This is a genomic window from Caulobacter sp. FV2ye17ST, from assembly GCF_058680955.1.
In genome coordinates this window covers 1,785,259-1,840,812 of the sequence record NZ_CM178727.1, presented here as the reverse complement: position 1 = coordinate 1,840,812, position 55,554 = coordinate 1,785,259, and the positions used below count along the sequence as shown (strand labels likewise).

At 67.3% G+C, this 55,554-nt stretch carries 58 protein-coding genes and 1 tRNA gene (2 of these 59 cut by a window edge); 16 read left to right on the top strand and 43 right to left on the bottom strand.

Annotated features, from left to right (window positions below; translation table 11 throughout):
* The 5 genes in view from radA to ACW17V_RS08950 are tightly spaced (at most 9 nt apart) and all read left to right on the top strand, a layout consistent with a single transcriptional unit that may run on beyond the window.
* Positions 1-543 carry the 3' portion of a DNA repair protein RadA gene (gene radA / locus ACW17V_RS08970; RefSeq protein ID WP_492108480.1) on the top strand. 840 nt of this gene lie to the left of the window's left edge, so only the last 543 of its 1,383 coding nucleotides appear in the window; the start codon falls outside the window, past its left edge; it ends in the stop codon at positions 541-543.
* Positions 540-1,157, top strand: a complete 618-nt coding sequence (locus ACW17V_RS08965) for a CvpA family protein (protein WP_492108479.1) — start codon at positions 540-542, stop codon at positions 1,155-1,157. Before radA ends, ACW17V_RS08965 begins: the two co-directional genes overlap by 4 nt.
* Positions 1,154-2,653, top strand: coding sequence for an amidophosphoribosyltransferase (gene purF / locus ACW17V_RS08960; RefSeq protein ID WP_492108478.1), 1,500 nt, complete (start codon positions 1,154-1,156; stop codon positions 2,651-2,653). The genes ACW17V_RS08965 and purF overlap by 4 nt, the downstream gene beginning before the upstream one ends.
* A 9-nt stretch (positions 2,654-2,662) precedes the next feature.
* Complete coding sequence (locus tag ACW17V_RS08955; protein ID WP_492108477.1) at positions 2,663-3,676, top strand: bile acid:sodium symporter family protein; 1,014 nt, start codon at positions 2,663-2,665, stop codon at positions 3,674-3,676.
* A gap of 8 nt (positions 3,677-3,684) precedes the next feature.
* Positions 3,685-4,434: an SDR family NAD(P)-dependent oxidoreductase gene (locus ACW17V_RS08950; protein ID WP_492108476.1), complete on the top strand. Its 750-nt coding sequence runs from the start codon at positions 3,685-3,687 to the stop codon at positions 4,432-4,434.
* Between the two features lie 4 nt (positions 4,435-4,438).
* Here ACW17V_RS08950 and ACW17V_RS08945 read toward each other — a convergent pair whose 3' ends face one another.
* The 21 genes from ACW17V_RS08945 to ACW17V_RS08845 form a co-directional block, all read right to left on the bottom strand.
* Positions 4,439-5,137, bottom strand: a complete 699-nt coding sequence (locus ACW17V_RS08945) for a hypothetical protein (RefSeq protein WP_492108475.1) — start codon at positions 5,135-5,137, stop codon at positions 4,439-4,441.
* A 207-nt stretch (positions 5,138-5,344) separates the two neighbouring features.
* Entirely contained in the window at positions 5,345-7,117 is a 1,773-nt protein-coding gene (gene der, locus ACW17V_RS08940) for a ribosome biogenesis GTPase Der (RefSeq protein ID WP_492108474.1), read from the bottom strand.
* Positions 7,118-7,172: 55 nt separating this feature from the next.
* On the bottom strand, positions 7,173-7,538 hold the full coding sequence (locus tag ACW17V_RS08935; protein ID WP_492108473.1) for a hypothetical protein: 366 nt from the start codon (positions 7,536-7,538) through the stop codon (positions 7,173-7,175).
* 1 nt (position 7,539) lies between these two features.
* Positions 7,540-8,409, bottom strand: a complete 870-nt coding sequence (locus ACW17V_RS08930) for a class I SAM-dependent methyltransferase (protein ID WP_492108472.1) — start codon at positions 8,407-8,409, stop codon at positions 7,540-7,542.
* 99 nt (positions 8,410-8,508) lie between these two features.
* Positions 8,509-9,936 carry a PQQ-like beta-propeller repeat protein gene (locus ACW17V_RS08925; protein ID WP_492108471.1) on the bottom strand — a complete coding sequence of 476 codons (1,428 nt, stop codon included), beginning with the start codon at positions 9,934-9,936 and terminating at the stop codon, positions 8,509-8,511.
* A complete protein-coding gene (locus ACW17V_RS08920) occupies positions 9,933-10,679 on the bottom strand; it encodes a tetratricopeptide repeat protein (protein WP_492108470.1) in 747 nt (248 codons plus the stop codon). The genes ACW17V_RS08925 and ACW17V_RS08920 overlap by 4 nt, the downstream gene beginning before the upstream one ends.
* Positions 10,680-10,846: 167 nt before the next feature.
* Positions 10,847-11,674 (bottom strand): 3-methyl-2-oxobutanoate hydroxymethyltransferase, encoded by an 828-nt coding sequence (gene panB, locus ACW17V_RS08915; RefSeq protein WP_492108771.1) that lies wholly within the window; start codon positions 11,672-11,674, stop codon positions 10,847-10,849.
* Between the two features lie 99 nt (positions 11,675-11,773).
* The gene (locus ACW17V_RS08910) at positions 11,774-12,154 is read right to left on the bottom strand and encodes a hypothetical protein (protein WP_492108469.1); all 381 of its coding nucleotides are present in this window, start codon (positions 12,152-12,154) and stop codon (positions 11,774-11,776) included.
* On the bottom strand, positions 12,147-12,719 hold the full coding sequence (locus tag ACW17V_RS08905; protein ID WP_492108468.1) for an RNA polymerase sigma factor: 573 nt from the start codon (positions 12,717-12,719) through the stop codon (positions 12,147-12,149). Before ACW17V_RS08905 ends, ACW17V_RS08910 begins: the two co-directional genes overlap by 8 nt.
* Positions 12,720-12,748: 29 nt before the next feature.
* Positions 12,749-13,132, bottom strand: coding sequence for a DUF6249 domain-containing protein (locus ACW17V_RS08900; protein WP_492108467.1), 384 nt, complete (start codon positions 13,130-13,132; stop codon positions 12,749-12,751).
* Positions 13,133-13,238: 106 nt separating this feature from the next.
* Entirely contained in the window at positions 13,239-13,529 is a 291-nt protein-coding gene (locus ACW17V_RS08895) for a hypothetical protein (protein ID WP_492108466.1), read from the bottom strand.
* Positions 13,526-14,041, bottom strand: coding sequence for an RNA polymerase sigma factor (locus tag ACW17V_RS08890; protein WP_492108465.1), 516 nt, complete (start codon positions 14,039-14,041; stop codon positions 13,526-13,528). Before ACW17V_RS08890 ends, ACW17V_RS08895 begins: the two co-directional genes overlap by 4 nt.
* Complete coding sequence (locus ACW17V_RS08885) at positions 14,041-14,457, bottom strand: hypothetical protein (protein WP_492108464.1); 417 nt, start codon at positions 14,455-14,457, stop codon at positions 14,041-14,043. The genes ACW17V_RS08890 and ACW17V_RS08885 overlap by 1 nt, the downstream gene beginning before the upstream one ends.
* Positions 14,458-14,480: 23 nt before the next feature.
* Positions 14,481-14,663, bottom strand: a complete 183-nt coding sequence (locus tag ACW17V_RS08880; RefSeq protein WP_492108463.1) for a hypothetical protein — start codon at positions 14,661-14,663, stop codon at positions 14,481-14,483.
* A 47-nt stretch (positions 14,664-14,710) separates the two neighbouring features.
* Complete coding sequence (locus ACW17V_RS08875) at positions 14,711-15,376, bottom strand: HAD hydrolase-like protein (RefSeq protein ID WP_492108462.1); 666 nt, start codon at positions 15,374-15,376, stop codon at positions 14,711-14,713.
* 118 nt (positions 15,377-15,494) lie between these two features.
* Positions 15,495-15,851: an ArsC family reductase gene (locus ACW17V_RS08870; protein ID WP_492108461.1), complete on the bottom strand. Its 357-nt coding sequence runs from the start codon at positions 15,849-15,851 to the stop codon at positions 15,495-15,497.
* Between the two features lie 57 nt (positions 15,852-15,908).
* Complete coding sequence (locus tag ACW17V_RS08865) at positions 15,909-16,481, bottom strand: 2'-5' RNA ligase family protein (RefSeq protein WP_492108460.1); 573 nt, start codon at positions 16,479-16,481, stop codon at positions 15,909-15,911.
* Positions 16,482-16,484: 3 nt separating this feature from the next.
* Positions 16,485-16,829, bottom strand: a complete 345-nt coding sequence (locus ACW17V_RS08860; protein ID WP_492108459.1) for a DUF8776 family protein — start codon at positions 16,827-16,829, stop codon at positions 16,485-16,487.
* 148 nt (positions 16,830-16,977) lie between these two features.
* Entirely contained in the window at positions 16,978-18,135 is a 1,158-nt protein-coding gene (locus tag ACW17V_RS08855; RefSeq protein WP_492108458.1) for a glutathionylspermidine synthase family protein, read from the bottom strand.
* Positions 18,136-18,140: 5 nt separating this feature from the next.
* Entirely contained in the window at positions 18,141-18,866 is a 726-nt protein-coding gene (locus ACW17V_RS08850) for a PspA/IM30 family protein (protein ID WP_492108457.1), read from the bottom strand.
* 22 nt (positions 18,867-18,888) lie between these two features.
* A complete protein-coding gene (locus tag ACW17V_RS08845; protein WP_419255155.1) occupies positions 18,889-19,314 on the bottom strand; it encodes a YjfI family protein in 426 nt (141 codons plus the stop codon).
* A gap of 173 nt (positions 19,315-19,487) precedes the next feature.
* Between ACW17V_RS08845 and ACW17V_RS08840 the strand changes: the two genes are divergently transcribed.
* Genes ACW17V_RS08840 through kynU form a run of 4 tightly spaced genes read left to right on the top strand, consistent with a single transcriptional unit; the run spans position 19,488 to position 22,472 of the window.
* On the top strand, positions 19,488-20,129 hold the full coding sequence (locus ACW17V_RS08840) for a DUF2491 family protein (protein ID WP_492108456.1): 642 nt from the start codon (positions 19,488-19,490) through the stop codon (positions 20,127-20,129).
* 17 nt (positions 20,130-20,146) lie between these two features.
* Positions 20,147-20,560, top strand: coding sequence for a DUF350 domain-containing protein (locus tag ACW17V_RS08835; protein WP_492108455.1), 414 nt, complete (start codon positions 20,147-20,149; stop codon positions 20,558-20,560).
* A gap of 47 nt (positions 20,561-20,607) precedes the next feature.
* On the top strand, positions 20,608-21,210 hold the full coding sequence (locus tag ACW17V_RS08830; protein WP_492108454.1) for a DUF1190 domain-containing protein: 603 nt from the start codon (positions 20,608-20,610) through the stop codon (positions 21,208-21,210).
* Positions 21,211-21,227: 17 nt separating this feature from the next.
* On the top strand, positions 21,228-22,472 hold the full coding sequence (gene kynU, locus ACW17V_RS08825; protein WP_492108453.1) for a kynureninase: 1,245 nt from the start codon (positions 21,228-21,230) through the stop codon (positions 22,470-22,472).
* 54 nt (positions 22,473-22,526) lie between these two features.
* Here the strand turns inward: kynU and ACW17V_RS08820 are convergent, their stop codons facing one another.
* From ACW17V_RS08820 to ACW17V_RS08785, 8 genes are all read right to left on the bottom strand, one after another.
* Positions 22,527-23,087, bottom strand: a complete 561-nt coding sequence (locus ACW17V_RS08820) for a hypothetical protein (protein WP_492108452.1) — start codon at positions 23,085-23,087, stop codon at positions 22,527-22,529.
* 350 nt (positions 23,088-23,437) lie between these two features.
* Entirely contained in the window at positions 23,438-24,997 is a 1,560-nt protein-coding gene (gene guaA, locus ACW17V_RS08815) for a glutamine-hydrolyzing GMP synthase (RefSeq protein ID WP_492108451.1), read from the bottom strand.
* A gap of 55 nt (positions 24,998-25,052) precedes the next feature.
* Complete coding sequence (locus ACW17V_RS08810) at positions 25,053-26,327, bottom strand: RsmB/NOP family class I SAM-dependent RNA methyltransferase (protein ID WP_492108450.1); 1,275 nt, start codon at positions 26,325-26,327, stop codon at positions 25,053-25,055.
* 4 nt (positions 26,328-26,331) lie between these two features.
* Positions 26,332-26,727, bottom strand: coding sequence for an MAPEG family protein (locus ACW17V_RS08805; RefSeq protein WP_492108449.1), 396 nt, complete (start codon positions 26,725-26,727; stop codon positions 26,332-26,334).
* Positions 26,728-26,730: 3 nt separating this feature from the next.
* Positions 26,731-28,194 (bottom strand): IMP dehydrogenase, encoded by a 1,464-nt coding sequence (gene guaB / locus ACW17V_RS08800; protein ID WP_492108448.1) that lies wholly within the window; start codon positions 28,192-28,194, stop codon positions 26,731-26,733.
* Positions 28,195-28,274: 80 nt separating this feature from the next.
* The gene (locus tag ACW17V_RS08795) at positions 28,275-29,339 is read right to left on the bottom strand and encodes a potassium channel family protein (protein ID WP_492108447.1); all 1,065 of its coding nucleotides are present in this window, start codon (positions 29,337-29,339) and stop codon (positions 28,275-28,277) included.
* On the bottom strand, positions 29,336-30,046 hold the full coding sequence (locus tag ACW17V_RS08790; protein ID WP_492108446.1) for an RlmE family RNA methyltransferase: 711 nt from the start codon (positions 30,044-30,046) through the stop codon (positions 29,336-29,338). The genes ACW17V_RS08795 and ACW17V_RS08790 overlap by 4 nt, the downstream gene beginning before the upstream one ends.
* Positions 30,043-31,170, bottom strand: coding sequence for a Ppx/GppA phosphatase family protein (locus tag ACW17V_RS08785; protein ID WP_492108445.1), 1,128 nt, complete (start codon positions 31,168-31,170; stop codon positions 30,043-30,045). Before ACW17V_RS08785 ends, ACW17V_RS08790 begins: the two co-directional genes overlap by 4 nt.
* A gap of 154 nt (positions 31,171-31,324) precedes the next feature.
* On the opposite strand from ACW17V_RS08785, the gene hspQ reads away from it, so the two are divergent.
* Together hspQ and phhA are read left to right on the top strand one after the other, a co-directional pair.
* Complete coding sequence (hspQ, locus tag ACW17V_RS08780) at positions 31,325-31,654, top strand: heat shock protein HspQ (protein WP_062146137.1); 330 nt, start codon at positions 31,325-31,327, stop codon at positions 31,652-31,654.
* 81 nt (positions 31,655-31,735) lie between these two features.
* Positions 31,736-32,617, top strand: a complete 882-nt coding sequence (gene phhA, locus ACW17V_RS08775; RefSeq protein WP_492108444.1) for a phenylalanine 4-monooxygenase — start codon at positions 31,736-31,738, stop codon at positions 32,615-32,617.
* Here phhA and ACW17V_RS08770 read toward each other — a convergent pair.
* The gene (locus ACW17V_RS08770) at positions 32,575-33,798 is read right to left on the bottom strand and encodes an acyltransferase family protein (RefSeq protein ID WP_492108443.1); all 1,224 of its coding nucleotides are present in this window, start codon (positions 33,796-33,798) and stop codon (positions 32,575-32,577) included. The genes phhA and ACW17V_RS08770 overlap by 43 nt on opposite strands.
* A 123-nt stretch (positions 33,799-33,921) precedes the next feature.
* Between ACW17V_RS08770 and ACW17V_RS08765 the strand changes: the two genes are divergently transcribed.
* Complete coding sequence (locus ACW17V_RS08765) at positions 33,922-34,731, top strand: LytTR family DNA-binding domain-containing protein (protein ID WP_492108442.1); 810 nt, start codon at positions 33,922-33,924, stop codon at positions 34,729-34,731.
* Here the strand turns inward: ACW17V_RS08765 and ACW17V_RS08760 are convergent.
* From ACW17V_RS08760 to ACW17V_RS08730, 7 genes are all read right to left on the bottom strand, one after another.
* Positions 34,728-35,219 carry a GNAT family N-acetyltransferase gene (locus ACW17V_RS08760; RefSeq protein ID WP_492108441.1) on the bottom strand — a complete coding sequence of 164 codons (492 nt, stop codon included), beginning with the start codon at positions 35,217-35,219 and terminating at the stop codon, positions 34,728-34,730. The two genes, ACW17V_RS08765 and ACW17V_RS08760, sit on opposite strands and share 4 nt — an antisense overlap.
* Positions 35,216-36,556 carry an N-succinylarginine dihydrolase gene (gene astB, locus ACW17V_RS08755; protein WP_492108440.1) on the bottom strand — a complete coding sequence of 447 codons (1,341 nt, stop codon included), beginning with the start codon at positions 36,554-36,556 and terminating at the stop codon, positions 35,216-35,218. Before astB ends, ACW17V_RS08760 begins: the two co-directional genes overlap by 4 nt.
* The gene (astD, locus tag ACW17V_RS08750; protein WP_492108439.1) at positions 36,553-38,007 is read right to left on the bottom strand and encodes a succinylglutamate-semialdehyde dehydrogenase; all 1,455 of its coding nucleotides are present in this window, start codon (positions 38,005-38,007) and stop codon (positions 36,553-36,555) included. Before astD ends, astB begins: the two co-directional genes overlap by 4 nt.
* A complete protein-coding gene (locus tag ACW17V_RS08745) occupies positions 38,004-39,008 on the bottom strand; it encodes an arginine N-succinyltransferase (protein WP_492108438.1) in 1,005 nt (334 codons plus the stop codon). The genes astD and ACW17V_RS08745 overlap by 4 nt, the downstream gene beginning before the upstream one ends.
* Positions 39,009-40,253 (bottom strand): hydrolase, encoded by a 1,245-nt coding sequence (locus ACW17V_RS08740; RefSeq protein ID WP_492108770.1) that lies wholly within the window; start codon positions 40,251-40,253, stop codon positions 39,009-39,011.
* A gap of 101 nt (positions 40,254-40,354) precedes the next feature.
* Positions 40,355-44,533 (bottom strand): translocation/assembly module TamB domain-containing protein, encoded by a 4,179-nt coding sequence (locus ACW17V_RS08735; RefSeq protein WP_492108437.1) that lies wholly within the window; start codon positions 44,531-44,533, stop codon positions 40,355-40,357.
* Complete coding sequence (locus ACW17V_RS08730; protein ID WP_492108436.1) at positions 44,530-46,311, bottom strand: autotransporter assembly complex protein TamA; 1,782 nt, start codon at positions 46,309-46,311, stop codon at positions 44,530-44,532. Before ACW17V_RS08730 ends, ACW17V_RS08735 begins: the two co-directional genes overlap by 4 nt.
* A gap of 258 nt (positions 46,312-46,569) precedes the next feature.
* On the opposite strand from ACW17V_RS08730, the gene ACW17V_RS08725 reads away from it, so the two are divergent.
* Genes ACW17V_RS08725 through ACW17V_RS08715 form a run of 3 tightly spaced genes read left to right on the top strand, consistent with a single transcriptional unit; the run spans position 46,570 to position 50,028 of the window.
* Positions 46,570-48,093 (top strand): circularly permuted type 2 ATP-grasp protein, encoded by a 1,524-nt coding sequence (locus ACW17V_RS08725; protein WP_492108769.1) that lies wholly within the window; start codon positions 46,570-46,572, stop codon positions 48,091-48,093.
* Entirely contained in the window at positions 48,090-49,037 is a 948-nt protein-coding gene (locus tag ACW17V_RS08720) for an alpha-E domain-containing protein (protein ID WP_492108435.1), read from the top strand. The genes ACW17V_RS08725 and ACW17V_RS08720 overlap by 4 nt, the downstream gene beginning before the upstream one ends.
* A 10-nt stretch (positions 49,038-49,047) precedes the next feature.
* Entirely contained in the window at positions 49,048-50,028 is a 981-nt protein-coding gene (locus ACW17V_RS08715; protein WP_492108434.1) for a transglutaminase family protein, read from the top strand.
* A 2-nt stretch (positions 50,029-50,030) separates the two neighbouring features.
* Here the strand turns inward: ACW17V_RS08715 and ACW17V_RS08710 are convergent, their stop codons facing one another.
* From ACW17V_RS08710 to ACW17V_RS08695, 4 genes are all read right to left on the bottom strand, one after another.
* A complete protein-coding gene (locus tag ACW17V_RS08710; RefSeq protein ID WP_492108433.1) occupies positions 50,031-51,050 on the bottom strand; it encodes a sulfate/molybdate ABC transporter ATP-binding protein in 1,020 nt (339 codons plus the stop codon).
* A 17-nt stretch (positions 51,051-51,067) separates the two neighbouring features.
* Positions 51,068-51,913, bottom strand: coding sequence for a sulfate ABC transporter permease subunit CysW (cysW, locus tag ACW17V_RS08705; protein ID WP_492108432.1), 846 nt, complete (start codon positions 51,911-51,913; stop codon positions 51,068-51,070).
* Positions 51,913-52,800, bottom strand: coding sequence for a sulfate ABC transporter permease subunit CysT (gene cysT / locus ACW17V_RS08700; protein ID WP_492108431.1), 888 nt, complete (start codon positions 52,798-52,800; stop codon positions 51,913-51,915). Before cysT ends, cysW begins: the two co-directional genes overlap by 1 nt.
* Positions 52,801-53,179: 379 nt before the next feature.
* Positions 53,180-53,254: transfer RNA gene (locus tag ACW17V_RS08695), tRNA-Lys, on the bottom strand.
* A gap of 124 nt (positions 53,255-53,378) precedes the next feature.
* Between ACW17V_RS08695 and ACW17V_RS08690 the strand changes: the two genes are divergently transcribed.
* Positions 53,379-54,059, top strand: a complete 681-nt coding sequence (locus ACW17V_RS08690; protein ID WP_492108430.1) for a hypothetical protein — start codon at positions 53,379-53,381, stop codon at positions 54,057-54,059.
* A 16-nt stretch (positions 54,060-54,075) separates the two neighbouring features.
* Here ACW17V_RS08690 and tgt read toward each other — a convergent pair whose 3' ends face one another.
* The gene (gene tgt, locus ACW17V_RS08685) at positions 54,076-55,191 is read right to left on the bottom strand and encodes a tRNA guanosine(34) transglycosylase Tgt (protein ID WP_492108768.1); all 1,116 of its coding nucleotides are present in this window, start codon (positions 55,189-55,191) and stop codon (positions 54,076-54,078) included.
* Positions 55,188-55,554, bottom strand: partial view of a tRNA preQ1(34) S-adenosylmethionine ribosyltransferase-isomerase QueA gene (queA, locus tag ACW17V_RS08680; protein ID WP_492108429.1) — the final stretch only. The gene runs 725 nt beyond the window's last position; the window shows 367 of its 1,092 coding nt (coding positions 726-1,092); its start codon lies beyond the right edge, outside the window; the stop codon is at positions 55,188-55,190. Before queA ends, tgt begins: the two co-directional genes overlap by 4 nt.

The following is a 55,554-nucleotide window of genomic DNA, read 5'->3' as shown; positions in this document are numbered from 1 at the left end:
CTGTTCCTCAACGAGGGCGGTGAACGCGCGGCGGGCGCAGCGGTGTTCGCCGGCATCGAGGGCTCGCGGCCCGTCCTGGTGGAATTCCAGGCCCTGGTGTCGCCGTCAGCCTACGGAACGCCGCGGCGGGCCGTCGTGGGCTGGGACTCAGGGCGCCTCGCCATGGTGCTGGCCGTACTTGAATCACGCTGCGGCCTTGGTTTTGGCGACAAGGACGTCTATCTGAACGTCGCTGGCGGCCTGCGCATTACAGAGCCGGCGGCGGATCTCGCGGCGGCGGCGGCCCTGGCCTCTTCAGCCCTCGATATCGCCCTGCCCCAGGACTGCGTCGTGTTCGGCGAGGTCAGCCTGTCGGGCGAGGTGCGGCCGGTGAGCCGGATGGAGACACGTTTGAAGGAAGCCGCAAAACTGGGGTTTGGCCGGGCGCTGTCATCGCTTTCCGGCCTGCCTGAAGGCGGCGGCGCCTTGCCAGTGGCAGGGGTCGCGCGGCTTGCCGACGCGGTGCGCCGCATCGGCGACGAGATCTGGGGCCAGCTGACGTGACGCCTTTCGACATCATCGCCGGCCTGCTGCTGATCACCTCCAGTTCGATCGGCTTTGCGCGCGGCGCGTCGCGCGAGCTGACCTCGGCCCTGTCCTTCATCTTTGCCGCCGCCATCGCCCTCTTCGGCCTGCGCATCAGCGGTCCGATCTTTCGCGACCTTATGGACCCCGACTGGGCGGCGACGGCGTGCGCCCTGCTGGTGGTCTTCGCGGCGGCTTTCGTCGTGCTGCGCTTCATCGGCGGACGCATGACCGCCGGCCTGCATGAAAGCTCGCTGGGTCTGCTGGACCGCGTGGTCGGCGCCGGCTTTGGCCTGATGCGCGCCCTGGTGATCCTGGGCGTCTTCAACATGCTGTTCCACATGGCCACGCCGCCTGATCGCGTGCCGGCCTGGGTCCAGCGGTCGATCTTCTATCCCCTGTCCGCCGCCAGCGCCAAGGTGCTGAAAGTGTTCGCGCCCAAGGGCGGCGAACTGGCGGGAAAGCTTGCGCCAGCCATCGAAGGCGCGGTGCGCGGGACCAGCGACAATCCGTCGGACGGAAAATCCGGCGAAACAGACTATGATCAGAACCAGCGTCGTGACCTCGACGATCTGGTGGAGAAATCGCGATGAGCTTTATCGGCCAGTCGACCGATCGGTACTCCTCCGCCCCGTGGCGTGATCCCGAAGACGACACCCTGCGCCTGGAGTGCGGTGTGTTCGGGGTCTACGGCGTCCGCGACGCCGCCGCCATCACCGCCCTGGGCCTCCACGCCCTGCAGCATCGCGGCCAGGAGGCGTGCGGCATCGCCGCCTTCGACGGCCAGCGCTTCCATACCGAACGCCATATGGGCCATGTCGGCGACGCCTTTACCGGCAACGACCTGGTTCAGCGCCTGCCCGGCAATATGGCCATCGGCCACACCCGTTATTCCACGGCCGGCGGCAGCGGGATCCGCAACGTCCAGCCGATGTTCGCGGACCTGGAAACCGGCGGCGTCGCCATCGCCCACAACGGCAACCTGACCAACTTCCTGTCCTTGCGCGAACGTCTGGTCCAGGAAGGCGCGATCTTTCAGTCCACCAGCGACAGCGAGGTGATCCTTCACCTGATCGCCCGCTCGCGAAAGGCCCGCATCGTCGACCGCTTCATCGACGCCGTCGCGCAGATCGAGGGCGGCTACGCCCTGGTGGCCATCACCAACAAGAAGATGATCGGCGTCCGCGATCCGCTGGGCATCCGCCCGCTGGTGCTGGGCGATCTGGACGGCCAGCCGGTCCTGGCCTCCGAAACCTGCGCCCTCGACATGATCGGCGCCCGCTTCGTGCGTGACATCGAGCACGGCGAGATGGTGGTGATCTCCGAAACCGGCGTGAAGTCCCTCAAGCCCTTCAGCACCGTGGCCGCCCGGCCCTGCGTGTTCGAATATGTCTACTTCGCCCGTCCCGACAGCGTCGTGAACGGCCGCTCGGTCTATGACGTGCGCAAGCGCATGGGCCAGCGCCTGGCCATCGAAACCGGCGTCGAGGCCGATGTCGTGGTGCCCGTGCCCGACAGCGGCGTTCCGGCCGCCATCGGCTATGCGCAGGAAAGCGGCCTGCCCTTCGACCTGGGCATCATCCGCAACCACTATGTGGGCCGCACCTTTATCCAGCCGACCCAGGGCGTCCGCGAACTGGGCGTGCGCATGAAGCACAGCCCCAACCGCGCCGTGCTGGAAGGCAAGCGCGTCATCCTGATCGACGACTCGATCGTGCGTGGCACCACCTCGCTGAAGATCGTGCGCATGGTCCGCGAGGCCGGCGCCAAGGAGGTCCACCTCCGCTCGGCCAGCCCGCCGATCAAGTGGCCCGACTTCTACGGCATCGACATGCCGGAGCGCGAGCAACTGCTGGCGGCCAACAAGTCGCTGGAGGAAATGGCCCGGTTCCTGGAAGTCGACAGCCTGGGCTTCCTGTCGGTCGACGGCCTGTACCAGGCGCTGGAAGCCGGCCCGCGCGATCCGGTGACCCCGCAGTTCACCGACCACTATTTCACCGGCGACTATCCCACCCGCCTGACCGACCGCGAGATCGCCGAAGGCCGTAACGAGGCCAATGACAAGCAGCTGTCGCTGCTCAGCGCGTAACCCGGCCTGATGAACGGACTTTCCCGGCTGCTCTCCAGGCTGAAGATCGACGTCTACATCATCCTGCTGTTTGGCATGGTGGTGCTGGCCTCGGTGCTGCCGGTGCGCGGCGAGTTGGCCGCCGGGCTGGGTGTCGTGGTCAAGCTGGCCATCGCCCTGCTGTTTTTCCTGCACGGCGCCAAGCTGTCGCGCGAGGCCGTGGTCGCCGGGGTCACCCACTGGCGGCTACACCTGACCATACTGGCCTTCACCTACATCCTGTTCCCGATCCTGGGCCTTCTGGCCGCCAGGACCGGGATCCTGTCGCCCACCATGGCGGCGGGCATGGTGTTCCTGGCCTGTCTGCCGTCGACGGTTCAGTCGTCCATCGCCTTCACCTCGATCGCCCGAGGCAATGTCGCCGCCGCGGTCTGCGCGGCCTCTGCCTCCAACCTGCTGGGTATCTTCCTGACCCCCGTGCTGGTCAGCCTGCTGATGCACGCCGAGGCGGGCGCGGGCGGATGGAAGTCGATCCAGGACATCCTCATTCAACTGCTCCTGCCCTTCGTCGTCGGCCAGCTGGCCCGGCCGTGGGTGGGGCGCTGGATCGAGAAGCACAAGCAGCTGGTCGGCTATGTCGATCGCGGCTCGATCCTGCTGGTCGTCTATTCTGCCTTCAGCGCCGCCGTGGTCGGCGGTCTGTGGAAACGGGTCTCGCCGCTGGAGTTGGTGCTGCTGCTGGCCGTCTGCGGCGCCCTCCTGACCGTCGTCCTGCTGGCCACCACCTTCGGCGCGCGCGCCCTGGGTTTCTCCAAAGCCGACGAGATCGCCATTGTCTTCTGTGGCTCCAAGAAGAGCATGGCCACCGGCGTGCCCATGGCCGGTATCCTGTTTCCGGGCGCCACCGCCGGGGTTCTGGTGCTGCCCCTGATGACCTTCCACCAGATCCAGCTGATGGCCTGTTCGGTGATCGCCCAGCACTATGCCAAGCGTCCGGCCGATGACGTGACGGACGGGCTTCAAGAAGCCCCCGGCACCCGCTAAAAGCCCCCATGGATTCTTCAGCAAAACCGCTCGCGGGCCGTGTCGCCCTGGTCACCGGCGCGACGCGCGGCATCGGCGCGGCCATCGCCCTGGGCCTGGCGGAAGCCGGTGCGCACGTCGTGGCCCTCGGACGCACCCAGGGCGCGCTCGAAGCCCTGGACGACAGCATTTTCGCCGCGACGGGCGAGCACGCCACCCTCGTGCCGCTGGACCTGCGCGAGGCCGACGGTCTGGACCAGCTGGGCGCGGCCCTGCACCAGCGCTGGGGCAAGCTGGACATCGTGGTCGGCGCGGCCGGCGTGCTGGGCGCCCTCACCCCGGTGGGGCATCTGGACCCCAAGGGCTGGGACATGATCATGTCGACCAACCTGACGGCCAACTGGCGCCTGATCCGGGCCATGGATCCGCTGCTGCGCGCCTCCGACGCCGGCCGGGCCCTGTTCCTGACCAGCAGCGTCGCCAAGACCCACCGGGCGTTCTGGGGCGGCTACGCGGCCTCCAAGGCGGGCCTGGAAGCCATCGTCGACTGCTATGCCGACGAGATGGAGAACACGGCTGTCCGCGCCCTGTGCGTCGATCCCGGCGCCATGCGCACCAAGATGCGCTCGGGCGCGTTCCCGGGCGAGGATCCGATGACCGTTCCGGCCCCCGAGACGATCGTTCCCTACATCATCGACCTGGTGCGTCCCGACCGCGAACCGCCCAGGGGCGTGGCGCGGTTCAAGGAGCGCGGGCAGGAGTCGGCCAGCCTCGGCTAGATCATCACGGCGCCAGGTGCTGGATCCAAAGGGCGATGGACATCCACGTGTCGCTGCCGCCGATGGGGATCACCGACAGCTGCTGAGCCAGAACCAGAAGTCCGCCAAAGACATAGACAGGGTGCGGCCGCCCTCGGGTGCGCCAGTCATAGACCATGGCGGCGACAATCAGCAGATCGACCACCAGGCCTGGCGGGACCGACACAAAGATCGGCGGCGGCCCGGCCGGGCCAGACGGCGCCATCATCACGGCGAACGGCCGGGCCATCGCCGCCTGCATCGGCGGGATCATGGCCAGCAGCATCAGCCGCTTGTGCACCTCCGGCTTTCGCACATTGACGATCGCGGCAGTGAACAGCCCAGCAAACAGCAAAAGGGCGCTGAGCGAGACGATCGAGAATCGCCGCGCCGCGTCGCCGAACCCGACCGCATCGGCCACCTTCATCGAGTTGATCGCCGCCAGCACCACGGTGAAGGCCATGGCGGTCGCCAGCGACACCCCGGCAACGCCCCAGGCGCGGTGATCCATGGTCCGCCCGCTGGCGACCATCCAGGTCTGGGCCAGGAAGAACAGCGTCCAGGTGAAGAAGAAGAAACCGTGGAAATGCAGGACCGGCGCGCCGCCGAAGGTCCCGCTGGCGATCCTGGCCCAATAGGTCGGGATGAACCCGCCAAAGGCAATCAAGACAAAGACCAGAGCCATACCGACGTAGAAACGTCGCCCGCTAACGCGGGGTACGCTTGTAGATAACGAAACCATAGAGCCCCCCAAGGCGCTAAACTTGAGGGTTACCCATGGCACAAAAAGTCGCGACCGAACACTGGTTTCCCAATCGCCACGGTTGTCGTGCATGCCCGCGTCGGGGCACAGCAGCATGGCCGCTGACCCTGACGACGGCATGACCTGGCTTCAGCGGCCCTTGGGCTTGCCCGGTCCCTTGTTGCCGCGAACAATGCTGGAGCCAGCCACCGGGCGCTTGGGTCCCGAGGCCGCCTTGCCGCCGGCGGCCTTGAAGCCCACCTTGTAGCTGGGCGTGCTCGAGACCTTCTTCTGGGCGCGCGGTCCCTGCTTCTTGACCGACTTGACGGCGCCCTTACCGGGCTCGGCGGCAGGCGCAGCGACGGCAGAGCTGGTGGTCTTGGCCTCAGCCTTGACGAACTTCTTGGGGCCCCTGACCGGCGCCTTCTCCGGAGGTGGCAGGCCCGCTTCGGCAGCGGCAGCCGCCGCGGCCTCATCGGCGATGCGCTTGGACTTCTTGACCGTGTTACGCGAGGCGCGGATGCGCTCCTCCTCACGTTCGCGGCGCTCGAACTCGCGCTTGCCCCGGCCGCTGTGGCCCTTGGCCTCGCCATCGGCATAGGGGTTGGCGCCCGACTTGATGGTGATGCGCAGCGGCACCCCCGGCAGGTCGAAGCTCTCGCGCAGGGAGTTGATCAGATAGCGCCGATAGTGCTCGGGCATCTGGTCGGCGCGGGTCGAGAACAGCACGAAGGTCGGCGGACGCGCCTTGATCTGGGCCATGTACTTGGGCTTGACGCGCTTGCCACTGACGGCGGGCGGCGGGTGCCTCTGCATGGCCATCTGCAGCCAGTCGTTCAGGTCGCGGGTCTTGACCTTGGTCGACCAGTCCCTGTGGATCTTCATCACGGCCGGCATCAGCTTCTCGATGCCCTTGCCGGTCTCGCCCGACAGCGCCACCACGGGCGCGCCGCGCAGCTGGGGCAGCATGCGCTCGGCGTGTTCGCGGAAATCCTTCAGCTGGGCGACAGGGTCCTCGACCAGGTCCCACTTGGCCAGCACAAAGACCAGCGCCCGCCCTTCCCGCTCGGTCAGGTCGGCGATCTGCAGATCCTGAACCTCGAAGGGGTGGGTGGCGTCCATCACCAGCAGCACCACCTCGGCGAAGGTGACCGCGCGGATCGAGTCCTGGGTGGAGAGCTTTTCCAGCTTCTCCTGCACCTTGGCCTTCTTGCGCAGGCCGGCGGTGTCGACAAGACGGACCTTGCGGCCGTCCCACAGCCAGTCGACCGAGATCGAGTCGCGGGTAATGCCAGCCTCAGGGCCGGTCAGCAGACGCTGCTCGCCGATCAGGCGGTTGACCAGGGTCGACTTGCCGGCGTTAGGGCGACCGACGATGGCGATGCGGATCGGCTTGTCGTCGTCGTCCTCGTCCTCGGAATACTGGTCCTCGGGGAAGGCCGCCAGCATGGCCGCGTACAGCTCGGCCATGCCCTCGCCGTGTTCACCCGAGATCGGGATCGGCTCGCCGAGGCCCAGCTTGTAGGCCTCGCCGATGCCCGACTGACCGGCTTTGCCCTCGGCCTTGTTGGCGGCGATGATCACCGGCTTGCCGCGACGGCGCAGCAGGGTGGCGAACACCTCGTCCAGCGGCGTGACGCCTTCGCGGGCGTCATAGATGAACAGCGAGACGTCGGCTTCCTCGACGGCGATTTCGGTCTGGGCGCGCATGCGCGCTTCCAGGCTTTCGTCCGCGACATCCTCGAAACCGGCGGTGTCGATCAGTTCCAGATCAAGGTCGCCCAGGCGACCGGAGGCATAGCGGCGGTCACGGGTGACCCCGGGCTGGTCATCGACAATGGCCAGTTTCTTACCGGCGAGACGATTGAACAGCGTGGACTTGCCCACATTGGGGCGTCCGACAATTGCGAGTTTCAAAGGCATGGGCTTGCAGTAGTCGATTTTTGCCGTTCCCGCAAAGCAAGGCGGGTTTTGCGGCCTATCGCATGATCGGCGGCGCGACCACGAGGGTGAGGCCCAGCAGCATCAGGCCGAAACCGACGGCGAAATCTCGCGACAGTTTTTCCTTGAACACGACGCTGGAAACCAGCGGCACGCTGGCCGAACCAGCGATGGCGAAGGGATAGGCCGTAACCAGGGGGATCCTGGTCAGGATGAGAAACCAGAACAGGGCCGTCCCGCAATACCAGGCGCAGGCGATCACCAGATCATGATTGGTCAGCACCCGGATGGCCAGCGGTCCGGAGGTCTCGCCGTGTCTCAGGGCGGCGCGCTTGAAAAGCATCTGGCCGATCGGCAGGGTCAGACTGAAGGCGCAGCACAGGATGATGTCGATCAGCGCCATGTCAGGGCTTCCGGAAGAAACAGACCTGGGCGTCGCTGGGCATAAGACGCGCCAGCGGATAGGTCGCGACGGCGAACAGATAGGCCGCAACCGATAGCAGAAGCGGCTCTGACTTCACGCAGCGAATGCGGGCCCACAGCCCGTTCAGGCCGACCGTGTCGAGGCTCAGGCGCTCGATCTCGTCCAGCCCATGCCGTTTCAGCGCCTGGCTGAGATTATTGGCGGTGAAGTACCAGATATGCGGCGATGGAAGGCCGCGCTGCCAGAGGCGCGCCAGGGCTCCGCCCATGCCCAAGCCGTCGAGCACCGTCGCGGTGCGGAAATAGAAGCCGTCGCGGTCGGGACAGTTCAGACACAGCACGCCGCCCGGCGATAAGCGCTCGACACTGGCGGTCAGGGCCGCGCCCAAGTCTGGGATATGCTCGAGCACATCGTTGAAGACGATGACGTCGAAGGTCTCGCCGGCCTCCAGCACATCGGGGAAATAGCCATGGCGCACCGTGGCGCCGCCGGCCCGGGCAGCCTCGACGGTATTGGCGTCAGGCTCCACGCCCTCGGCCTGGAAGCCCACGTCCCTCGCCTGGGCCAGCAGAAAGCCCGGACCGCTGCCCACGTCGAGCAGACGGGCCGGCGGCGCCTTCAGGGCGGCGAGGCGCGCCAGCAGCCGGCCGTTATTTTCACGACGCAGCGTCTCGAGCCCCGCCTCGCGCATGGACTCGTCGACCAGCACCTGGCCGGCCGTCGCGGGGATGTTGATCTCGAAATTCGAGCGCAGGACGCCGCACGTCTCGCAGCGGCGAAGCCAGTCCCGACGATACGGACGAAGCCGCCCGCCGCAGACCGGGCAACTCTTCTCGGCGTCCGAATCCATGCTGTCCCCACGCTTCAACCCACACCCGCAGATTGTGGCACGTCAGCCCCGCGCGGAACAATGGCGGTACACCGCCTCGCCCCGCAGGGCGAGGCGATTTTAGCGGATCGCCACCACTTGGGCGTCGTCAGTCACCAGATAGACCATGTCACCGACCGCGATCGGAGCCAGAAGGACCGAGGCGCCAATCTTCAGGGTCTTTTCGGTCGCGCCGGTCTTGGGGTTCAGCGCCACGGCCTGGCCATCGCTGGACACGGTGATCAGGCGGCCTGAAGCCAGGATCGGCGTCGACCAAAGGCGCGGATGCTTGGCCAGCTTCTTCTTCTGGCGCTTGGTCTGGCCCAGGCCCTCATTGAGGTCGCGGATCCAGTAGACCGAGCCGCTCTCGCGGGCGACGCAGATGACCTGGCCGGACTTGTCGACGACAAAGACGACGTCGCCTGCGGCCCAGGGGCTGGTGATGCCGGTGATCGGCAGGCTCCAGCGCGCCTGACCGGTGCGCAGGTCGATGGCCGAGAACACGCCCGAATGGCTGACGGCGAAGACATCGCCCTTATAGATGACCGGACGGCCGGGAATGTCGCGGATTTCCGACAGCGCGTTGGTGCGGCTGGCGCGCGACAGGGCCTCGCTCCACAGATCGTTGCCGTTGGCTGCGCGCAGCGCGACCAGTTCGCCCGAGGCGAAGCCGGCGACGGCGGTGTCGCCGCTCACCGCAACGCTGGGCGCCGACAGGATTCGGGCCGGCTCGATCAGGGCCTGATAGGTCCAGCCGGGCGCGCCGGTGACGGCGTTGTAGGTCAGCAGTTCGTTGTCGGTCGACACCACGAACACGCGACCATCGACGACGGTCGGAGCAGCGTGGATCGGGGTCGAGGTAGGCTGCCGCCAAGCTTCAGCGCCGGTCGCGGCGTCGAGCTGGGCCACGAAACGGAAGCCTGACGAGACGATCAGCTTGTTGTCGGGGCTCAGGGCCAGACCGCCGCCAAAGCCCAGCCGGTCGTTCTTGACGCCGCCAAAGCCGAAGAAGCCGCCCTTGCCCGGACCGGCCGAGGGCCGCAGGTCCTTGCGCCAGTCCACCGAGCCGGTCTTGGTGTCGAGGGCCGAGACCGTGGATTCCCCGTCCATGACGAAGATCCGGTCCGCAGTCGCCACCGGCGGGGCCGTGATGTGGAACTTGCGGTTGCCCTTCTGGCCAAAGCCCTTGCGCCAGGCGATCTCGAACGCCTTGCCTGCGTCAACATGCTCAACCGACTGCTCGGCGCTGCCGCCCGGCAGGCGCCATTCGGTCTGGACGACCGGTTCGGGCAGGTAGAACTCGGTGCCCTTGAGCGCTTCGGCGGCCTCGACCTTCTGGTCAAAAGCGATGACCGAGATCCGCTGGCCCTGGGTGGCCTTGGCCTTGTCCTTTTCGGACTTGTCGAAGGGGTTGAGCTTGGAGACCGTCGAGCAGCCGCTCACCGTCACCGCCGCCGACATCAGCGCGATCAACGCCACAGAACGCTTGGAATTCATGGAGCGGCTCATTGGGCGCTATTCGGCGCGGGTTGCGGAGCGATGGGCATGGTCGCGGGCGGCGGCAGGGCGATCGAGGCCTTGACGACGGCGGCCAGATCCTTGGCCGAGCCGGAGTCGATCATCTGCATCGCCGCCTGGGAACGCTGGCGAACGCCTTCGGAATTGTTGTCGAGCAGGTTGGCGAGAATCGAGAAGTCCTCGCGGGCGCCCTTGAGGTCGCCGGCCTGAAGCTTGGCGAACGCCAGGGCTTCCTTGGCGTTCACGCGATATGGGCTCTTTTCCCCCGCCAACGGCGTCAACCTCGCTTCGATGTCCTTGAACGAGGCCGTATCCATGAGCGCCAAGGCGGATTTGAGGCGCGCCAGGTCGCCGATCACGGGATCGGAAGAAAGCTTGGCCGCTTCGTCGAAATAGCGCACGGCGTCGGCGGTCTTGCCTTCATCGAGGCGGATGCCGCCCATGTGCATCAGGGCCAGGGCGCGGTAGCCCGAAGCGCCGCCCTTGGACACCGCTTCCATGGCCGGGAAACCCTTGGCCGGTCCGTCGCGTCCCATGGTTTCGAGCGCGGCCTGATAGGTCTCGGACGCCTTGGCCGCTTCCTTGGTCTGATAAGCGGTCCAGCCCCAGTAGGCGCCCACGCCGATGACGACCGCCACCGTCGCGGCGCCGATCCACGGCAGCGCCTTCAGCGCGAGGGTCTTGTAACGGTCGGAGCGAAGCTGCTCTTCGACCTCGTCAAACACATCGACCACGAACGAGGCTCCGAAACGGACGCAAACAGCGCCCTGACACGTTGGCGCCGAACGGATCCGGCGGCGACGCATGGTTTACAACAGAATGCGGCCGGCGGAGGGCCGCCAGCGCAGGCGGCGAACCTATAGCGTGAACGGGCCAGCCGCAACGGGCGCTGGAGTGGTGGCTAGCCCTTCTTGGCATAGTAGGTCTCGGCCTCGCCCGGGAAGGTCCGCGCCTTGACGTCGTCGGCGTATTCCTGGGCGGCGCGTTCGATCTCGCCCTTCAGGTTGGCGTAGCGGCGCACGAACTTCGGCGTCCAGTCGAACAGGCCCAGCATGTCGTCGGTGACCAGGATCTGGCCGTCGCAGCCGGCCGAGGCGCCGATGCCGATCGTGGGCGGGGCGATGGCGGCGGTGATCTCGCGGGCCAGGCTCTCGGCCACGCCCTCGATGACCACGGCGAAGGCCCCGGCGTCGGCGGTGCGACGCGCCTCGTCGAGAATCAACGCGCGACCGGCCTCGTCCTTGCCCTTGGCCTTGAAACCTCCGTCAACCAGAACCGCCTGAGGCCGCAGCCCCACATGGCCCATGACCGGCACGCCGCGCTTGGTCAGATATTCGATGGTCGCCGGAACGGTGGGACCGCTCTCGACCTTCACGGCCTGGGCGCCCGTCTCCTTCATGATCCGCACGGCGTTGGCATAGGCGACCTCGGGCGAGGCCTCGTAGGAGCCGAAGGGCATGTCGACCACGACCATGGCCTTGCGAGAGCCCCGCATGACCGCCTGGCCGTGCAGGATCATCATCTCCATGGTCACGCCCACCGTATTGGGCAGGCCGTGCACCACCATGCCCAGCGAGTCGCCGACCAGCAGCAGGTCGCAGGCGTCGTCCAGGGCCGCCGCGACCGGCGCGGTGTAGGCGGTCAGGCAGACGATGGGCACGCCGCCCTTGCGGGCGGCGATGTCGGGGGCTGCGAGGCGGCGAACCGTCTCATCACGGTGCGAGGACAGAACCATGCTCCAGAACAGGCCCCGGGAGGGGCGAAGGCGCGCTGTTGTCGGTCAGATCGCCCCGCGCTGCAACATGAACAATGATCAGTCGATGCCGGGTCAGAACTCTTCCATCGCCCGCGTCACGGCGAAACCCAGGGCCAGAAGCGCCAGGCCCGCCGCCAGCCACAGCGCTTCCACGCTGGCGGGCGTCGCGACCATCTGGTTGAGCTTGTTCAGGGCCAGGTCGACATCGGCGTTCAGGTCCCGCGTTCCCTCGCGCGACAGGGTCTGCAATTCGGCCGAGAAGCGGGTAGCGACCAGTTGCACCGCCGCGATCACCCCCGCCGCGATGCCAGCCCCGCCGATCAGAACACGACGCAGCGCCCAGCCACGATCGAGATTGGCCGCGATCTGGGCGGCAAACAGCTCGGCGTCCGGAAAGGCCGGTGGCTCGTTGTAGAGCCGCGTCAGCTGCGCTTCGAAATCGGGTTCAGCCATGAGCTTCCCTCCTCGCGCTTTCACTAGGTGGGGCCAGTTTGGCCCTGAGTTTATCCAAACCACGTTTGACATGGGATTTCACCGTGCCGATCGGGATGTTCAAGGCCTCGGCGACCTCGGCGTGCGACCAGTCGCCGCCGTAGCAGAGCGAGACGCTGAGCCGCTCGCCTTTCGACAGGCTCTTGAGGGCCTCGTCCAGGTCGATGCGGTTGGCCGTACGAGGCTCGTTCAGCGCCGTCGGATCGTCGCCATCCTGGGCTTCGTCGGTGAAGATCATGCGGGCTTCACGCTTGACCTTGCGCAGATAGCACCGCGCCGCGATCCGCTTGATCCAGCCGCCGAAGGCGCCTTCGCCGCGATAGTCCGCCACCTGCTCGAAACCGGCCAGGAAGGCGTCCTGGGCCATGTCGTCGGCGGTCGCCGAGTCGGCTCCCATCCGGCGCAGCAGACCCCGAACCGCCGAACCGTGTCGCCGGACCAGCTCGCCATAGGCGCGCCGGTCGCCCGCCGCCGCGAAGGCGGCGAGCTCGACATCGTGGCCCGTTGGTGGGCGGTCCATGGACATGCTTTTCCCCTTCCCCAAGGCTTAAGCGATCAGACGCGCTTGAACTTGTTGGGATTGAAGAAGCTGAGAACGATGAAGGCCACGCCGATCACGACGGGAATGCAGGCAATGCCGATGCCCGGGAAGTCCATGTCATGATCGCCGAAGTCGGAGAAGTAGCTGAAAAGGCCAATGCCGACGCCGATGGCCAGCCAGATAACGCCCGCCCGGATGTCGCTGAGCGAGGTGGGAGCAACCTTCACATTACGCGTCAGGGCCTCGATGACTTCGGGCGGAACGGGTTGTCCCTTGTCGATCGCCGCGCGCAGCGTTGATTGCATCTCGAGACGTTCACGGCTCTTCAGCCAGACCGGCACGATCACGATGGCGCCGATGACGATGAACAGCACGATGGGGATCAGGATCTCATCCATGGCGAATTCCTCTTGGGGGGCGCGACATCCTTGTCGCCGCCTTCTGACTATAAGAGGCGCCGGGACAGGCGTTTGGAGGCGCCCGGCGAGATGAAACTTTCGTAAGCTACTTCTGCGCCAGCAACCGGTCGCCCAGCATGACTGCGGCGATGGCCAGGACCAGCATGCCCGCCACCGGAAGCAGGGTCGGCGCCAAGGCGTCGACCGCCATATTCAGGATCGGCGAACAGGCCCACAAGACCACGCTGGCAGCCAGGGCCGCCGCGCCGCCGACCATCAGACGGTCCAGAAACGCCCGGCGTTCGACAGCCTCCATGACCTCGGCCACCAACAGGTCGGAAGCGCGCGGCGCGGGCGCCTCGCTCAGGAAGGCGGCCAAACGATCATCAGGGGTCATGACGGATCTCCCAGTACAGCCAGCAGTCTCTCACGACCGCGGGTTACATGCGACTTAACAGTGCCCAGCGGCAGGCCCAGCGCCTCGGACGCTTCCGGATGCGACCAGCCCTGGCCAAGGCAAAGGGTGACGCAGGCGCGCTGATCTTCCGGCAGGGTGTCCAGCGCGGCCTGCAGTGCCATCCGATCCTCCCGAGCGACCTCCGAGGCGGCTTCCAGGGCTTCCTGGCCCCGCCAGTCCTCGTCGCGCCGGGCTGAACGGCTGGCGGCGCGACGGTTGCCCAGCGCCTTCCTCCAGGCGATTCCGTAGAGCCAGGCGCGAAAGCCATCGTCGGCGCGCAGCCGTCCCAAACTCGTCCAGGCCGCCACGAAAGCCTCCTGAGCGATGTCGTCGGCGTCGACCCAGCCGCTCTTCCGCAGAAATCCCCGCAGGGGCTTCTCGTGCATCGCGACCAGCCGGGCGAACGCCGCCTGGGATCCGGCCCGCGCCGCCCTGACGAGCGGCGCGTCCATCAGGCTTTCGGGCCTCGACCCGTCAGCACCGACACCAGAGACGCCAGGCTCAGCGCGCCCATGACGAAGGCGACGATCAGGAAGGCCGGGCCAGCCTCGTAGATGTCGGACGTGGCAGCGAAGGTGAAGCCCATGCACAGCACGCCAAACAGCACCACATGGTACCAGCCCCGCTCGCGGCGATAGCGATACCGCGGCCGCATGTCGTCGCGATCATCGTCGAGATCGTAGTTGCTGCGCGTGTTCAGGCGCGCCACCAGTTCCGGCGGCGGCTCGCGTCCGCTGGCCGCGTAGGCCTTCAGCAGGTCCAGCGTGTCGCGATTGGCGCGATAGGACAGCCAGCTCTGGAAGCCGCCATACACGAACCAGCTCAGCGGAAAGATCAGCCACCAATACGAACGAAACAGGTCTTCCATGGGTTTGCCCCTCCGATTGTCGCCTAGGCCTTGTTGAGCTTGGCCAGCAGTTCCGGCGGCGCGTCGCGCCCGCTGCGGACATAGGTCTGGATCAGATCCATGGCGTCGCGGCGCGCCTTTTCCGCCAGCCAGGCGTTCCAGCCCAAGATCGCGAACCAGCTCAGCGGAACCAGCAGCCACCAGAACGAATCGATCAGCCCCGACATTGTCATCCCTCCGATGGACGCGAGACGCTCGCGCCCGTTTCTGAAGGTTAGTCGCCGCCGACGCTCGCCCTGGATGCAACGAGATGCGAAATAAGTTCGGAGGGGGATTCAAAGACGATCGTGGGGCCGTGCTCGGCCAGGATGGCGCGCTTGGCCGCGCCCCAGGTCACCGCGCCGCTGGCCAGTCCCAGGGCATGGGCCGCCTCGATATCGCGGGTCTCGTCGCCGATGCAGATCACCCGGTCGCGCGAGGCCCCTGAGGTCACCTTGCGAAACTTGCGCGCCTTGCCGAAGAGCGAGGCGCCGCAGGAGAACTGGCTGATCAGGCCGGAAAGCTCGGGGCCCAGCACCGAGCGGATCGTGCGCTCGCTGTTGGAGCTGACCACGGCCAGCCGCAGCCCGGCATCGTGCAGCGCCTGGAGCATGCCTGCGGTCTCGGGAAACAGCGGAATGGAGTCGCACTCGGCCGCCATCAGCTTCTTGCCGTGCGAGGCGATCATCGGCAGCTTCCAAGGCGAAATGCCCAGATAGCGGATGACCTCGCGCGTGCCGCGGCCGCGCAGCATGTCGATCTCTTCGTCGGTGACCGTCTTGAAGCCAAAGCGCCGGGCCATCGGATTGACAGCCTTCATCATCCACGCCGCGCTGTCGGCCAGCGTGCCGTCGAAGTCAAAGATGACCATGTCGTACGACGGGACGGGATAGGCTCCCACGGAACGGTTCCTGCGCTTTTCTTTTTCAGACGGAGCGTCGATGGCCGAAATAGCCCCGCTTCGCCCCGGTTGTCGTCTTAAATTCCGCCGACTCGCGCTTTGCGCAAAGTCGAATGCCTCAACCGGCCTTTCCGAAGGCCCGCGCATAGACATCCGGCTTGAAGCCTGCGGTCAAGTTTCCGTCGATGTCGAGTATGGGTCGCTTGATCATCGAAGGCTGGGCCTGCATCAGATCGATCGCCCTGCCCGCGTCCAGATCCTGCTTGTCGGCGTCCGCCAGCTTGCGAAACGTCGTGCCGGCCCGGTTTAGCACCGTCTCCCAGCCCAGCGCGTCGACCCAGCGCTCCAGGCTGCCCCGGTCGATCCCGGCGACCTTGTAGTCGTGAAAGGCATGGGCGACGCCCTGCCCGTCCAGCCAGTCGCGGGCCTTCTTCATCGTGTCGCAGGCCTTGATGCCGTAGATCGTGACGCTCATGGCCCGGTCCTTTCCTGAAGGCGCCGACGGGTAGCCGCGCTGCCCTCCTGGCGCAAGTCAGCCGACGAGCCGATAGCGGGCCAGAACCTCATGCCGCCCCTTGCCGTGATGGCTGATCACGAGGGCGAACTCGCTCACGGTCCAGCTCACGGGCTCGATAGCGGCGATGACCGCGCCCGGCTGACCATAGACGACCGTCAGATGGGGCGTGAAGTTCATGTGGGAGCCGTCGAGCCTCTCCCAGGCCAGGGCATGGCGAAGGGCCGCCTGGAAGGCTTCCAGCGCCTTCAGCCCTTCACCGCCACGCAACACCACGTTCCCGGGGAAGCCGCCGATCTGGTCGAAGGACACCTGAAACGGCCCCATCGCCACTTTAGACGCCGCGCGCGTGATCCGCTCGATCAGGCTCGCCGGGACCTCATCCCAATAGTCGAAATGACCGAGGGTGACGTGCATCAGGTCCGGATTGAAGACCGCGCCGCCCAACCCGTTATCGAGCTGGTAGCGACGGCCGCACGCCTGGGCGGCCGTCTTGGCCTGCTGGTCCGGATAGACCATCAGGATCAGGTGCTTGTCGCGAGGCGCGGCCTCGAAGCCAAACAGCGAGGGCTGCTCGGAATCGCGCGCCATGGATCAGTCCGCCTTTGCGGCGGCCAGGTTGCCGCGCAGGCGTTGAGCAACCGCGCCCAGGGTGATGGCCGACAGCGCCTCTTCGACCTCCAGAGTGTCGTCCGTAGAGGCGATCAGCGCCAGCCGGTGGGTGAAGTCGGTCACCGCCGTGATGTGCTGGGCCAGCAGGTCGACCGTATGCAGTTCCTGCATCACCTGATTGCGGCTCTCTGGCGGGCTCACCGCCAGGATCTGCCCCAGCGCGTCGTCCAGCTTTCCGCAGGCCTCAGCGGCGATCGACATTTCCGCCGAAACGGCCGCCAGAATCGCGGCGATGCTCGAGCCCGCGCTGTCCTGTTCCGAAGTCATCATTCCCCCGACGTTCAGTCTCTGTGTGTTTCCGATCCGTGCGCGCATCGCGACGGCCGGCCAAAGGTCACGTTGGAGTGATCCCGGGTCTGACCGCAAGGGCGATTACGCCCATCAGGCGAATTGCCGCGCCCGATCCGGGGTTGCCTCAAGCCTCGATGATATGCGGAACAAAGCGCGCTAGGTTCTTGGTGACCACGCTGTCGTCCTCGCGGATGCCGATTCCGGCCGGCTCATTGCCCACCATCCAGGCCCCGACGACGGGGTGCTTGCCGGCGAAAACCGGCGGCGGGTGATAGGCCTGCAGGATCGCGCCTTCCTGGCCGTAGCCTTGGTCCAGCACGGGTTCTTCGCCGCCGATGATCTCGACATTGGCGCCTTCCCGCGAGAACAGCGGCTTGCGCACATGGCGCGGCCCAAGGGCCGAGGCGCGGGGATCGTCCTCGAAATAGGCTTCCAGCAAATTGGGGTGCCCGGGGTGGCGCTCCCACAGCAGGGGCAGGATGCCCTTGTTGGAGAGGATCGCCTTCCACGGCGGCTCCAGCCAGCGCACGCCTGCGGTCTTCAGGTGCGCGGCATAGGGCTCGCGCAGCATGAACTCCCACGGATAGAGCTTGAACGCCGCCTGGACGATGAAGCCCTCATGGTCGACGAACTGGCCCTCGCCGTTCACGCCAATGGCGTCGATGGCGACGAACTTGGGATCCAGTCCCGCCTGCAGGGCGAGATCTTCAAGGAAACGAACGGTCTGGCGATCCTCGATCGCCGAAGCATCGCTGGCGAAATGGACGAAGCCGCCGGTCGGAAACAGGGTCTTGAACCGGTCGCGCAAGGCCTCGAACAGGCTGTTGAACTGGTCAGTCCCCGCCGGCAGGGCGCCGGAGGCCAGCAGTTCCTCAAGCCATAGCCATTGGAAGGTGGCCGCCTCGAAGACGCTGGTCGGGGTGTCGGCGTTGTATTCGTAGAGCTTGGGCTTGGCAGCGCCGTCATAGCCGAAATCGAAACGGCCATAGAGCGAAGGCTCCTTGGCGCGCCACGAGGCGGCGATGAAGTCCTGGTGCGCGGCCGGGATCGCCAACCGCGTCATCAGGGCCTCGCTGCCGACCGCCTCGTCGACGAGGTCCAGGCAAAGCTCGTGCAGCTCGGCCGCCGCCGGCTCCAGATCGTCCTCGATCTGGGCCAGGGTGAAGGCATAGGCCGCCGACTCGTCCCAATAGGGCTGGCCGTCGGTGTGATGGTAGACGAAGCCGACGGCGTCGGCTTTCGCCTGCCAGTCGGCGCGCGGCGTCAGGTCAAGTCGGCGCATGCGCTCTAGGTTTCGCTCGACTTCTGCTCGATCTGCAGCGGGGCCGCGGCCGGGGGGGCCAGACGGGCCAGGATGTCGTCGGCCGAGGACTGACCCGGGCCGATGCCGGCCAGGCGCAGCTTTTCGTCCAGATCGGCGCCGGTGCGACGGTCTTCCAGTTCGCCAGCGGCCTTGATGCGCTCGCCGCGAATGGCCTGCTTTTCCTTGATCCGGGCCAGGCTGTCGGCGGCCGAGCCCAGCGACGAGCCGGCGCCCGCGCCGCGCGCGGCGACCGAGGCCTGGGCCTTCTGGACGGACTCGTTGACCTTCACGACCTCGACCTCGCGACGGAGGGTTTCGATGCGGCGGTCGGTGGCGGTGATGGCGGTGTGGAGCTGATCCTCGGCGGCGCGCATGCCCTCGATCTGGGGCTCCTTCAGGGCAATGTCCTGCTCGAGGTCGGCGATGCGCTGGGCCACCTGGCGAGCCAGGTCCATGTCGCCCTTGCCGACGGCGGCGCGGGCCGAGCCTTCGTACTTGGTCACCTGCTCGCGGAAGCTGGACACTTCCTTTTCCAGGATACGACGACGAGCGACCAGCGTGGCCATGTCGTCGCGGGCCTTGCCTTGGGCAGTGTCGGCGTCGCGGATTTCCTGATCCAGGATCCGGATGGCGTTGGCGTCGACGACGGCGGCCGAGGCTTCATGCGCGCCCGCGCGGCCCAGGGTGAACAGCTTGCGCCAGATGGACATCGGTGGGTCTCCGGGAACGATATTAGGCGGGGGTGAAGGACGAGCGCAGATCGGAAGCGGCCTCGATGGCGTTCTCGGCCAGGACGCGCAGCTCGATCAGGATATCGTCCAGCGACGAGGACGGCGCCAGTTCGCCGAACAGTTCGTAGTAGTCGCGGTCGCCGACCGTACCGATGCCGAAGTTCGACAGCGGCACCAGCTTCTGGGCCTTGAGCAGGAACTCGTTGAAGGCGTGGCGGTCTTCCTGTTCGTCGACCGGCCACAGCAGGACCGAGGCGGCGATCTGTTGGTCGCTGACGCTGACGAAGATTTCCAGGTCGCCCTGCTCGTGCATGGTGACCAGCAGGATGGGATCAGCGCCTTCGACGACGCGGGCCGTCATCGCGTCACTGAGGCCATCCGACAGGGCGGTCTGCAGCGAGCGAACAGTCCAGGCGGGGGTCGTCATGGGGCGTCATCCTCCAGAGGTCTTGGCGTTTCATACAAGATGGGAGGCCGAACGCCAGTCGTCGAGAGCATCGCCCTCGCGTTCGCCATGACAAGTTCGTAATGGCGCAGCCCCTGTTGCCCGGCCAGCGGGCGTCGTACACATAGAGGGAGTCGCCAACGGGTCCGCTTTTGATGTTCAGCAAGCTTTTCGGACGCAAGGATGCGGCGCTCGCCGCGCCGGCCCTGCCCGCCATCCGCAATGTCACGCTGGGTCGAACCGTCTGGCTGGACACCCTGGCCTGGCGACGGTTTGGCGGCGACACGCGATTCTCGCTGGATCGCGACACGCTGGAGATCACCGCCCAGGGTCTGGTCGATCTGAAGGACGGCGGGTTCGTCCATCGGTTCTATACTGACGACCACGTGATGTTTCAGGCGGTGTCCGACGATCGCGAGGGCCAGCGCCTGACCGATGTGACGGTCTTCATGCCCTGGGACAGCGCCTACCCCGGCGGCCGCGCCGATCGCGAGGCCTGGGCCGCGCGGCTGAAAGCCCGCACCTTCACCGCCAAGGGTTTGGCGGAGTATGCGCGGCTGTGGTTCGGCGACGAAGCCGAAAGCCAGGACCCCGTCACCTTCTGGGAAGACCTGCACGACGATCGGGATGGCATTCCGGATCGGCGCATCTTCCAGACCTGCATGCTGTTTGCCCGCGACCTGCCGGGCGACGGCCGCGAACTGCTGCTCGCCATCGAGCAGGAGAGCGAAGACCACGAGGTCTCGTTCGAGATCATGCTCGGCATCCCGCTGGAAGCCGGCGAATTCAAAGCCTGACCGGAAAGAGACAGACCATGTTCGATCTTCAGGGGTTCGCCACCAGCGCCCTCGCCTTCCTGGTGGCCTTTGTCGCCGCCGGCCTATTCACCGTGGCCTTCAAGGTCATCTATCAGTGGGTGACGCCCTATCATGAGGGCACGCTGATCCGCGAAGGCAACGTCGCCGCAGCGCTGGTCCTGGGGGGCGCCCTGGTCGGCTATGTGCTGCCGCTGGCCTCGGCGCTCAGCCACACCGTCTCGCTGGTCGAGTTCTGCGCCTGGGCCGCCCTGGCCGGCGTGATCCAGATCGCCGCCTTCACCCTGATCCGCATGGTGGTGATGAAGGACGTCGCCGCCCGCATCGAGCGCGGCGAACTGGCGGCCGGCGTCTATCTGGCCAGCATCTCCATCGCGGTGGGCCTGCTCAACGCCGCCTGCATGACCTCATGAGCCGCGCCATGACCGATCAAGCCCGACCCCGCCAAGCCAGGTCTCAAATGAAGCGCTCGCGCAGCCTGACCCTGACCACCCTGATGGCGGGCGCGGCTGTGTCGATCACCGCCTGCGACAACGCCCCGGCCGTCACCCAGTGGGGCGATCCGCCGGCGGCGCAGTCCGGCCGCGCGGTCGAGGCCCGCACCTTCACCAGCCTGGACGAGTGCAAGGCCTCGGGCGACTTCACCGCCCAGCAGTGCGAAACCACCCTGGCCCAGGCCCAGAAGGACAGCGCCGAGAACGCGCCCAAGTTCAACGACCAGCAGTCCTGCGAGGAACGCTACGGCGTCGACCAGTGCGTGCCGCGCTCCAGCCAGGGCGGCGGCAGCTTCTTCACGCCCCTGCTGACCGGCTTCATCATCGGCCAGGCGCTCAACAACATGGGCGGCGGCTATCGCGGCGCGCCGATGTATCGCGACCGCGACGGGACCTACTACGGCGGCAGCGGCTATCCGCTGTCGCGCGACTATGTCACCGGCCGCACGCGGGTGCGTTCGGAAAGCTTCGATGCGCCCTCGCGCGCCGAGGCCCCGAGCCGCGTCCAGAGCCGCAGCTCGGTGATCTCGCGCGGCGGCTTCGGCGGCGGACGCTCGTTCGGCGGGTGACGAAACCCTCTCCCGTCATGACCCCGCAGCTTTCCCGCGCCGCCGCCCAGGCGATGGACATCGCCGATCCGCTGGCCGCCTTCGTCGCCGAGTTCGCCCTGCCCGAAGGCGTCGTCTATCTGAACGGCAACTCGCTCGGTCCGGCGCCCAAGGCCGCCCTGGAGCGCGTGGCCCAGTCGGCGCGGGAGGAATGGGCCAACGGCCTGATCACCAGCTGGAATACGGCCGGATGGTTCGCCCTGCCCTACCGCCTTGGGGATCGCCTGGCGGGCCTGATCGGCGCGGCGCCTGGCGAGGTCGTTCTGACCGACGGCACCGGGATCAACCTCTTCCGTGTCGTCTCCGCCGCCCTGGCCCTGCGCCCGGAACGGCGCGTGGTCGTGATGGAAGGCAGCAACTTTCCGACCAACAACTACATCGTTCAGGGCCTGATCCAGTCGCTGGGCAAGGGTCACCAGATCCGCTTCGCCGAGAAGGACGCCCTCGACGCCGCCATCGACGACGATGTCGCCGCCGTCGTCCTGACCCAGGCCCACTACAAGACCGCCCACGTGCTCGACATGGCCGGCGTCACCGCCAGGGCGCACGCCCATGGCGCGCTGGCCATCTGGGACCTGTGCCACAGCGCCGGCGCCCTTCCCGTAGACCTCAACGGCTGCGAGGCCGACTTCGCGGTCGGCTGCACCTACAAGTATCTCAACGGCGGCCCGGGCAGCCCGGCCTTCCTGTTCGTCGCCAGCCGCCACCAGGGCGCGGCGGCGCAGCCCCTGACAGGCTGGTGGGGCCACGGCGCGCCGTTCGCCTTCGACCGCGACTATCGCCCCGCCGAGGGTATCGGCCGCATGCTGACGGGCACCCAGCCGATCCTCAGCATGGTCGCCACCGAGGCCGGGATCGACATGATCGAACGCGCCGGGACGGAGGCTATCCGCGCCAAGTCTCTGGCCCTCGGTACGCTGTTCCAGGACCTGATGGCGGCGCGCCTGCCGGACGCCGGCTTCGTGCTCGGCAGCCCCGCAAATCCCGCCGACCGGGGCGGCCATATCGCCTATGACCACCCCTCGGGCTATCCGATCATGAAGGCCCTGATCGCGCGCGGCGTGATCGGCGACTTTCGCGCCCCGGCCACCATGCGCTTCGGTTTCGCGCCTCTGCACCTGCGGTTCGTCGACGTGTGGGACGCCGTCGACCGCCTCGCCGAGATCATCGAAAACGACATCTGGCGCGAACCCGCCTATGCCGCCGTCGACGCCGTCACCTGAAAGGCCAACCCGCGCCGGCTCCGCCACGCCGCAGCGATCTCAGCATCTGTGCGGCTAGGGCGCCGGCCTGGGTCGTGTCAGGTCGAAGGAGACCCGGAACACCCGCCCCGGTCGCGCCAGTTGATAGGTGAAGGTGTCTTGGGTTAGCCCCAGCGACCAGACATTGGTGTTGGACACGGCGCGATCCAGCCGTGCGAAAAGGGCGCGCGACTCCGCGTCCACCGGAAAGCTCTGCAAGGCGCCCGAGCCCGCGTCGACCGTGTCACCGCCATAGCGTGACAGCTCGTCCTCGACGCCATCGGCGTGACGGTGATCGTGCTTCAGCCGCAAGCGCCCCTCGCCCAGCCGGGTGATCACCCAGGTCCGCGAGCGATCCTCGCCGACCCGGAAGGGAATACGGATTTCGTTGGCGTCGCAGCGCGCCACGGTCATCACCAGTTCGACCTTGCGAAACGGGTCATCGACCGCGTCGCCCGTCACCACCTGCCCCGTGAAACTCTTGCCGCAGAGCGTTTGCAGCTGGGTGAAAAACTGATCAGCCGCGGTTTGCGCCGAAGCCAAGGTCGGAGCGGCCGCCAGCCAGGCCATCGCGCAGAGCGCCAGGATCGGTTTCATTCAAATCTCCCGAGAGGAACCGCCGACGGTCGGACGATTAACCACCGATTGCGGACAGGACGTGCGAGACTGTCGATCGTCGCGTGGCGCGGACGCCGCCGTGGCTATCGCCACTCGACGATGATTGCCACGATCGACGGCGAGCCGCCAAGTCGAGCGTGCGCGACGGAAAGAAACGCACCATGAAAGAGACCAAGGGCAAGTCGAAGAAGCAGGCCCCTCCGAAAGCCAATGCGTCCAACCCCAGCGTCAAGGGTGACATGGCGACCCTGTTCAAGAAGAAATAGGCCCGCCATCGCCCGCCGGCCGCCCCATCAGAAGGGTCGGTCGGCGATGCGATCAGTCTCTGCCTATTCCCACTCAATCGTGCCGGGCGGCTTGGACGTTACGTCATAGACGACGCGATTGACGCCCCGGACCTCATTGATGATCCGGGTCGCGGTCTTGCCCAGGACGTCCCAAGGGAATTCGAAGAAGTCGGCGGTCATGCCGTCAGTTGAGGTCACCGCGCGCAGGGCCAGAACGTTCTCATAGGTGCGGGCGTCGCCCATGACGCCGACGGTCTTGACTGGCAGCAGCACCGCGAAGGCCTGCCAGATCTTGTCATAGAGGCCCGCCTCGCGGATCGCTTCCAGATAGATGGCGTCGGCCTGCTGCAGCACGGCGACCTTCTCGGGCGTGATGTCGCCGGGGATGCGGATGGCCAGGCCAGGACCCGGGAACGGATGGCGGCCGACGAAGGCCGGGGCCAGGCCCAGCTCGACGCCCAGGGCGCGGACCTCGTCCTTGAACAGTTCGCGCAGGGGCTCGACCAGCTTCAGCTTCATGAAGTCGGGCAGACCGCCCACATTGTGGTGGCTCTTGATCACCGCCGAGGGACCGCCACGCGCCGAGACGCTCTCGACCACGTCCGGATAGAGCGTGCCCTGGGCCAGGAAGTCGGCACCGTCGATCTTGGCGGCCTCGCGGTCGAAGATGTCGATGAACTTGCCGCCGATGATCTTGCGCTTGGTCTCGGGATCGCTGACCCCGGCCAGGGCGCCCAGGAACTCGGCCCCGGCGTCCACGTGGACCAGCGGGATGTTGTAGTGGTCGCGGAACAGGGTGACGACCTGCTCGGCTTCGTTGTGTCGCAGCAGGCCAGTGTCGACGAACACGCAGGTCAGCTGGTCGCCGATGGCTTCGTGGATCAGCACGGCGGCGACCGAGCTGTCGACGCCGCCCGAGAGGCCGCAGATCACCTTGCCGGTCCCGACCTGGGCGCGGATCTTGCCGACCATTTCCTGGCGGAACGACGCCATTGTCCAGTCGCCCTTCAGGCCGGCCAGCTTCAGGAAGTTGCGATAGACCTGCGTGCCGTTGACCGTGTGCACGACCTCGGGGTGGAACTGCACCGCGTAGATCTTGCGCGCATCGTCGGCGATGGCCGCGAACGGGGCGCCGTTCGAGGTCGCGATCACCTCGAAGCCGTCGGGGATGGCGGTGACCCGGTCGCCGTGGCTCATCCAGACGGTTTCCAGCTCGCCGACACCAGCCAGGCCTTCGAACAGCGGATTGACCTTGCCGATGGTCAGCTCGGCGCGGCCGAACTCGCCGGAGTGTCCGCCCTCGACCTTGCCGCCCAGCACGTCGCACAGCAGTTGCTGACCGTAGCAGATGGCCAGCAGTGGCACGCCCAGATCAAAGAGCTTCTTGCCGATGCGGGGGCTGTCGGCCTCGAGCACGCTGGCGGGACCGCCCGACAGGATGATCGCCGAGGGGGCGTAGTCGTCGACGATGGCCTCGGCCTTGTCGAACGGATGGATCTCGCAATAGACGCCCGCCTCGCGCACCCGGCGGGCGATCAGCTGGGTCACCTGGCTGCCGAAATCGACGATCAGAACGCGCTGGTGATGGACGGGGGCGGTCATGGGCGATGGGTCTCCGGCGTGTTCAGGTCGGACCTTCTCCCCATGGGGGAGAAGGCTATTGCGGCGTTCGTTCCAGCACGGCGGCGAAGAAGCCGTCCGTATCGGCGGTGTGGGGCGTCAGGCGCAGGTAGCCCTGGGCGCTGACATGGTCGGCGATAGCTTCGGACGTGATCGGCTTGACCGCGAAGTTGGGCCGGCGCGCCAGGAAGGCGGCGACGCGGTCCTCGTTCTCCTCGACCAGCAGAGAGCAGGTCACATAGACCAGGCGGCCGCCCGGCTTCACGAAATCGGCGGCGTCGATCAGCACGCTGTCCTGCTCGATCTGGCGCTTGGCCAGCTGATCGGGCGACAGGCGCCATTTCGCATCAGGGTGGCGGCGCCAGGTGCCTGAACCCGTGCAGGGCGCATCGACAAACACAACGTCCAGCTTGCCCTCGAGGCCCTTCAGCGGCTCGGCCTCGATCGGCGAGCGGATCTGCAGGTTGCGGACCCCTGCCCTCTGGCCGCGACGGATCGTGTCGGCCAGGCGGCGGGCGTCGCTGTCGTGGGCGAAGATCTGGCCGGTGTTGTTCATCGCCGCCGCCAGGGCCAGCGTCTTGCCGCCACCGCCGGCGCAGAAGTCCAGCACCTGCTTGCCCTTGATCTCGCCGGCCATCGTCGCGGCGATCTGGGAGCCCAGGTCCTGCACCTCGAACCAGCCCTTGGAGAAGGCCGGAACGGCTTCCACCGAAGGCGTGCGATCAGCAGCTTGCGGCGCGGGAATACGAAAGGCGTTTTCCAGCACGCCAGCCGGCTCGCCGCCGATCAGGGCCACGGCTTTAGCGCCGCGCTCGGCGTCAGTCTTGATGGTGTTGATGCGTAGATCGACAGGAGCCCGTTGCGACAGGGCCGCCATCTCGTCGCGAACGCCGTCGCCGAGGGCGCGGGCCAGGAAGGGCTCGAGCCAGTCGGGATAGTCGCCGGCCACAGCAGCCGGCGCATCTGCCAGAGAGGCCGGCGTCGCCAGGGCCTTGATCTCGGCCTCGGCCAGAGCGCCCGCGCCATGCTCTTCGCCCGCCGCCTCGGCGACGCGCTCGGGCGACCAGCCCCAGACGTGGGCCAGGACGCCCAGCACCACGCCGCGCGCGGAGCTGTCGCCCATCATGAAGCCCAGCGAGCGCTTGCGACGCAGGGCGTCCAGCACCAGGCCCGACACGAAGGCCCGATCCTTGGAGCCGGCATAGCGCGCGCTCTCGCCCCAGCGCTTCAGCGCCATCTTCACCGGAAAATGCCGCGCCTCGATCTCGGCCAGAACCTCGATCGCTGCTGAAACCCGTCCTCCGTCCCGCATGGTCTCAGACCACCATGGCCGCGAGGACCATCCCGAGACCGATCAAGGACAACAGCCAGACGAAGCTGCGGACATAGGGAATGCCGAACGCATAGAGCGGCACATAGACCACCCGAGCCGCCACATAGAGCAGCGCGCCATGGGCGGTCAGATAGCCGATCCGGCCCGAGAGATAGGTCACCAACACGGCGGCGGCGAACAGCGGAAAGGTCTCGCGGAAATTGGCGAAGGCGCGTTCGAGGCGCCCCGCCATTCCGGTCAGCACCACAGGTTCGTCGCGCGGGCCGACGTTCCACTTCAGACCCCGCTGCGGTTGCGCGGCGGCGGAGGCCCACAGCAGGTGGACCAGTCCGACCAGGACCGCGGCGGCAAGGAGTTGAAGTTCGACGGCGACCCGCATGTTCTAGACCGCGCTCGGATAGTTGGGCGCCTCGCGCGTGATCATCACGTCGTGGACGTGGCTTTCCCGCAGGCCGGCGCCGGTGATGCGCACGAAGCGGGCGCGGCTCTGAAACTCGGCGATCGTGGGGGCGCCGACATAGCCCATGGCGGCGCGAAGACCGCCGACCAGCTGGTGCAGAACAGGGGCGATGGCGCCCTTGAACGGCGTCTGGCCCTCGATGCCTTCCGGCACCAACTTGAAGCTGTCGGTCACTTCCTTCTGGAAGTACCGGTCGGCCGAACCCCGCGCCATGGCGCCCACCGAGCCCATGCCGCGATAGCTCTTGTACGAACGCCCCTGGTACAGGAACACCTCGCCGGGCGCCTCTTCGGTGCCGGCGAACATCGAGCCCATCATGGCCGTGCTGGCGCCGGCGGCGATGGCCTTGGCCAGGTCGCCCGAATATTTGATGCCGCCATCGGCGATAACCGGCGTTCCGCTTTCCCTGGCGGCGCGGACGGCCTCCATGATTGCGGTCAGCTGCGGCACGCCCACGCCCGCGACGATGCGGGTGGTGCAGATCGAACCGGGGCCGATGCCGACCTTCACCGCGTCGGCGCCGGCGTCGATCAGGGCGCGGGCGGCGTCATAGGTGGCGATGTTGCCGGCGACGATCTGGACGCGGTTGGCTTCGCGCTTCAGGCGGCTGACCGCCTGGGCGACCTGGCTGGAGTGGCCATGGGCGGTGTCGATGACGACGACGTCGACGCCGGCGTCCACCAGGCCCATCGAACGCTCGAAGCCGGCGTCGCCGACGGTCGAGGCCGCGCCGACCAACAGGCGGCCCTTGTCGTCCTTGGCCGCCAGGGGGTGAGCCTGGGCCTTCTCGATGTCCTTGACCGTGATCAGGCCAACGGCGCGATAGCTTTCGTCGACGACGATCAGGCGCTCGATCTTGTGCTTGCGCAGCATCTCGCGCGCTTCGCGGTGATCGATGCCCTCGGACACCGTGATCAGGTTCTCGCGGGTCATCAACGCCGAGGCCGGGACCTTGTCGTCGCCCTCGAAGCGCATGTCCCGGTTGGTCAGGATGCCGACCAGCTTGCCCGTGTCGCGCTCGACCACCGGGAAGCCCGAGATCTTGCGGCGGGCCTTGATCTCGCGGATCTCGGCCAGGGTGGTTTCCGGGTTGATGGTCAGCGGATTGATGACCATGCCGCTTTCGTAGCGCTTCACTTCGCGCACATGGTCGGCCTGCTCGTCCACCGTCAGATTGCGGTGCAGGATGCCCATGCCGCCGGCCTGAGCCATGGCGATGGCGAGGCGGCTTTCGGTGACCGTGTCCATGGCGGCGGACACGAGCGGGATGTTCAGACTGATTTCACGCGTGAACTTGGTCTCGGTCGTCACCTGGGTCGGCATGACGTCGGACGGACCGGGTTCGAGCAAAACGTCGTCGAAGGTGAGCCCTTCGCGAATCTCCATTGGAGTCTCCATTTTGCGGCGCGGGTATAGCGGCGGGGTCCGGGTTTGTCGAGCCGCTCAAGACACTTCGCGGTCTGGTTCTAGGTCGACCCCGAAGCCGCTTCCTCAAACAGGCCGTCGAGCGCGCCGCGCCCCAGCTTGGACAGCAGCACAAGGCCGTCTCCGGCCTCGATGGGATGGTCAGGGGCCGGCTTGGCGATCACCGCCCCGTCCGGCCGGTTGATCTGCAACAGGAACGCCGCGCCGGCGCGGCGCTCGATCTCGCCGGCTGTTAGCGCGCCGTGCGAGACATCACGCGGCACGACCAGGATTTCGAGATCCAGGCCAAGACGGTCGAGGGCCTTGTCCAAGGTCGCGCCCGCCTGTCCGCCCCGAAAGATCTGCGCCATCTCGGGAAACAGGATCAGTTCAGCGATCCGCTCGGCCCCGATGTGGGTGGGCAACACCACCCGGTTCGCGCCGGCCTGCAGCAGCTTGCCCTCGGTCGAAGGACGCTCGCCGCGGGCGATGATGTGGAGCTTGGGGCTGAGGCTGCGCGCCGAAAGCGTGATGAACACATTGGCCGCGTCGTCGGCGAGCACCGTGGCCATCACCTTGGCGCGCTCGATATGCACCGCCTTCAGCATCGCCTCGTCGGTGGCGTCGCCCTGCCGGCAAAGATGCCCCAGCTCGAGCGCGTGCTGGGCGCGCGCCTCGTCGCGCTCGATGATCACCAGCTTCGAGCCGGCCGCCGCCAGCTCGCTGGCCAGCATCATGCCGATCCGGCCAAAGCCACAGATGATGGTGTGGCCTTCCAGCCGCTCGATGGTCTTTTCCACGCGTTTACCGAAGAATTGTTCGAGTTGGGTCTGGGTCAGGGCCTGCACCAGCGAGCCGGTGACGATGATGACCCCGGTGCATCCGAACACCATCGTGGCCATGGTGACGAGGTGCAAGTAGTCGGTGTCGATCGGGCGAACCTCGCCATAGCCGACCGTGAAGATGGTGAGGGTGACCATGTAGAGGGCGTCGCCGAACGGCCAGCCGGCCGCTCCGTAGGCAACGATCGCGCAAGCGGCGACAAACAGGACGAAGGCGATCGAAAGCGCCAGGTTGCGAAACGGTCGCGAGACCAGGCTTTCGATGCCGCCCGCCGACCTGCTCACCGCCCCCGGAACCCCGTCGCCACCAGGAACACCTCCGAGCTGTCGGCGCGGCTGGCCTTGGGCTTGTAGTGGACAACCTTGTCGAAGTTCTTCTTCAGGCGGGCGATCACGTCAGCCGTCTCGCCGCCCTGGAAGGCCTTGGCCACGAAGGCGCCGCCGGGCTTGAGCACCTCGATGGCGAACTCCGCGCCCATCTCGATCAGACCGACAATGCGCAGGTGGTCGGTCTCGCGGTGACCCACGGTGTTGGGCGCCATGTCCGACAGCACCACGTCCGGCGCGCCGCCCAGCAGCTCGATCAGCTTGGGCGGACAGGCGTCGTCGGTGAAGTCCATCTCCAGGATGTGGGCAGGCTCGACGGGATCGACCGGCAGCAGGTCGACGCCGACCAGCTGGGTGACCCCGCGCTCGACCGCGATCTGCAGCCAGCCGCCGGGCGCGCAACCCAGGTCGATGACCCGAGCGCCCTTCTTGAAGAAGCCGAACTTCTCGTCGATCTCGCTGATCTTGAAAGCCGCGCGGCTGCGATAGCCCATGGCGCGAGCCTTGGCCGAGAACGGGTCATTGATCTGCCGCTCCAGCCACGCCTGTTGAGACGTCGTGCGGCCATAGGTCTTCTTCAGGCGCGCGGGCTTGGTGCGGCCAGCATCGGTGCCGCCGGCCGGCGGCTTGACCATGCGCTTGCGGGGCGGTTCTTCTTCGGTCATTCGGACACCGGCTTGAACTTGGACGCCCCGCCACGGCGGCGCCGACGCGGGCGGCGCTGCTGTTCGGACATCAGGGACATCAGAAGCCCCTCTCTAAGCCCTCGATCGGCCACACGCACGCGCGAACACGGCCAAAGCTCCTGAACGGCCTGAAGAATCGCCGCGCCGGCCAGGACCAGGTCAGCCCGATCGGCGCCGATGCACGGCTCCAGCGCCCGCTCGGCGGCCGTTAGAGCCAGCAGTCGATCAGCCGCGATCTCGCAATCCTTGCGGTCCATCCACAGGCCGTCGACGACATTGCGGTCATAGCGCTGCAGGCCCAGATGCAGGCCCGCCAGGCTGGTAATGGCGCCGGAGGTGCCGACCAGATGCGCCCGGCCGCTGGCGAACACCTCGCGCATTGGCTCGGCATGGGGGAAGGCCTCGATCCGCGCCTTGACGTCGTCGACCATGGCCCGGAACCAGCCCTCCTCGACCCGATCGCCTTCGGGGAAGCGTTCGGCCAGGGTCACCACCCCGACCGGGATCGACAGCCAGGCCCTGATCGGCAGCTTCCAGGCCGCGAACTGGCGCGGCTTGGCGTCCAGGCCCTCGCCCTTCAAGTCCACCCAGGACAGTTCTGTCGAGCCGCCACCCACATCCACCACCAGAGCGGCGTCGGCCTCGCGGTCAAACAGGCTCATGCAGCCGGCGACGGAAAGCTGAGCCTCTTCGCGCGGCGTGATGATCTGCAGACGCAGGCCGGTTTCCTCGGCCACGCGCTGAACGAAGGCGGCGCCGTTGTCGGCCCCGCGACAGGCCTGCGTGGCCACGGCCTTGATCTTGATCGCCTTGCGACGGCGGATTTTCTCGGCGCAGACCTTCAGGGCCGCCATCGAGCGATCCATGGCCGCGTCCGACAACTTGCCAGTCTGCGAAAGCCCCTCGCCCAGGCGAACAATGCGGGAATAGGCCTCGACGACGCGGAACCCGCGCGGAGATGGCGTCGCCACCAGGAGGCGACAGTTATTGGTGCCCAGATCGAGCGCCGCATAACACGACTGCTCGCCCGGCGGCCGCCGACGCCGGCCGCTCTCCTCACGAGGAGAATGCGGCGCGTCGGGCGCGCGCGGCGCCTCCGACATGGTCTTTCCACCTGTCTCGCAGACGCCGCAAATCACGGCGCCTCACTTCGAAGCGGAGCATAGCAACGCGGCGGTGGCGGGCGGAAGCCTTGTTATCCGTCTGCGGAACTCTGCGTTCAGGATTCAGTCAGGTGAGCCTGCTATCCTTAACCGCATGAATTCGAGATTCGCCAAATTCGCGATCGGCCAGGTGGTCAAGCACCGGATCTTCCCGTTCCGGGGGGTCGTGTTCGACGTCGACCCCGTGTTCGCCAACACCGACGAGTGGTGGGAATCGATTCCCGAGGACATTCGGCCGATCAAGGACCAGCCGTTCTACCATCTGCTGGCCGAGAACGACGAGAACACCTACGTCGCCTATGTGTCGGAGCAGAACCTGCTGGCCGACGAGACCGGCGAGCCGGTGCAGCACCCGCAGACGGCGGTGATCTTCGAGTCCTTCGATCACGGCGCCTACAAGCTTCGCCCCCGGATTTCGCACTAGGCGCAAGTCTTCTCCGGCGAACCTGGCTTTCGGCGCAAATTCCGGACGATATTTGCGACTAATGGGGCGTAGCGTCGTCTCATGAGCGCAGACGGCTTTACCCCCTCGCCGCCGCCCGGAACCCGGGCGGACTGGACCATCGATCAGGGCTGGGAAAGCTATTCCCAGGCTGAGCACGATGTCTGGATCACGCTCTATGAGCGCCAGACAGCCATGTTGCCGGGACGAGCCTGCGACGCCTTCCTGAAGGGCCTCGACGCCTTGGACTTGCACCGCTCAGGCATTCCTGACTTCGCGCGGATCAACGACGAACTTCAGCGCCTGACGGGCTGGAGCGTGGTCGCCGTGCCGGGCCTCGTGCCCGACGATGTCTTCTTCGACCACCTGGCCAATCGCCGCTTCCCCGCCGGGCAGTTCATCCGCAAGCCCGATGAACTGGACTACCTGCAGGAACCCGACATCTTCCACGACGTGTTCGGCCACGTGCCGATGCTGACCGACCCGGTCTTTGCTGACTACATGCAGGCCTATGGCCGGGGCGGACAACGTGCGCTGGACCTGGGGCGGCTGGCCAATCTCGCGCGCCTTTACTGGTACACCGTCGAATTTGGCCTCATGCAGACGCCGCAGGGCCTGCGAATCTATGGCGCGGGCATCGTCTCGTCGCGGGCCGAGTCGATCTTCGCCCTGGACGATCCCTCCCCCAACCGCATCGGCTTTGATCTGGAGCGGGTGATGCGCACCCCCTACCGGATCGATGATTTCCAGCAGGCCTATTTCGTCATCGACTCGATCCAGACCCTGCAGGAGGTCACCCTCCAGGACTTCGCGCCGATCTATGACCGGCTGGAGGGCGCCTGCGACATCGGTATCGCCGAGATCCTGCCCGGCGACACCGTGTTCACAAGCGGGACCCAGGCCTATGCCGCGACGGGCGGCCGGCTGGCCTCGGCGCGGGGCTGAGCCTTCAGGCCAAACAACCAGCACACCACAGGGATGCGTCGGACGATCTCGTAGGCGCCGAAGCAGCCCGCGAAGGTCACACCGATCAGGATCGTCCCCTCCAGGCCCTGCGGCAGGGCAAGCTTGGCCAAGTGATGGGCTAAGACCACAATCAGGGTCTGATGGACGATATAGAGCGGGAAGACCGCCAGGGTCAGGTAGCGTAGAGCCGGCGCATCGCGGTTCAAATGCTTGGCGCCAAAGCCCAGGATGGCGGCGATCGCGCACCACTGGTTGATCGAATAGACGCACCGCATGAACAGGCGCAGGGCCTGCGCCGGATTTGCGTCGTCGGCGCGATAGAGCCAGGCATAGCTCGCCCAACCCGCCCAGCAGACGACCGCCAGCACCAGCGCCAGCCAGCGCGCGCCGATCAGCCGCTCCCGCAGAACGTCCGACTTGGCCAGGCCAAAGCCGAGCAGGAAGGCCCCAAACGACACCGCGTGGTTGTACCAGTCGTCGGTCAGGGCATGGCTGATCTCGAACAGCGGCATCAGAAACATGCGTGTCACGGCCAGGAAGGCGATGGGCCAGATCAGCAGGCCCGGTCCCTTCAGTATGCGCTCCAAGCCGCCCTGGAACCTGACGCCCAGCTTGGGCAGCAACGCCAGCATCAGAGCCAGAACCAGCGAATAGACCAGCAGATAGGCCACGAACCACATGTGGTTCCAGGTCGGGGTGACCAGGCACTTGCCCTCGTCCGGGCCGCACCACTGGCCCGAAGCGGTGGCGTATTTTGCCCAGAAACCGGCATAGGACTCGAAGCCCGTCAGCCAGCCGGGGTGAGCCGCCGCATATTCGATGACCTGATAATAGGACTGAGGCGGAACGATCACGAACATGGCGAAGACCAGCGGCGGCAGCAGCCGCGCGATCCGCGCCGTGGTGAGCTTTCCGACGCTGACCTTGTCGGCCATGAACCGCGTCGCCGCGCCAGACACCAGGAACAGCAGGGTCAAACGCCACGGATTGGTCAGTTGCATCAGGGGCTCGATCGCCTCGACCGGATGCGGGCTCTTCACGTGCCAGTCCCACGGTACGTAGAACATGCCGACGTGATACAGAATCAGCAGGAAAAATGCGCCGACCCGGATCCAGTCCAGGTCGTAGCGACGGTCGAAGGATGAAGCGGTCGTGGTCATGAAGAGGCGCCCGGCTTGAAAAGGGATGAGAAGGTCGTGCCTCGCGACGTCCAGACCCGCCAAGAGCCTCGGGATCGGCGGGCCCTGTCGGGGACGAGCGGAAAACCAGGCGGGATCAACGGCGTGCTTTTCGGGATGAGCGGCGAAGAGTGGCGCTCGATCCTGCGGGCCTGGCTGCTGGGGATTGGCCTGATCGCCACCATCTGCGTCGTCAACATCCTGACGATCCAGCACGATGACCCCGATCTGCCGCCCCTGTTTCCGGTCCTCTGGGAAGGCAGCAGCGCGCTGGTCACCCTGGCGATCTTCGCCATTCCGGCCGCCGTCGCGCTCTGGTCTCATCGCAAACGCCCGCCGTGGTGGCAGGCCGCGCCAGTCCATCTCGTGGCGGTCCTGGCCTATTCGGCCCTGCATGTGGCGGGCTTCGTGGCGCTGCGGAACCTGGCCTATCTGGCGCTGCTGCAGCAGACCTACGATTTCGGCGACCTCTCCCGCGAGTTCCCGTACGAGTTCCGCAAGGACCTGCTGGCCTACGGTATCGCCTGGAGCATCTTCTTCCTGGCGCTGCGTCAGGGTCGCCAGCAGGCCTCCGCCCTCGCCTCGCCCTCACTGGCGACCTTCGACATCCAGGATGGCGCGCGGCTGGTGCGGGTGCCCATCGACCACATCCTGGCCGTGCGGTCGGCCGGCAACTATGTGGAATTCGTGCTGGTCGACAGCCGCCGCCCCTTGATGCGCACGCCCCTGGCCACCGTCCAGACCGACCTGACCGAGCACGGCTTCGTGCGCAGCCACCGCTCGTGGCTGGTCAACAAGGCCAAGGTCACAGGCCTGCGTCCCGAAGGCTCCGGCGACTACGCCGTCGAACTGGGCGAGCTGGAGGCTCCGCTCTCGCGCCGCTTCCCGGAGGCCCTGGCCGCGCTGCGCGGCTAGATCAGCATCCCCATCAGGATGTCATCCTCAAGCCGCCCGTCGGGATAGCGCCCGCGCGCGACCTGCCGCCCCTCATGCTTGAAACCCAGCCGTTCATACAGCCGGATCGCGCCGGGATTGCCGGCTCCGGCCGCCAGCTCGATCCGCAGGATCGGCGGCTCCATCGCTCTTGCATGCGCGATCAGCGCCTCGAACAGCCTGGAGCCGATCCCCAGGCCCTGGCGATCCGGATGGACGGCGACGGTCAGATTGGACAGGACATGGGCGAAGAGCGCCACGGTCTCGCGGCCCGCATGGATCTCGCCCCAGATCGCGCCGTCGGGGCCGACGGCCACGAAGCTGACCCCGGCCAGGAAACGCTCGACATAGTCCCGAGTGATCTCATCCGGACGCCGCGCCAGGCCATCGGGAACGGCGGCGACCGCCTTGTGCAGATCGACCAGCGCCGTGACGTCGCTAGAGGTCGCGGGACGGATTTCGAAGCTCATGCGCCCCTCTGGAACGGATAGAAATCGCCGCCAAGGTCGAGGATGCCCGTCAGTTCATCCAGGGCCTCGCGCACCTCGGTGAGCAGGGCCGGGTCGGCCAGATCGCTCGGCGCCAAACGGTCGCGATAGCGGCGCTCGACCCAGTCAGCGAGACGGGCGTGCAGACCGGCGTCGAAACGCTGGGCGGAATTGGTCGCCGCCAGTTCCGCGTCCGTCAGCACGACGCGAAGGCGTAGACAGGCAGGCCCGCCGCCGTTGCGCATGCTCTGACGGACATCGACATAGTCGACCCGGCCGATGGGGCCATTGGACGTCGCCAAACTCTCGGCCACGGCAAAGGCGCGGGGATTGTCGCGGGTCTCGGCCGGAGCCAGCAGCACCAGACGGTCCTCGCCGGGAATGACCAGCAGCTGCGAATTGAACAGATAGCTCGCCACCAGATCGGCCATCGGCAGGTCGGCTTCGGAGACCTCGACAAACGCCGGCTCGAACAGGCCCTCCGCCGCCGACCGGACGTCGGCCTCCATGTCGGCCCGATCCTCGAAGGCGCGCTCGTGGAAGAACAGGCACTCGCGCGTGCCGACGCAAACGACGTCGTTGTGGAAGGCGCCGCCATTGATCGCCGCTCGACCCTGGCGCGGGAAGATCGCTCGGGCCGCCCCGTGGCGGCGCGCAACGGCCTCGAAGGCCTCCCGGGTCTGGCGGGCCGGATAGCGGCCCTCCCAGTGCTCCCAGGCCTCGCGGCCCCAGACGAACAGGTTGACGCCCGGTGCCCCGTGCTCGGCGCACAGCCGCACATGATTGGCCGCGCCCTCGTCGGCGAAATGAGGCTGGGACGGCAGCGGATCGTGGACGGCGAACTTGCTGGCATCGGGAAACAGGCGCCGAAGGCTGCGGGTGGTCTGCGGTCCCTCGAGGCTACGATGCAGGTTGGTCAGCAGATTGGCCGGCGTGAAGTGAACGCGGCCGTCGGCGGAGTCGGCGCTGGGGGTCACCGTGGCGGCGTTGGCGGCCCACATCGGCGAGGCCGAGCAGACGGCCGAGGCCAGGGCCGGCGCCTCTTTCCAGGCGCGCTCGAGAACCGCGCCATCGGAGCCCGAAAAACCCAGAGACTTCAGAAGACTTACATCGGGACGCTCATGCGGCGGCAGGGCGAACTGGGGCACGCCCAGATCAGCCAACTTGCGCATCTTGGACAGACCTTCCAGCGCCGCGCCGCGCGGGTTGGAAACCTCGCCGGCGTTCTTCTGGCTGGCCAGGTTGCCGGGCGACAGACCGACATAGGAATGGGTCGGCCCGACCAGGCCGTCGCAATTGGCCTCGACCGCTGAGATCATGTCCGCAAGCCCTTGATATCGCCAAGAGTATTGAGCACTGCATCAGCTTCGAAACTGGCCACTGGATAGGCGCAGTAGTCGGCCGCGTAATAGGCGCTGGGCCGGTGGTTGCCCGACGCGCCCAGTCCGCCGAACGGCATGCTGCCCGCCGCCCCTGTGGTCGGCCTGTTCCAGTTGACCACGCCCGCGCGGATTCGGTTGAGGAATTTATCCCAAAGCTCTGATTGATTTGAGATAAGCCCTGCCGACAAGCCGTATCGCGTGGCGTTGGCTGCGGCGATCGCCTCGTCGAAACTGGCCACCCGACGCACCTGCAGGAGCGGCGCGAACAGCTCCTCGTCGGCCACCTCAACGCCCGTCACGTCGACGAAGCCCGGCGACACAAAGGCGTCGCTCAGCCCCTCAACACCGCCCAGGGTGCGGATGCGCCGGCCGCCCAAGGCCTCGGCCCCGGCCTTGGCCAGGGCGGCGGCGCGGGCCGAGATGAGCGGCCCCATGAAGGGCTCGCTGGGACCATTCCATGGACCGGCGGTGAGGCGATCCGACAGGGCCGCCACCGCCTCGATCACCGCTCGGCCGGCCGCATCGTCCGACACGATCAGACGTCGTGCGCAGGAACAGCGCTGGCCGGTGGTGATGAAGGCCGACTGCACGACCAGGGCGGCTGCAGCCTCGGCGTCACCCGCATCCCAGACCACCAGCGGATTGTTGCCGCCCAGTTCCAGCGCCAGGATCACGTCTGGACGGTCGGCGAAATAGCGTCGGAAGAAGGCGCCGGCCTGGGCCGAGCCGGTGAACAGCAGCCCGTCGATCTCGTCGGCGATCAGGGCCTGGCCGGTCTCGCGACCGCCTTGGACGAGGTTGATGACCCCCGCCGGAACGCCCGCGGCTTCAAGGGCTTCGACCAGCATCTGACCGGCCAGCGGCGTCTCTTCCGAAGGCTTGAACACCACCGTGTCGCCCGCCAGCAGGGCCGGCACGATATGGCCATTGGGCAGGTGGCCGGGGAAGTTGAACGGACCCAGCACGGCCATCACGCCATGCGCGCGGTGGCGCAGCACGGCCCGGCCGAACGGCATGGCGTTGTCGATACCGCCCGTCCGTTCGTCATAGGCCTTGATCGACAGATCGACCTTGCCAGCCATCGAGCCCAGCTCGGCCTTGGTCTCCCACAGCGCCTTGCCGGTCTCGCGGCTCAGGGCCTCGGCGAAGGCGGGCGTGCGCTCGACCAGGATCTCCTTGTAGCGACGCAGGATGGCGATGCGCTCCTCGCGCGGACGATCAGCCCACGGCTGAAAGGCGCGCCGCGCGGCCGCAACTGCAGCGGCGACATCAGCCTGAGACGCCGTGACCTCGCGCCAGATCGTCTCGCTCGTGGTCGGGTCGATGGAGACCGCTTCAACGCCCGCGCCCGAACGCCAGACGCCGTCAATAAACACCCCGCCGCTCATGCCTTCACCCGCACCATGTCGCCTTCGGAAAGTCGCAGCGCCTGGGCCGCGTCGCGCCCCACGATCGCCGTTTCGCCGTCGATCAGCACCGGCGCCCGCACGGCCCGGAAACTGCCGATCTCACCCGTGGAGACCAGAGCTTCCTCGCCATAGGCGTCCTCGCCCAGCTTCAGGCGCAGCCGCCGCGCGTCGCGCACGGTCTTGATGTCGTCGCGCCGGGCCGCGACGGTCGGGCCGGCGTCGAAGATGTCGATCAGGCCCTGATAGCGGAAACCCTCGGTCTCCAGCATGGCCCGCGCCGCCTCGCCCTCGCGGTGCACGCGGCCGAGTACGTCGCGCGCCTCCTTGGGCAGCAGCTCGGCATAGATCGGATGGCGCGGGGCCAGATCGAGGATGAACTGGCCGTCGGTCGAAGCGCTCATCATGTCCGCCTCGTCGAATTCCAGCCGGAAGAACTTGCTGGCCACATGATCCCAGAACGGACAGCCGCCGTCCTCGTCGAACCAGCCGCGCAGCTCGGCCAGCACCATCTCGGCGAAACGCTCGGGCTCCAGGCCGATCAGCATATAGCGCGACTGGGCCAGCAGCCGCCCCGCCCCGCCCTTGCGGCGCTCGGGCTTGAGGAACAGCGAACCCACTTCCGACCACCCGGCGCACTCATTGACCAGCACAAGGGCCCGGTGGTCGAAACGCTTGTCCAGGGTCGGCGACGACTGGGCCAGGGTCACCACGCGGAACGAGAAGTGCGGACGCTTGAGGCCGACGCCGGCCTTGACCCCGGCCACGCCAATCACGTCGCCGGCCTCCAGGTCTTCCAGCATCAGGGTGTACCAGGCCTCGGGCGCGGCGACATCGGCCTTGAAGCTGGCGTCCGAAAGGTCGAGGCGCGAACGTAGGGTCTGCTCGTCTTCGGGCAGGCTGGTGAAGCCGCGCCCAGACAGCACGGCCAGCTCCATCAGGGAGTCGAAATCGGAGGGACCAGCGGGACGAACGACAAGCATTCAGACAGTCTCCATGGCCGCGCGGATCGATCTTCCGTCGATCTCGCCGCTGGCCAGTTTCATCAGGATCAGGGCCGAGAGCTGGGCGCGCTCGACAAAGCTTTCAGGCCAGGCGTGTTCGGCCTCGCTGTGGATGTCGCCGCCGCGCACGCCCAGGGTGTCGACATTGGGAAGGCCCGAGGCGAACAGATTGTTGCCCTCGCAGACGCCGCCGGACGGCTTCCAGGCGATGTCCTGGCCCAGCAGAGCGCCGACCTCCTTGACCGCCCCGAACAGCTTCTGCTGGGCGGCGTTGAACGGCTTGGCGCCGCGAGTGATCAGGCCGTGCAGATGGACGTGCAGCCCGTCGCGCGGCTCGTCCAGGATGCGGGCGACCTGCGCCTCGAACCAGGCGGCGGCCTCGGCGTCAGGAAAGCGCACATTGAACCGGGCGATGGCGACGTCGGGGACCATGTTCAGGGGTGAGCCGCCATCGATACGGGCGACGTTGATGGTGACGCCATCACGCTGACCATTCAGACCATGCAGGGCTTCGGCGATCCGGGCGGCGCCGATGACGGCGTTGCGGCCGGCTGCGAAGTCGCGCCCGGCATGGGCGGCCTTGCCGTGGACGACGACATGGAAATTGCCCGACCCCTTGCGTGACGAGGCCAGGGACCCGTCCGCCAGGGCCGGCTCGTAGGTCAGGCCCACATGGCCCATGCGGGCAAAATCGCTGAGGATCGGACCCGAGGCGATCGAGCCGATTTCCTCGTCGGGCGACAGCAGCACGCGGTAGCCGACCTTGGCCGAGTCGGGATGGCGCTCGAACGCTTCCAGCGCCGCCAGCATGACGCTGATCCCGCCCTTCATGTCGGCGATGCCCGGTCCATGCAGCGCGCCGTCCGGACGCGTCGTCACGGTCTGGAAGCCGCTGGTCTCGGGATAGACGGTGTCGTAGTGGCCGGTCAGCACGACCTGCAGCGGCGCCTCGGGCCGCACGACCACGGCAATGGCGGGCGTATGGTGCTGTTCGCCGACCCGACCGTCGGGGCCAATGACTTCCGAGGCCGCCAGAGGGATCTCGGTGGGCGCGCCCGGCAGCGCCGAGACGGCGTCGAGCAGAACCTGTCTCTGCCGCTCCAGCCCCGCCAGATGCAGACTGCCGGAATTGATCGCGCACCAGGCCACCGCCCGGTCAATGATCCGCCCGCCGTCCGAGGCGATAGCCTCCAGGACAGCGCGATCCTCGTCTTTGAGTCGCATAGACATGCCATTCCTCCCCCAGTCACGATAAACCAAGGGCCGCGGGTAAAACGTGCTTCCTCTGACGAGGTAACCGGGCGCCCGCGCAACAGCCTTGCCCTCTAGTAGTCCTTTCGCCAGCGGACGGAAAGCTTTGCGTCGCCCTGGCTGCCCAGTCGCGAGACCAGCGACAGGGTTCGGCGAATCCGCCACTCGACCTGGGCCTCGGGACCTTCGCGGCCGCCGCCGATAATCTCCAGATAGACATCGTCGGTGACATACTTGCCGCCCGCCACGGTCATCCCCGCGGCGCTCTCGGCGAAGGCCAGACGGTCGAGGCGAGCGAAGCTGCGCAGGTTGCCGATCACATCAAAGCCGCCGCCGCCCGCCAGGGCCGCCAGGGCCGAGGCCAGCTGCGCGGCCTCGATCGGCGACAGCTGGGCGGCCGATGCGCCGAACAGCACCTGGCTCAACACTTCGTCGCTGGGCAGTTCCGGCGTCGAGGTCAGGGTGATCTCGGGCTTGGCCGCCGTGCCCTGGATCCTGACAATGGCGGTGAGCGACGCATCCTCGCGGCGGGCGCTGAGGTTCAGGCGGATGCGATCCAGCTGGGTCGACAGGGTGACCACGCCATTGTCGTCGAACTCGAAACGCTTGCCGGCGAAGTCGTACTCGCCGCGCACCATGCGGGCCACGCCGTCCAGGCTGGGCGAGAACGACGTGCCGCCGACATGGGCGTCCAGCGACAGCTCGACATCCAGACCGCGCCCCCTCACGAAAACGCGACGCGGCGCCTTCAGATCGATATCCAGCGCGATACCGCCGCCGGGGCTGGCGCGGCGCGGCTGGGAGCCCTGATCCAGATCGGTGGGGCGATTGCGCTCGATGACGTCCATATTGACCACGCCGGCCGGGGTCTTGCTCTGGGCCGAGACGTCGGCGCGATCGATGGTCAGGTCGCCGCTGAGCTTGACCTTGCCGTCGGCCGACCGGTTGACGGTGGCTTGGCCGGTGGCGGTCGCCGTGGCCAGATCATTGTCGATCAGCCGGAAGCCCTTGAGGTCCAGCTTGAAGCTGCTGACACCTTCGCGGTTGAGGCTGATGCGCCCGCCGCCGGTCAAAGAGCCGCTGAGACCGTCCTCGGCCGTGGCCTGGCTGACATCGATGGCGTTGTCGGCCAGGGTCATGCGCAGGGTGATGTTGCGCAGCCGCAGCCCTGTCTGACCTTCCTCGAAGCCGCCGCCATCCAATGATGCGCGCCCGACCAGTCGCGGATCGGCCAGGGTGCCGGCCAGGGTTCCCTCGGCGTCGATCTTGCCCGACAGCGAGCGCTCAGGGCCCAGCAGCAGGTCCCACAGCGGCTTGATCTCGCCCTGCGCCTTGAAGGTTCCCGTGACCGGCCGGCGACGGTCGATCGCGAGATGCAGCGGCTTGGCCGACGCCTCGGCGGGCAGGGTCAGGCGGGCTTCCGACTTCAGGCCCTGACGGTTGGCGCCCTCGGCGACGACGGTGAGGATCCGGTCCTTAAGGTCACCGCGAATCTGGGCGTCCAGCGACTGCTCAATCTTGGAGCCCCGCTCGCGCGCGCCAGTCAGCCTGGCCGCGAAATCACCCAGCAGGGTCTCGCCCTGGCCATGCAGGTTGACGGTTCCGTCGATGTCACCGGCCAGATCGGGATCGAAGGCGGTCAGGCTTACGCCGGCCAAGCGCGCCTTGAGACTGGCGGTCTCGCCGCCCAGGTCGGCGTCGACATCGGCCTGGCCTTCGCCGATCAGCAACCGCAGTCGCGTGATCGTCGAGGCCCCGCCAAACCGGACCAGGGCTGTTTCGCGCGTCTTGATGTCTGTGCGGCCCATGCGCCCGGCCGCGTCGAGGGACAGCGCATAGTCCTCGCCCGACTGGGCCAGGGCGCCGGACCCCGCGACACGCCAGCGGCCGCCGGGCGCCACGCCCTGGGCGTCGAGGGTCAGGGGCAGGTTGGCCATGGCTCCGTCAGCCTTCAGGCGCGCCGAACGCACCTTCCAGCCGCCGCTGACGATGTCTTCGGCGGTCAGGTCCAGGGTCGCGCGGGCGCCGGCCGGCGCATCGACGATCTTCGCCGAGCCCGACACCCGGCCTTGCGGCAGGAACGCTCCGGGGCCGATGGCCACGGTCAGGTCGGCCGAGGCCGGACGGCGGCCGCGCAGGGAGACAGCTCCGCTGGCCTTCGCGCCGCCGGCGTCGATGTCCACGTCGCTGAGATCAAGCCCGCCCGTCGCGAACCGGAACGCCGCGCCTGCTCTCGCCACGCCATAGCTGCTCTGGCCGGTCAGCCGCGCCACGCCGTCCCCGCCGCCGGCCGTGCGGGCGAAGGTCAGCGCCAGATGCGCATTGGTCAGGGGCAGCTTGGGCAGGTCGATGGAGTCGAAATCGGCCGTCAGGTCGGCCTTGGGGGCCGACAGGGTTCCGGTGATCGCGCCGTCGCCCCTGGCCTTGCCCGTCACCTCGATCGGGCCGGCGCGGAAGGGGCCGGTGGCGGTCCAGTCCAGCTTGAAGCCAAGGCCGCCACCGCGCTGCATGGCGCCGGAGGTGCGAACCTCGGCCGCCGCGCCCTCCAGCCTGGCGTTGGCGACGGACAGTACGCCATCGTTCCAGGCGCCCTTGCCCGACAGACGCGGCACCTTGCCGAGCAACCGATCCAGCTCGGCCAGGCCGACCGCGAAGTCCTGCCCCCTGGCGTCGACCGTGAAACCCCAGGGCTTGCCGCTGGAACTGCTGGCCGACCACTTGGCGACCAGCTTGCCGCGCGCGCCGGCGCGGATCGGCGCCAGGCTGGCGACCCGCGCCTCGCCCTTGAAGTTCAGCCCGCCCAGGATGCCGCGGTCGCCTTCGCCGGTGACCACCAAATTGGGACCGGTCACGGTCGCGGAGCGGATCAGGAATCGCCCGCCCTTGAGGCGTGCGCCTTCGAACGTGGCCTTGGGGCTGGCGCCCAGCACGGCCAGCACGCCGGTGCCGCTGCCGCCCTGCGCCGCGGCCTGCGCCTTGATGGTCAGCTCGCCTTTCGACCACCGCACCATGGCCGGCCCCTTGGCCCGCGCCAGTTGGTAGCCCAGCAGCGACAGGTTGGAGACATCAGCGTCGCCCTCGACCGAGAAGCCGCCTGACTCCAGCCGGAACCGGCCCTTGACCAGGCCCGTCCCCATTTCCGGGATCGAGACGATCTTCTTCAGCGAGCCGATGCGCGCGGTGAATGGCAGGCCGTCGGGACCCGTCCGCTTCTTGCCGATGTCGGCCAGCCCCCGGGAGTCCAGCACCAGGTTCTCGGCGCGGATGTGGGTCATCAGGTCATAGAGACCGCCGGTGGCCTTGCGGCCCTCGACGGTGAAGGCCGCCTCAGGGCCGAACATGGTCTCAAGACGGCGCGTCAGGCTGGAGGCGCCCAGGTCAATCCGTCCTCGGGCCGATCCGCCCTGCGGCGTCCAGGCGCCCGTCGCGTCCAGCGGAATGTCCCGGCCGGTTTTCGCCGTGACGCTGAAAGCGCCCTGGTTCATTGCCCCGTCGGCCTTGGCCTTCAGGTCGAAGGGTCGATCGACGGGAAGACCCAGAGCGCCGGCGATCGCGCCGCCATTGGCTTCCACCGCGTCGGCGTTCAGGCGGATCGTGTCGTTGCGGCCCAGGTCGAAGTCCAGGGTCAGGTGGTCGCCGCGGTGCAGGCGGCTGGCCACGCCGATCCGCCCCTTCTTGCCGCCCTGCCGCGCCATCTCGTAGGCGCCGACCACATCGAAATCGCCCGCCTGACGGCTGAACTCGGGCTTGGTGACCAGTCGCAGAGCGAAGGCGTCCAGATCCACCGAAACCGGCGCGGCCCCGGACTTGCCCTTCGGCGTCAAGGTCGGGCGTCGCAGCACGATGACATCGCGCGCGTCGATGCGTTCGGCGTGGAAGCGACGACTGAACAGCTCGGCGGGACGCCAGGCCACCCGGATGTCGTGGGCCTCGAGCCAGACGCCCTTTTCGTCGATGATGGTCAGGCGGCGAACCCCGAAGTTCTTCCAGATATCGCCCGACAGGCCTTCGATCTTCAGCCGGCCGATGCGCCCCAGCTTCAGGCCGCTGGCCCGGGCCTCCAGGAACATGCGGCCCTGGGGCGTGATCGGCGCATAGCGCAGCCCGCCGAAGAAGATGGCGACAATGACCACCGCCACCACCGAAGCGATCATCAGCCAGCCGGGGCCGCCGACCTTTTTGGCGACCTCGACGACGGTCTCGACCGCCTCGTCAACCGCGTCTTCGATGGGGTGTTCAGGTGCGTCGGTCAAAAGCTTTGCCCGATGCTGAGATAGATCTGGAAGGCCGGGTCACCGGCGCGCTTGCCCAGCGGGATGGCGATATCGGCGCGGATCGGGCCAAAGCCCAGGTCGTAGCGGACGCCGATGCCCGCGCCGAAACGGAAGTCCTCGGTGTCGGGCTTGCGCTCCGGACCGATGGCGCCCGCGTCGATGAAGGCGACGCCACCCCAGCGCTGGGTGAAACGGTGGCGCACCTCGAACGAGGTCTCGACCAGCGACACGCCGCCCTGCGGGGTGTTGTCGGCCAGGCGGGGGCCAATGGCCTGGTAGGCGTAGCCGCGCACCGAACCGCCCCCGCCCGAGAACAGGCGCCGCGAGGCCGGAATTTCCGAGACCAGAGCCCCGAAGATCGCCCCCACCTTGACGCGGGCGGCCAGGACCGTGCTGGCGTCGTCTCCGAACGGCAGATAGGCCGAGCCCAGAACCTGGGTGCGCAGATAGGCCAAAGTGGTGTCGCCAAAGCTGGTGGTCGGCTCAGCCCGCGCCTCGAAGCGCCAGCCCCGCGTCGGGTCCAGGATGTTGTCCGACTGATCCCATGCCATCGCGCCCAGGGTGGTCAGGGTGGCCAGGTTGAGGGTTTCCTTGACCGAGCCGGCGCCGCTGGTTTCCAGCTGCTCGGACTGCGACAGGTCCAGCGCCACGCCATAGGTGCGATACGAGGTGGTCTTGCGGCGCTGGGTCAGGTCGGCGCTGATCGTCGCGCCGGTTTCGTCATAGGCGTCGGTGGTTTCGCGGAACACAGCGCCGTTCAGCTTGAGGGTCTGCTGCGGCTTGCGCCAGTGCGGCAAGGCCACCTCGCCCTCGAGTCGCTGCTCAAGCTTGGCCAGGCGCGCGGTGTAGGTGGTCGTGTCGGCCCGGCGCAGACGATTGTAGCGGATCAGGCGCGCATCGACGCCCGGCCCTTCACTGGTGGAATAGCCCGCGCCCAGCTCGATGGTGCGTTCCGGCCGGTCCGTCAGGTTCACGACCACGGGCCGGCGGCCGTCGGGCAGGATCTTTTCGCGCGGCGCGATCGAGACCGAGACCGAGTCATAGACGGCCGTGTCCCGCAGGCGGCGCTCCAGCTCGGCGATATCCTCAGGGTCGTAAACATCGCCGGCCTGCCAGGGCGTCAGGTGGGCGACCCAGGTCGGGTTGCTGCGCCCCTTGGTGATCAGCTCGACACCATCCAGGCGGGTCAGGTCTCCGGCGGCGATGTTGAAGGTGGGACGCACCGTGTGGTCGGCATGGTCGACGATGACCTCGCGCGGTTCGGCGGCGACATCGGCATAGCCCAGTTGCTGGACCTGAGCGATGACCCGCCCTTCGGCGCCCAGAATGTCGGCGGCGCGGCCCGGCTCGCCGGGAGTCAGCCGCATGGCCGAGACGGCTCTCTGGCTCACGCCCTCGTCAGGCGCAGCGCCACGCCAGACGATGGTGGGATCGGCCAGCACGAACACCGGCCCAGGCAGGACCTTGACCACACCACGCGGCGGATCGTCCTCGCTGATGTCGGGTTCGACGGCATAGGCGTAGTAGCCTTCGGCGCGGAGCACCGCGACCACGTCGTCGCCGGCGTCACGGGCGCGGCGGCGGGCTTCGGCGCGGCTTTGAGGCGCGGTCTTGGATATCGAGAGCACGCGCTGGATCGCGTCGCGCAGCGCCTTGTCTTCCACCCCGGTGATCGTCGCCGCCGGCTCATCCGCCCACGCGCCACCCGCAGCCAGCAAAGCCGCTGTCGCGATTCCCAGGGCCAATCGTCTACGCACCAAGCCGTAATTCCCCGCGCGGAGCGCCCCCGCTCCCCCTGTAGTCGCCGGCCCCGTCGCTGTCACGGTCGGAAATGCAGGGAACGGAAGACGGCGGGCGCTTCCCTCCTCGCCGAAAAGGCGCCCAAATGACAGGCAGTCGTGCGCATTGTCGCGGCGACGGCGAAAATCGCCGACTTCGGACGTTGCGACGTTCTAGGGTTGGTGGCGGCGCGTCTGACTCGACGGAGCCCAAGGCAAACAAGCGTGGACGAAGGCGTGGCGGCGAAAATTCAAGATCTTGAGGCTCCGACCCTTCCCCTGACGGAGGCGGCTTACCTGCCGGGTGTCGCCTATGACGAGATGTTCGCGCCCGGCGGCGCGGTGCGCTCGCACTACGATCCCCTGCACGCCCGCATGTCGACGCTTGGCGGCGCCGAGCTGGCGGGACGTCAGCAAACCCTGGAGCGATCGTTCCTGCTGCAGGGCATCACCTTCACGGTCTATGGCGGCGGCGAGGACACCACCGAACGGATCATCCCGACCGACCTCTTTCCCCGCATCATCCCCGCCCAGGAATGGGCCAAGATCGAGGCGGGCCTGACCCAGCGCCTTCTGGCCCTGAACCTGTTCCTGGCCGACATCTATGGCGACCAGCAGATCCTGATGGACGGGGTGGTCCCGCGTGAGCTGGTGCTGGGCGCGCCGTCCTATCGCCGCGAGATGCAGCACATCTATGTGCCGCACAAAGCCTACGCCAATGTCTGCGGCAGCGACCTGATCCGCTGCCAGGACGGCCAGTTCGCGGTGCTGGAAGACAATCTGCGGGTGCCGTCGGGCGTCTCCTACATGCTGGCCAACCGCGACGCGGCCAAGCGCACCTTCCCGGGCACCTATCGCGCCGCCGGCGTGCGTCCGGTCGAGCGCTATCCCGATCTGCTGCTGGCCACGCTGAAAAGCATGAGCCCCGAGTGGCGGCCCAATCCCCAGGTCGTGGTGCTGACGCCCGGCGTCTACAACTCGGCCTATTATGAGCATGCCTATCTGGCGCGGCTGATGGGCGTGCCTCTGGTCGAGGGCCGCGACCTCGTGGTCCATGACAACATGGTCTACATGCGCACCACCACGGGCATCCGCCGGGTGGATGTGATCTATCGCCGGGTCGATGACGACTTCATCGATCCCCTCACCTTCCGGCGGAACTCCTCGCTGGGCGCGGCGGGCCTGTTCAACGCCTATCGGGCCGGCAATGTGGTGATCTGCAACGCGCCAGGCACCGGGGTGGCCGACGACAAGGCCGTCTACGCCTATGTCCCGGAGATCATCCGCTACTATCTGGGCGAAGACGCCATCCTGCCCAATATCGAGACCTTTCTGTGCCGGGAGCCTGCGCAGCTGGGCTATGTGCTGGCCAATCTGGACAAGCTGGTGGTCAAGGCCGTCGGCGCCTCGGGCGGCTACGGCATGCTGGTGGGCCCGCACGCCACCCAGAAGGAGCGCAGCGACTTCGCCATCGCCATCAAGGCCGATCCGGAGAACTACATCGCCCAGCCGACCATCCAGCTGTCGACCGCCCCCTGCCTGGTCGATGGCCGGATCGAGCCGCGCCACGTCGACCTGCGCCCCTTCATCCTGTCGGGTGAGAAGACCATCGTCACGCCAGGCGCCCTCACCCGCGTGGCCCTGAAGCGCGGCTCGCTGGTGGTCAATTCCAGCCAGGGCGGCGGCTCCAAGGACACCTGGGTGCTGACCGACGATGGCCCCGCCAACGGCTCCAATGGCAATGGGAGCACACGCCCATGATGCTCGCTCGGGTCGCTGACAGCCTCTACTGGCTGGGCCGATACATTGAACGGGCCGAACACCTGTCGCGGCTGTCCAGCGTGATGCTGAACGCCACGCTCGACCAGACCGACGCCGGCGTCCAGGCGGTCTGGATCGCCCTGTCGGCGGTCGGCGAGCCTGAAATGAGCAGCGCCGTCGGCTCCTTCGAGGCGGCCGAGGCGCTGGTTCTGGACCGCGCCGACCCCAATTCGGTGGTCTCGTCGCTATCCCGCGCCCGCGAAAACGCCCGGCAGGTCCGCGACCAGATCACCACCGAGACCTGGGAGCGGCTGAACCTGCTCTACCTGAAAGTCACCGACGAGAACGCCAAGCGCGACTTCGCCGACGGCTCGACAACCTTCCTGCACGACGTGATCGCCGACCTGCACCTGTTCAAGGGCGCGGCCGACACCACCATGAGCCATGGCGAAAGCTGGCGGTTCATGATGCTGGGCATGTATCTGGAGCGCGCCCAGCTGGTCTCGCGTCTGCTGGAGGTGTGTTTCGCCGAGACGCCCGGCCGGCAGATCAACGATCACATCGCCCTGGTCAGCCTGCTGCGCATGGCCTGCGCCCTTGAGCCCTATCTGCGGGTCTACACCGCCGAGATCGAACCCCGGCACATCCTGGAGTTCCTGGTCTTCGACGAGGACTTCCCGCGTTCGATCCGCTTCGCCACCTCGCAGATCGAGGCCAATCTGAGCGTGCTGGCCCGCCGGGCCGGCGGCGAAGGCGAAGGCGCCGGGCCGGAACGCATCGCGGGGCGCCTGAAAGCCCGCCTGCAGTTCGCCGACATCAACGAACTGGAAAACCAGGGGGCCGGCGCCCTGCTGACCACCGTCGTCAACGAGTGCGCCCGCATCCACGAAGCGATCTATGAGACCTTCGTAGCCTATCCGCTCGAAATGCGTCTTCCGGCCTAGGACCTTCCCCGTGCTCCTCGAAATCCGCCACGTCACCCAGTACCACTACGAGCGCCCGGTTCGCGAAAGCCTGATGGAGCTGTGGATGCAGCCCCAGAAGACCGCCCGCCAGCGCCTGATCAGCTTCGAGCTGGACCTCAATCCGGCGGCCCAGGTGTTTTCCTACGCCGACAGCTTCGGCAACGCCGTCTATCACTTCGACGTGCCACAGCCGCACGACAAGCTGACCATCGTCGCCCGCTCGGCGGTCGAGACCGAGCCGCCTGGCGAACGGCCCGACGCCCTGGACATGGGCGAATGGGACCGGCTGCGCAGCGAGTTCGTGCGCGGTGAATGTTTCGACTTCCTGCGGATGCACGGCTTCGTCGAGACCACCGAGGCGCTGAACGCCTTCGTCGACGAGCACAATCTGGATGACCTGCGCCGCAGGGATCCGCTTACGGCGATGCGGATGCTGTCGGAGACCATCTACCAGGCCTTTGAATATCAGCCGGGCGTCACCGACGCCGACAGCCCCATCGATCTGGCCCTGAGCGCCGGGCGCGGGGTCTGCCAGGACTTCGCCCACATCATGCTGGCCGTCTGCCGCTCGTGGAACGTGCCGGCGCGCTATGTCTCGGGTTACCTGTTCACCGACCGCGACGCGGGCGACCGCTCCGATCCAGACGCCACCCATGCCTGGGTCGAGGTATTCTTGCCCAGCCTGCGCTGGGTGGGCTTTGACCCGACCAACAACATGATGACCGGCGAACGCCACGTGGCCGTGGCCGTGGGCCGCGACTATGCCGACGTCACGCCCTCGCGCGGCGTCTACAAGGGCGATTCCGACAGTGAGCTGGCCGTGGGCGTCTCAGTGCGCCGCGCTCGGGCGGCCCTGGCCGAGCCCGAATTCCTGCGCATGGCGCGCCCCAACTTCGCCGGCGGACGTCGCCGCCCCGAAAACGCAGCGGCGCTAAGGCAGGATCTGCATCAGCAGCAGCAACAGCAATAGGGTCAGGCGGGATAGACGTGGGCCTTGCGGGCCGACAGCTTCACCGCGCCGGTGAACCGGTCGGCCTGGTCGCGTGACGCCGTCACCTCGATCCGACGGCCATCGGCGGTCACGCAATCAACGGCCGCCAGGGCGCCCTGGACGTGAACGCGGCTGACGCGCACTTCAAAGCCCTCGGCGTCAAGCACCAGGTCATGGGGTCGAACAAACGCGACGGCTTTGCCGTCGGCCACATTGACAGCCGGGAGGACAACCGAACCGGCGGTGAACCGGCCGTTCGAGACCGCGCCCTCGAACCGGTTAGCCTCGCCCACGAAGCCGCAGACGAACGGCGAAACCGGCTCGTCATGCACCTGGGTCGGCGTGCCGACCTGCTCGATGACGCCGTGGTTCAGGATGGCCACCCGGTCGGCCAGGTCGAGCGCCTCTTCCTGATCGTGGGTGACGAAGATGGTGGTCACGCCCGTGGCGTCATGCACGCGGCGCAGTTCCTTGCGCAGCGACTTGCGGACCGTGGCGTCGAGGGCCCCGAACGGCTCATCCAGCAGCAGCACGCTGGGCTGCACGGCCAGGGCCCGCGACAGGGCCACGCGCTGGCGCTGGCCGCCGGACAGTTGCGAGGGGTAGCGACTGCCCAGGCCTTCCAGCTCGACCAGGCGCAGCAGGTCGTCGACCCGCTTGGTGATCTCGGCCTTGGACGGCTTGTCCTTGCCCTTGCGGACATCCAGGCCGAACGCGATGTTGCGGGCCACGGTCATGTGCTTGAACAGCGCGTATTGCTGGAACACGAAGCCCACGCGACGCGCGGCGGCCGAGGCGAAGGTGACGTCCTGGTCGTGGAACAGCACCTGGCCCGCATCGGGGAACTCCAGGCCGGCGATGACGCGCAGTAGCGTGGTCTTGCCCGAGCCCGAAGGCCCCAGCAGGGCCAGCAGCTCGCCATCGGCGATCTCGAGGCCGACCTTGTCCAGCGCCGGATAGCGACCGAACTTCTTTTCGACGGAACGGATGGAGATGGTCATGAGGTCTGGCGTTCCGATCAGTGGCCGCCGCGCCGGCGCGAGCCGGGCTGGGCGACTTCAAGCGCGGTCTTGAGGACGAGGGTCACGATCGCCAGCAGACAAAGCAGGGCGGCGACGGCGAAAGCCCCGACGAAATCATACTCGTTATAGAGGATCTCGACGTGCAGCGGCATGGTGTTGGTCAGGCCCCGGATGTGGCCGCTGACCACCGACACGGCCCCGAACTCACCCATGGCGCGGGCGTTGCACAGCAGCACGCCGTACAGCAGGCCCCAGCGCACATTCGGCGCGGTCACCCGCCAGAAGGTGTAGAGGCCCGAGGCCCCCATCGACACCGCTGCCTCTTCCTCGCTGGTCCCCTGCTCCTGCATCAGCGGGATCAGTTCGCGGGCGATGAAGGGGAAGGTCACGAAGATGGTGGCCAGCACGATGCCGGGCACGGCGAAGATGATCCGGATGTCGTTGTCGACCAGATGGTCGCCAAACCAGCCCTGCAGGCCAAAGACCAGCACATAGATCAGGCCCGCCACGACCGGCGAGACCGAGAATGGCAGGTCGATCAGGGTGATCAGCAGGCTCTTGCCCGGAAACTCGTGCTTGGCGACGGCCCAGGCCGCGCAGAGGCCGAACACCACGTTGAACGGCACGGTGATCGCGGCGGTTAGCAGGGTCAGCTTGACGGCGGCGATGGCGTCGGGATTGGCGATGGCGTCCAGCGCCGGCTGCAGCCCCTTGCGCAGGGCCTCGGCGAACACGGCCGCCAGCGGCAGGACCAGCACCAGCCCCAGGAACGCCAGGACCAGACTGATGATCAGGACCTTGGCCCAGGCTGGATCCTCGGTGGAAAGACGCGGCGCGGCCATCAAGAGAACCTTCTCGCCCAGGCCTGCACGGCGTTGATGACCAGCAGCATCAGGAACGACACGCCCAGCATGACCAGGGCGATGGCGGCGGCGTTGGCGTACTCGAACTGCTCCAGCTGGATGATGATCAGCAGCGGTGCGATCTCGGACTTGTAGGGCATGTTGCCGGCGATGAAGATCACCGAGCCGTACTCGCCAATCCCTCTGGCGAACGCCAGGGCGAAACCGGTCAGCCAGGACGGGCCCAGGGCCGGCAGAACGATGCGCGTGATGGTCGACAGCCGGCCGGCCCCGAGACTGGCGGCGGCTTCCTCAACGTCGTCGGACAGGTCGCGCAGCACCGGCTCGATGGTGCGGACCACGAACGGCAGGCCGATGAAGATCAGGGCGATGGTCACGCCGATCGGGTTGTAGGCCGCCTTGATCCCCAGCGGCGTCAGATAGGCGCCGATCCAGCCATTGGGCGAATAGAGCGTGGCCAGGGCGATGCCGGCCACTGCCGTGGGCAGGGCAAACGGCAGATCGACCAGGGCGTTGACCAGGGCCTTGCCGGGAAACTCGTAACGCACCAGCGCCCAGGCGGTCAGCACGCCGAACACGCCATTGATGGCGGCGGCGACGAAGGCCGCCCCAAAGGTCAGGCGATAGGCCGCCAGAGCCCGCTCGGAAAAGGCCGCAGCGACGAACTGGGCAGGCGAGAGCTCGGAGGCTTTCAGCGCCACGGCCGACAAGGGGATCAGGACGATCAGCGACAGGACCGTCAGGGTCACCCCAAGGGTCAGGGTGAAGCCCGGGATGGCCGAGCGACGTCGAAACAGCGGCCTTCTGGCGACTGGGCCAGCCCCGGGAAGTCTTGAGCGGATCGCGGCGGCGGTCTCGGCGGTCATCGTCTGATCGTCGTCCTGGTTCCGGCGAAGTCCGGTGTGAAACGCGCCGGAACCCCGCTGGGTCCGCCGCATCAAGCTAGGCAGCTTAAATCCCCACCAAGCTGGTGGGGTCAATTGAGAATTCCCCGCGCAGGCTCCCAGAAAAACTCACCAGCGCCCGGCCGGCGGACAGGCTGGGCTACAGCGATGCTATCGCATTTTCGATGACCGTTCCCCAATCCCCGGGACGAGGCTGGCGGGAATAGAGATCCATACCCGGGACGGCTAGCGGTAAGGACGATTTCAACGCGCTCCGGAACACGGTCCGAACAGCAGCGTTTCGACTTGGCTTCTTGCTGACTTCGATCCGCGCGCGCCAGACGGCGCACGGATCGTGAATTGGTAGGCCGGGTGGGGTTCGAACCCACGACCATTCGATTAAAAGTCGAATGCTCTACCACTGAGCTACCGGCCCGCTCACGACGCGGCGTGGCCGGTGGAAGCGGCGCGGAACATAGTCGGGGGGCGCCGCAGCCGCAAGCGGGGTTTCACCGGTTGTTTGACATGACGGCGCCGCTTTTGGCGCGATAAGGTGGCGTATGCGTGGTTTGTTGCTCACAGCCGTGACGGTTCCGCTTTTTCTGGCGAGCGCGCCCGTGTTCGGCCAGCAGCAACCGCCGCCCCCGCCGCCCTCTGATTCGAAGATTCAGACGACCTCCGACGCCAATCGCGACGGCATAGCCGGCGCCGTCAGCGCACCGCTGCGCGACGTCAATATCGTCCGTACCAAGATCCCGCCCGTGTTGATCGAGGCGATGAACGATCCCTATGCACGGCCGCCCAGGGTCAATTGCGGCGTGCTGATCGGTCTAGTCTCGCCGCTCGACGTGGCCTTGGGCGAGGACCTCGACGCTCATCCGCCCGAGGAAAACGAAGACCTGATGGATCGCGGCCGCAAGGCGGCCGGCAGCGCCGCGCTTGGCGCGGTGGCCAGCGCCGCCCAGGACATGATACCGATGCGGGGCTGGGTGCGCAAGCTTACCGGCGCCGAACGCCACGACCGGCTGGTGCAGAGCGCCATCACCTCGGGCAATGTCCGCCGGGCCTATCTGAAAGGCCTGGGCGAGGCGCGCGGCTGCAATCCGCCGGCCACCCCGCAGCACAAGCCGCCAGCCCCTATCCCCGTGGTCGATCCCGGCATGCCGCCGCCCGTCCAGCCGGGCTCTGGCCGCAAGCCGCGCTTCCCTATCGTTCAGTCCGCGCCCGCGCCGAAATCCTGAGCGGCCGCCGCCTTGCTCAACCGCCCGCGTGACGGGCCGCGAAGTCGCGACGGAACTGCTCGAACCGGCCCTGGGCGATCGCCTCGCGCATGGCCGCCGTCAGGGCCTGAAAGAAGGCGATGTTGTGCCAGGACAGCAGCACCTGGCCCAGGATCTCCTCGGCCTTGAACAGGTGGCGCAGATAGGCCTTGGAATAGTCGCGGCTGGCGGGACAGTCGCTGGTCGGGTCCAGCGGCGTGTCATCCTCGGAGAACCGGGCGTTCTTGAGGTTGATCGGACCATCCCAGGTCCAGGCCTGGCCATGACGGCCCGAGCGGGTGGGCAGCACACAGTCGAACATGTCGACGCCCCGCGCCACCGCCTCGACCAGATCGATCGGCTTGCCCACGCCCATCAGGTAGCGCGGCTTGTCGGCGGGCAGCAGGTCCGGCGCATAGTCCAGCACCTCGCACATCGCCGTGTGCCCCTCGCCCACAGCCAGACCACCGATGGCATAGCCGTCGAAGCCGATGTCCTGCAGCCGCTGCGAGGACTCGCGGCGCAGGTTTTCAAACGTCGAGCCCTGCTGGATGCCGAACAACACCTGGCTGTCGCGCGTTCCGAACGCCGCCTTGGAGCGGATGCCCCAACGGGCCGACAGCTCCATGCCCTCGCGGGCCCGCTTCTCCTCGGCCGGCCAGGCGACGCATTCGTCCAGCTGCATGACGATGTCGCTGCCCAGCAGGTCGGCCTGGATTTCCATCGACCGCTCGGGCGAGAGGACGTGCTTGGAGCCGTCGATATGGCTGGCGAAGGTGACTGCTTCCTCGGTGACCTTGCTGATCCCCGACAGGCTCATCACCTGAAAGCCGCCGCTGTCGGTCAGGATCGGCTTATCCCAGCGCATGAACTTGTGCAGGCCGCCCAGGCGTTTCACCCGCTCGGCCGTCGGCCGCAGCATCAGGTGGTAGGTGTTGCCCAGGATGATATCGGCGCCGGTGTCCTTGACCTGATCCACGGTCAGGGCCTTGACCGTGCCCGCCGTGCCCACCGGCATGAAGGCCGGGGTGCGGATGTCGCCGCGCGGGGTCTTCAGCACGCCGGTGCGCGCCTTGCCATCGGTGGCGGAAATCTCGAAGGGGAACGCCATCAGCGGCTCTCGTTGGGATCGGCGGGAAACAGCAACGAGCTGTCGCCATAGGAATAGAAGCGATAGCCCGTGGCGATCGCCCGCTCATAGGCCTCGCGCATGGTCTTCTGACCGGCGAAGGCGCTGACCAGCATGAACAGGGTCGACTTGGGCAGGTGGAAATTGGTCATCAGCACGTCGGCGGCGCGGAAGCGGTAGCCGGGGGTGATGAAGATCGCGGTCTCGTCGGCGAACGGCCGGATGACGCGATCCTCGCCCGTGGCGCTTTCCAGAAGCCGCAGGCTGGTGGTGCCGACACAGACGATACGGCCACCGGCCGCGCGCACGGCGTTCAGGGCGTCGGCGATCTGCGCGGTCACCTCGCCA

Excerpts from the sequence above, each read along its gene's own strand:
- purF (WP_492108478.1), top strand. The coding sequence starts at position 1,154 with ATGAGCTTTATCGGCCAGTCGACCGATCGGTACTCCTCCGCCCCGTGG.
- ACW17V_RS08955 (WP_492108477.1), top strand. The coding sequence starts at position 2,663 with ATGAACGGACTTTCCCGGCTGCTCTCCAGGCTGAAGATCGACGTCTAC.
- ACW17V_RS08950 (WP_492108476.1), top strand. The coding sequence starts at position 3,685 with ATGGATTCTTCAGCAAAACCGCTCGCGGGCCGTGTCGCCCTGGTCACC.
- ACW17V_RS08945 (WP_492108475.1), bottom strand. The coding sequence starts at position 5,137 with ATGGCTCTGGTCTTTGTCTTGATTGCCTTTGGCGGGTTCATCCCGACC.
- der (WP_492108474.1), bottom strand. The coding sequence starts at position 7,117 with ATGCCTTTGAAACTCGCAATTGTCGGACGCCCCAATGTGGGCAAGTCC.
- ACW17V_RS08935 (WP_492108473.1), bottom strand. The coding sequence starts at position 7,538 with ATGGCGCTGATCGACATCATCCTGTGCTGCGCCTTCAGTCTGACCCTG.
- ACW17V_RS08930 (WP_492108472.1), bottom strand. The coding sequence starts at position 8,409 with ATGGATTCGGACGCCGAGAAGAGTTGCCCGGTCTGCGGCGGGCGGCTT.
- ACW17V_RS08925 (WP_492108471.1), bottom strand. The coding sequence starts at position 9,936 with ATGAGCCGCTCCATGAATTCCAAGCGTTCTGTGGCGTTGATCGCGCTG.
- ACW17V_RS08910 (WP_492108469.1), bottom strand. The coding sequence starts at position 12,154 with ATGGCTGAACCCGATTTCGAAGCGCAGCTGACGCGGCTCTACAACGAG.
- ACW17V_RS08905 (WP_492108468.1), bottom strand. The coding sequence starts at position 12,719 with ATGTCCATGGACCGCCCACCAACGGGCCACGATGTCGAGCTCGCCGCC.
- ACW17V_RS08900 (WP_492108467.1), bottom strand. The coding sequence starts at position 13,132 with ATGGATGAGATCCTGATCCCCATCGTGCTGTTCATCGTCATCGGCGCC.
- ACW17V_RS08895 (WP_492108466.1), bottom strand. The coding sequence starts at position 13,529 with ATGACCCCTGATGATCGTTTGGCCGCCTTCCTGAGCGAGGCGCCCGCG.
- ACW17V_RS08890 (WP_492108465.1), bottom strand. The coding sequence starts at position 14,041 with ATGGACGCGCCGCTCGTCAGGGCGGCGCGGGCCGGATCCCAGGCGGCG.
- ACW17V_RS08885 (WP_492108464.1), bottom strand. The coding sequence starts at position 14,457 with ATGGAAGACCTGTTTCGTTCGTATTGGTGGCTGATCTTTCCGCTGAGC.
- ACW17V_RS08880 (WP_492108463.1), bottom strand. The coding sequence starts at position 14,663 with ATGTCGGGGCTGATCGATTCGTTCTGGTGGCTGCTGGTTCCGCTGAGC.
- ACW17V_RS08870 (WP_492108461.1), bottom strand. The coding sequence starts at position 15,851 with ATGAGCGTCACGATCTACGGCATCAAGGCCTGCGACACGATGAAGAAG.
- ACW17V_RS08865 (WP_492108460.1), bottom strand. The coding sequence starts at position 16,481 with ATGGCGCGCGATTCCGAGCAGCCCTCGCTGTTTGGCTTCGAGGCCGCG.
- ACW17V_RS08860 (WP_492108459.1), bottom strand. The coding sequence starts at position 16,829 with ATGACTTCGGAACAGGACAGCGCGGGCTCGAGCATCGCCGCGATTCTG.
- ACW17V_RS08855 (WP_492108458.1), bottom strand. The coding sequence starts at position 18,135 with ATGCGCCGACTTGACCTGACGCCGCGCGCCGACTGGCAGGCGAAAGCC.
- ACW17V_RS08850 (WP_492108457.1), bottom strand. The coding sequence starts at position 18,866 with ATGTCCATCTGGCGCAAGCTGTTCACCCTGGGCCGCGCGGGCGCGCAT.
- ACW17V_RS08845 (WP_419255155.1), bottom strand. The coding sequence starts at position 19,314 with ATGACGACCCCCGCCTGGACTGTTCGCTCGCTGCAGACCGCCCTGTCG.
- ACW17V_RS08840 (WP_492108456.1), top strand. The coding sequence starts at position 19,488 with ATGTTCAGCAAGCTTTTCGGACGCAAGGATGCGGCGCTCGCCGCGCCG.
- ACW17V_RS08835 (WP_492108455.1), top strand. The coding sequence starts at position 20,147 with ATGTTCGATCTTCAGGGGTTCGCCACCAGCGCCCTCGCCTTCCTGGTG.
- ACW17V_RS08830 (WP_492108454.1), top strand. The coding sequence starts at position 20,608 with ATGAAGCGCTCGCGCAGCCTGACCCTGACCACCCTGATGGCGGGCGCG.
- kynU (WP_492108453.1), top strand. The coding sequence starts at position 21,228 with ATGACCCCGCAGCTTTCCCGCGCCGCCGCCCAGGCGATGGACATCGCC.
- ACW17V_RS08820 (WP_492108452.1), bottom strand. The coding sequence starts at position 23,087 with ATGAAACCGATCCTGGCGCTCTGCGCGATGGCCTGGCTGGCGGCCGCT.
- guaA (WP_492108451.1), bottom strand. The coding sequence starts at position 24,997 with ATGACCGCCCCCGTCCATCACCAGCGCGTTCTGATCGTCGATTTCGGC.
- ACW17V_RS08810 (WP_492108450.1), bottom strand. The coding sequence starts at position 26,327 with ATGCGGGACGGAGGACGGGTTTCAGCAGCGATCGAGGTTCTGGCCGAG.
- ACW17V_RS08805 (WP_492108449.1), bottom strand. The coding sequence starts at position 26,727 with ATGCGGGTCGCCGTCGAACTTCAACTCCTTGCCGCCGCGGTCCTGGTC.
- guaB (WP_492108448.1), bottom strand. The coding sequence starts at position 28,194 with ATGGAGATTCGCGAAGGGCTCACCTTCGACGACGTTTTGCTCGAACCC.
- ACW17V_RS08790 (WP_492108446.1), bottom strand. The coding sequence starts at position 30,046 with ATGACCGAAGAAGAACCGCCCCGCAAGCGCATGGTCAAGCCGCCGGCC.
- ACW17V_RS08785 (WP_492108445.1), bottom strand. The coding sequence starts at position 31,170 with ATGTCGGAGGCGCCGCGCGCGCCCGACGCGCCGCATTCTCCTCGTGAG.
- hspQ (WP_062146137.1), top strand. The coding sequence starts at position 31,325 with ATGAATTCGAGATTCGCCAAATTCGCGATCGGCCAGGTGGTCAAGCAC.
- phhA (WP_492108444.1), top strand. The coding sequence starts at position 31,736 with ATGAGCGCAGACGGCTTTACCCCCTCGCCGCCGCCCGGAACCCGGGCG.
- ACW17V_RS08770 (WP_492108443.1), bottom strand. The coding sequence starts at position 33,798 with ATGACCACGACCGCTTCATCCTTCGACCGTCGCTACGACCTGGACTGG.
- ACW17V_RS08760 (WP_492108441.1), bottom strand. The coding sequence starts at position 35,219 with ATGAGCTTCGAAATCCGTCCCGCGACCTCTAGCGACGTCACGGCGCTG.
- astB (WP_492108440.1), bottom strand. The coding sequence starts at position 36,556 with ATGATCTCAGCGGTCGAGGCCAATTGCGACGGCCTGGTCGGGCCGACC.
- astD (WP_492108439.1), bottom strand. The coding sequence starts at position 38,007 with ATGAGCGGCGGGGTGTTTATTGACGGCGTCTGGCGTTCGGGCGCGGGC.
- ACW17V_RS08745 (WP_492108438.1), bottom strand. The coding sequence starts at position 39,008 with ATGCTTGTCGTTCGTCCCGCTGGTCCCTCCGATTTCGACTCCCTGATG.
- ACW17V_RS08740 (WP_492108770.1), bottom strand. The coding sequence starts at position 40,253 with ATGCGACTCAAAGACGAGGATCGCGCTGTCCTGGAGGCTATCGCCTCG.
- ACW17V_RS08720 (WP_492108435.1), top strand. The coding sequence starts at position 48,090 with ATGATGCTCGCTCGGGTCGCTGACAGCCTCTACTGGCTGGGCCGATAC.
- ACW17V_RS08710 (WP_492108433.1), bottom strand. The coding sequence starts at position 51,050 with ATGACCATCTCCATCCGTTCCGTCGAAAAGAAGTTCGGTCGCTATCCG.
- cysW (WP_492108432.1), bottom strand. The coding sequence starts at position 51,913 with ATGGCCGCGCCGCGTCTTTCCACCGAGGATCCAGCCTGGGCCAAGGTC.
- cysT (WP_492108431.1), bottom strand. The coding sequence starts at position 52,800 with ATGACCGCCGAGACCGCCGCCGCGATCCGCTCAAGACTTCCCGGGGCT.
- ACW17V_RS08690 (WP_492108430.1), top strand. The coding sequence starts at position 53,379 with ATGCGTGGTTTGTTGCTCACAGCCGTGACGGTTCCGCTTTTTCTGGCG.